General features: G+C 33.1%; 50 protein-coding genes (1 of these 50 only partly in view). 15 read left to right on the top strand and 35 right to left on the bottom strand.

The features are described 5' to 3' along the window. Positions 1–38: 38 nt before the first annotated feature. The 3 genes from B3M86_RS03025 to B3M86_RS03015 form a co-directional block, all read right to left on the bottom strand. Positions 39–755, bottom strand: a complete 717-nt coding sequence (locus tag B3M86_RS03025) for a GLPGLI family protein (protein ID WP_115002331.1) — start codon at positions 753–755, stop codon at positions 39–41. A 50-nt stretch (positions 756–805) separates the two neighbouring features. Next, the gene (locus tag B3M86_RS03020) at positions 806–1,564 is read right to left on the bottom strand and encodes a GLPGLI family protein (protein ID WP_115002330.1); all 759 of its coding nucleotides are present in this window, start codon (positions 1,562–1,564) and stop codon (positions 806–808) included. Between the two features lie 74 nt (positions 1,565–1,638). Then, positions 1,639–1,857, bottom strand: coding sequence for a hypothetical protein (locus B3M86_RS03015; protein WP_115002328.1), 219 nt, complete (start codon positions 1,855–1,857; stop codon positions 1,639–1,641). A 405-nt stretch (positions 1,858–2,262) separates the two neighbouring features. Between B3M86_RS03015 and B3M86_RS03010 the strand changes: the two genes are divergently transcribed. The 4 genes from B3M86_RS03010 to B3M86_RS02995 are packed head-to-tail and all read left to right on the top strand — an operon-like array spanning position 2,263 to position 4,825. Beyond that, positions 2,263–3,618 (top strand): hydroxymethylglutaryl-CoA reductase, encoded by a 1,356-nt coding sequence (locus B3M86_RS03010; RefSeq protein ID WP_221854701.1) that lies wholly within the window; start codon positions 2,263–2,265, stop codon positions 3,616–3,618. A gap of 8 nt (positions 3,619–3,626) precedes the next feature. Further along, positions 3,627–4,058, top strand: coding sequence for a pyrimidine dimer DNA glycosylase/endonuclease V (locus B3M86_RS03005; RefSeq protein WP_219034526.1), 432 nt, complete (start codon positions 3,627–3,629; stop codon positions 4,056–4,058). Further along, positions 4,040–4,537 (top strand): YkgJ family cysteine cluster protein, encoded by a 498-nt coding sequence (locus tag B3M86_RS03000; protein ID WP_171623750.1) that lies wholly within the window; start codon positions 4,040–4,042, stop codon positions 4,535–4,537. The genes B3M86_RS03005 and B3M86_RS03000 overlap by 19 nt, the downstream gene beginning before the upstream one ends. Next, positions 4,538–4,825, top strand: a complete 288-nt coding sequence (locus B3M86_RS02995; protein WP_038333316.1) for a hypothetical protein — start codon at positions 4,538–4,540, stop codon at positions 4,823–4,825. It abuts the gene before it with no gap. A 34-nt stretch (positions 4,826–4,859) separates the two neighbouring features. On the opposite strand, the gene B3M86_RS02990 is transcribed toward B3M86_RS02995, so the two are convergent. From B3M86_RS02990 to mfd, 23 genes are all read right to left on the bottom strand, one after another. Further along, positions 4,860–5,249, bottom strand: a complete 390-nt coding sequence (locus tag B3M86_RS02990) for a hypothetical protein (protein WP_115002308.1) — start codon at positions 5,247–5,249, stop codon at positions 4,860–4,862. Between the two features lie 214 nt (positions 5,250–5,463). Continuing rightward, positions 5,464–6,504 carry a PorT family protein gene (locus tag B3M86_RS02985; protein ID WP_286494968.1) on the bottom strand — a complete coding sequence of 347 codons (1,041 nt, stop codon included), beginning with the start codon at positions 6,502–6,504 and terminating at the stop codon, positions 5,464–5,466. Between the two features lie 29 nt (positions 6,505–6,533). After that, entirely contained in the window at positions 6,534–7,196 is a 663-nt protein-coding gene (locus B3M86_RS02980) for a hypothetical protein (RefSeq protein WP_219034523.1), read from the bottom strand. Continuing rightward, positions 7,180–7,755 carry an RNA polymerase sigma factor gene (locus tag B3M86_RS02975; protein ID WP_219034522.1) on the bottom strand — a complete coding sequence of 192 codons (576 nt, stop codon included), beginning with the start codon at positions 7,753–7,755 and terminating at the stop codon, positions 7,180–7,182. The genes B3M86_RS02980 and B3M86_RS02975 overlap by 17 nt, the downstream gene beginning before the upstream one ends. A 145-nt stretch (positions 7,756–7,900) precedes the next feature. Next, entirely contained in the window at positions 7,901–8,674 is a 774-nt protein-coding gene (locus B3M86_RS02970; RefSeq protein ID WP_257468124.1) for a type III pantothenate kinase, read from the bottom strand. Continuing rightward, positions 8,674–10,527: a M1 family metallopeptidase gene (locus tag B3M86_RS02965; protein ID WP_219034521.1), complete on the bottom strand. Its 1,854-nt coding sequence runs from the start codon at positions 10,525–10,527 to the stop codon at positions 8,674–8,676. The genes B3M86_RS02970 and B3M86_RS02965 overlap by 1 nt, the downstream gene beginning before the upstream one ends. Before the next feature lie 549 nt (positions 10,528–11,076). After that, positions 11,077–11,724 (bottom strand): DUF6266 family protein, encoded by a 648-nt coding sequence (locus B3M86_RS02960; RefSeq protein ID WP_219034520.1) that lies wholly within the window; start codon positions 11,722–11,724, stop codon positions 11,077–11,079. 441 nt (positions 11,725–12,165) lie between these two features. Then, positions 12,166–12,375 (bottom strand): helix-turn-helix domain-containing protein, encoded by a 210-nt coding sequence (locus tag B3M86_RS02955; protein ID WP_219034519.1) that lies wholly within the window; start codon positions 12,373–12,375, stop codon positions 12,166–12,168. Between the two features lie 273 nt (positions 12,376–12,648). Further along, complete coding sequence (locus B3M86_RS02950; protein ID WP_286494973.1) at positions 12,649–14,037, bottom strand: NADH-quinone oxidoreductase subunit N; 1,389 nt, start codon at positions 14,035–14,037, stop codon at positions 12,649–12,651. 20 nt (positions 14,038–14,057) lie between these two features. Then, positions 14,058–15,476, bottom strand: coding sequence for a complex I subunit 4 family protein (locus tag B3M86_RS02945; RefSeq protein ID WP_291075577.1), 1,419 nt, complete (start codon positions 15,474–15,476; stop codon positions 14,058–14,060). A gap of 7 nt (positions 15,477–15,483) precedes the next feature. Further along, entirely contained in the window at positions 15,484–17,376 is a 1,893-nt protein-coding gene (nuoL, locus tag B3M86_RS02940) for an NADH-quinone oxidoreductase subunit L (RefSeq protein WP_125348901.1), read from the bottom strand. Positions 17,377–17,378: 2 nt separating this feature from the next. Then, complete coding sequence (gene nuoK, locus B3M86_RS02935; protein ID WP_125348900.1) at positions 17,379–17,705, bottom strand: NADH-quinone oxidoreductase subunit NuoK; 327 nt, start codon at positions 17,703–17,705, stop codon at positions 17,379–17,381. A 16-nt stretch (positions 17,706–17,721) separates the two neighbouring features. Next, the gene (locus B3M86_RS02930; RefSeq protein WP_125348899.1) at positions 17,722–18,240 is read right to left on the bottom strand and encodes an NADH-quinone oxidoreductase subunit J; all 519 of its coding nucleotides are present in this window, start codon (positions 18,238–18,240) and stop codon (positions 17,722–17,724) included. Next, positions 18,240–18,740, bottom strand: a complete 501-nt coding sequence (gene nuoI / locus B3M86_RS02925; RefSeq protein ID WP_038333352.1) for an NADH-quinone oxidoreductase subunit NuoI — start codon at positions 18,738–18,740, stop codon at positions 18,240–18,242. Before nuoI ends, B3M86_RS02930 begins: the two co-directional genes overlap by 1 nt. Positions 18,741–18,762: 22 nt before the next feature. Beyond that, complete coding sequence (gene nuoH / locus B3M86_RS02920) at positions 18,763–19,812, bottom strand: NADH-quinone oxidoreductase subunit NuoH (RefSeq protein WP_019974862.1); 1,050 nt, start codon at positions 19,810–19,812, stop codon at positions 18,763–18,765. A 25-nt stretch (positions 19,813–19,837) separates the two neighbouring features. Further along, the gene (locus tag B3M86_RS02915) at positions 19,838–20,920 is read right to left on the bottom strand and encodes a 2Fe-2S iron-sulfur cluster-binding protein (protein WP_038333449.1); all 1,083 of its coding nucleotides are present in this window, start codon (positions 20,918–20,920) and stop codon (positions 19,838–19,840) included. Between the two features lie 7 nt (positions 20,921–20,927). Further along, complete coding sequence (nuoF, locus tag B3M86_RS02910; protein ID WP_221854711.1) at positions 20,928–22,286, bottom strand: NADH-quinone oxidoreductase subunit NuoF; 1,359 nt, start codon at positions 22,284–22,286, stop codon at positions 20,928–20,930. After that, positions 22,286–22,777 carry a complex I 24 kDa subunit family protein gene (nuoE, locus tag B3M86_RS02905; RefSeq protein WP_115002287.1) on the bottom strand — a complete coding sequence of 164 codons (492 nt, stop codon included), beginning with the start codon at positions 22,775–22,777 and terminating at the stop codon, positions 22,286–22,288. Before nuoE ends, nuoF begins: the two co-directional genes overlap by 1 nt. A 15-nt stretch (positions 22,778–22,792) precedes the next feature. After that, the gene (locus B3M86_RS02900; RefSeq protein ID WP_038333370.1) at positions 22,793–24,034 is read right to left on the bottom strand and encodes an NADH-quinone oxidoreductase subunit D; all 1,242 of its coding nucleotides are present in this window, start codon (positions 24,032–24,034) and stop codon (positions 22,793–22,795) included. Positions 24,035–24,036: 2 nt separating this feature from the next. After that, entirely contained in the window at positions 24,037–24,576 is a 540-nt protein-coding gene (locus B3M86_RS02895) for an NADH-quinone oxidoreductase subunit C (RefSeq protein WP_038333373.1), read from the bottom strand. 9 nt (positions 24,577–24,585) lie between these two features. Continuing rightward, positions 24,586–25,158: an NADH-quinone oxidoreductase subunit B gene (locus B3M86_RS02890; RefSeq protein WP_038333376.1), complete on the bottom strand. Its 573-nt coding sequence runs from the start codon at positions 25,156–25,158 to the stop codon at positions 24,586–24,588. Between the two features lie 29 nt (positions 25,159–25,187). Beyond that, positions 25,188–25,553, bottom strand: a complete 366-nt coding sequence (locus tag B3M86_RS02885; protein WP_115002285.1) for an NADH-quinone oxidoreductase subunit A — start codon at positions 25,551–25,553, stop codon at positions 25,188–25,190. A gap of 227 nt (positions 25,554–25,780) precedes the next feature. Further along, positions 25,781–29,149 (bottom strand): transcription-repair coupling factor, encoded by a 3,369-nt coding sequence (gene mfd / locus B3M86_RS02880; RefSeq protein WP_291048853.1) that lies wholly within the window; start codon positions 29,147–29,149, stop codon positions 25,781–25,783. 482 nt (positions 29,150–29,631) lie between these two features. Between mfd and ilvD the strand changes: the two genes are divergently transcribed. Genes ilvD through ilvA form a run of 5 tightly spaced genes read left to right on the top strand, consistent with a single transcriptional unit; the run spans position 29,632 to position 36,457 of the window. Continuing rightward, positions 29,632–31,323, top strand: a complete 1,692-nt coding sequence (gene ilvD, locus B3M86_RS02875) for a dihydroxy-acid dehydratase (RefSeq protein ID WP_291075579.1) — start codon at positions 29,632–29,634, stop codon at positions 31,321–31,323. Further along, the gene (gene ilvB, locus B3M86_RS02870) at positions 31,256–33,016 is read left to right on the top strand and encodes a biosynthetic-type acetolactate synthase large subunit (RefSeq protein ID WP_219034513.1); all 1,761 of its coding nucleotides are present in this window, start codon (positions 31,256–31,258) and stop codon (positions 33,014–33,016) included. Before ilvD ends, ilvB begins: the two co-directional genes overlap by 68 nt. 6 nt (positions 33,017–33,022) lie before the next feature. Continuing rightward, positions 33,023–33,616 carry an acetolactate synthase small subunit gene (gene ilvN / locus B3M86_RS02865; RefSeq protein WP_180905464.1) on the top strand — a complete coding sequence of 198 codons (594 nt, stop codon included), beginning with the start codon at positions 33,023–33,025 and terminating at the stop codon, positions 33,614–33,616. 41 nt (positions 33,617–33,657) lie between these two features. Further along, positions 33,658–35,139, top strand: coding sequence for a ketol-acid reductoisomerase (ilvC, locus tag B3M86_RS02860; protein WP_286494976.1), 1,482 nt, complete (start codon positions 33,658–33,660; stop codon positions 35,137–35,139). A 34-nt stretch (positions 35,140–35,173) separates the two neighbouring features. After that, positions 35,174–36,457, top strand: a complete 1,284-nt coding sequence (gene ilvA / locus B3M86_RS02855; protein ID WP_221854717.1) for a threonine ammonia-lyase IlvA — start codon at positions 35,174–35,176, stop codon at positions 36,455–36,457. Between the two features lie 73 nt (positions 36,458–36,530). Here ilvA and thrC read toward each other — a convergent pair whose 3' ends face one another. The 5 genes from thrC to B3M86_RS02830 all read right to left on the bottom strand — a co-directional run bounded on the left by thrC (position 36,531) and on the right by B3M86_RS02830 (position 42,871). Continuing rightward, positions 36,531–37,838 (bottom strand): threonine synthase, encoded by a 1,308-nt coding sequence (gene thrC / locus B3M86_RS02850; RefSeq protein WP_291075581.1) that lies wholly within the window; start codon positions 37,836–37,838, stop codon positions 36,531–36,533. 2 nt (positions 37,839–37,840) lie between these two features. Then, positions 37,841–38,824, bottom strand: a complete 984-nt coding sequence (locus B3M86_RS02845) for a homoserine kinase (RefSeq protein ID WP_291048841.1) — start codon at positions 38,822–38,824, stop codon at positions 37,841–37,843. 3 nt (positions 38,825–38,827) lie between these two features. Beyond that, positions 38,828–41,281, bottom strand: a complete 2,454-nt coding sequence (thrA, locus tag B3M86_RS02840) for a bifunctional aspartate kinase/homoserine dehydrogenase I (RefSeq protein ID WP_286494979.1) — start codon at positions 41,279–41,281, stop codon at positions 38,828–38,830. Positions 41,282–41,497: 216 nt separating this feature from the next. Beyond that, positions 41,498–41,926 (bottom strand): hypothetical protein, encoded by a 429-nt coding sequence (locus B3M86_RS02835; RefSeq protein WP_147280028.1) that lies wholly within the window; start codon positions 41,924–41,926, stop codon positions 41,498–41,500. Between the two features lie 153 nt (positions 41,927–42,079). Further along, positions 42,080–42,871, bottom strand: coding sequence for a DUF2797 domain-containing protein (locus B3M86_RS02830; RefSeq protein WP_221854722.1), 792 nt, complete (start codon positions 42,869–42,871; stop codon positions 42,080–42,082). 52 nt (positions 42,872–42,923) lie between these two features. On the opposite strand from B3M86_RS02830, the gene B3M86_RS02825 reads away from it, so the two are divergent. The 5 genes from B3M86_RS02825 to B3M86_RS02805 all read left to right on the top strand — a co-directional run bounded on the left by B3M86_RS02825 (position 42,924) and on the right by B3M86_RS02805 (position 49,274). Beyond that, positions 42,924–44,435, top strand: coding sequence for a GH3 auxin-responsive promoter family protein (locus B3M86_RS02825; RefSeq protein ID WP_286494981.1), 1,512 nt, complete (start codon positions 42,924–42,926; stop codon positions 44,433–44,435). A gap of 102 nt (positions 44,436–44,537) precedes the next feature. Next, a complete protein-coding gene (locus B3M86_RS02820) occupies positions 44,538–47,087 on the top strand; it encodes a phosphoenolpyruvate carboxylase (RefSeq protein WP_221854724.1) in 2,550 nt (849 codons plus the stop codon). Between the two features lie 30 nt (positions 47,088–47,117). Next, a complete protein-coding gene (gene ruvC, locus B3M86_RS02815; RefSeq protein WP_125348885.1) occupies positions 47,118–47,666 on the top strand; it encodes a crossover junction endodeoxyribonuclease RuvC in 549 nt (182 codons plus the stop codon). Between the two features lie 54 nt (positions 47,667–47,720). Beyond that, the gene (locus B3M86_RS02810; protein ID WP_291075582.1) at positions 47,721–48,779 is read left to right on the top strand and encodes a glutaminyl-peptide cyclotransferase; all 1,059 of its coding nucleotides are present in this window, start codon (positions 47,721–47,723) and stop codon (positions 48,777–48,779) included. Between the two features lie 3 nt (positions 48,780–48,782). After that, a complete protein-coding gene (locus tag B3M86_RS02805) occupies positions 48,783–49,274 on the top strand; it encodes a hypothetical protein (RefSeq protein WP_291075584.1) in 492 nt (163 codons plus the stop codon). A gap of 90 nt (positions 49,275–49,364) precedes the next feature. On the opposite strand, the gene B3M86_RS02800 is transcribed toward B3M86_RS02805, so the two are convergent. The 4 genes from B3M86_RS02800 to B3M86_RS02785 form a co-directional block, all read right to left on the bottom strand. After that, entirely contained in the window at positions 49,365–49,862 is a 498-nt protein-coding gene (locus B3M86_RS02800; RefSeq protein ID WP_291075586.1) for a hemerythrin domain-containing protein, read from the bottom strand. Positions 49,863–49,922: 60 nt separating this feature from the next. Next, positions 49,923–50,357: an RrF2 family transcriptional regulator gene (locus B3M86_RS02795; RefSeq protein ID WP_291075588.1), complete on the bottom strand. Its 435-nt coding sequence runs from the start codon at positions 50,355–50,357 to the stop codon at positions 49,923–49,925. A gap of 139 nt (positions 50,358–50,496) precedes the next feature. Further along, positions 50,497–51,081 (bottom strand): 50S ribosomal protein L25/general stress protein Ctc, encoded by a 585-nt coding sequence (locus B3M86_RS02790; RefSeq protein WP_038336278.1) that lies wholly within the window; start codon positions 51,079–51,081, stop codon positions 50,497–50,499. Between the two features lie 45 nt (positions 51,082–51,126). After that, positions 51,127–52,062, bottom strand: coding sequence for a ribose-phosphate pyrophosphokinase (locus B3M86_RS02785; RefSeq protein ID WP_038336277.1), 936 nt, complete (start codon positions 52,060–52,062; stop codon positions 51,127–51,129). Positions 52,063–52,284: 222 nt separating this feature from the next. Here B3M86_RS02785 and B3M86_RS02780 point away from each other — a divergent pair, with 222 nt between their 5' ends. Beyond that, positions 52,285–52,298, top strand: partial view of an OmpA family protein gene (locus tag B3M86_RS02780; RefSeq protein ID WP_286494989.1) — the 5' end (the start) only. The gene runs 1,249 nt beyond the window's last position; 14 of the gene's 1,263 nt are visible here — the first part of the coding sequence; its start codon is at positions 52,285–52,287; the stop codon falls past the right edge of the window.

Raw genomic sequence — 52,298 nt, 5'->3', positions numbered from 1 at the left:
ACAAAATTTTGGACAGTGTCTTTTTATATGTTTTTTAATTATTGTTTAAATAATTCATTAAATTTTCTCTCCTCCTCTTTCATCATTTCATCAAATTCTACTTGAGTTATCGATTTACCTTTTGTTGGTTTATTTATTTTTAATTTATCACTCACTTCAACTTTTGTTGCTAAATAAATTTGTTTGTTTACGGAATTTTCTTCTTTATTCGTCAAAATTAATTTTAGAATAATTCCTGGTAATCCTTCATAATTAGAAGGTCCATTTTTTATTTTAATTGTTGACGCATACCAAGCTTCAACAAATGAATTTTCAGAAACTTGTAAAGTTGCTTTTTTAACATCGAACCCTAAAATTTTATCTTTATCTTTTGCTAATATCCAATTTTTGGTTGTTATAGAATCGGTTATTAACATTTTTTTTCCGTTATAGTTCACTTCAGAAAGAGTTGATTTGTCAACTAAATTTTTATAATAAATTCCTCCTGGTCCACTTATAAAGGAAATTGAGACTCCTGATCTACCCTGAGAGTTATCAATTCTATCTATTCTTTGGAAAAGCGATTCTTTATCAGAACTTAAAAACTCAAAATACAATCTATTTTCGTTACTGTTTTTTAATCGTTCTTTGACAACAGCATCTTTTGCATTTTCAATATCAAATTCATTTCGAAATTCGTATTCTATTTGTATTTTTTCTTGACAAAATGTATTTACAAAACACAATAACATTACAAATGAAAGTATATTTTTCATATAGATTCTTATTTTTTTCTAATTTCTGTGGCTTTGGATAGTTAATTGAATCATAAATTATTTTCCCATTCAAATAATAATTCTATATCTATTCTTTCTCCTTTTGGGAATATAAAATTACTGTCTATTTTTCTTAATTTTTCTTTAACTCTTTCTGGCGTTTCAAATTTTAATTGTGGATATTCTTTGATGCTTTTTACAGCATACGTTTTATTTTCTAAAGGATTTTTTATTGTACTTACTTCTATCTTTTTCACGTCCTTTAATTGCCAAGAATATCTCCCGCTGTCTTCATTAACACTTACTATTGCGCCAGGAAGTCCATGCAATTTCCATGGTCCAACATTTACAGGAATATCTAATGTGTACCAAGCTGTATAGTTTCGCCCTCTGAAAGTAGCAGTCGCTTTTTTAAGATTATAATCATTTTCTACTTTTGTTTCATTTGATAATTCCCATTTGATAGTTGGTATTTTTTCTGTAAAATTCATCATTTCAATATCAATCTGTTCTTGAATGACCATTTCTAATTTTTTGAAATTACTATAAATTAATTCATTATCAATCACCTTTTCATCTATAACTAATGAAGTGCTGTTTTTTTCACTCTTTGCTTTTTCTTTTAGTTTTATTACCGTATATAAACTTACCTTATTAGGAACGTCATATACTAATGTTGTGTTATATGTATTTGTTCTATTCAATATTGAAACATGATTATTGAACTGATAATCAAGCTTATAGATTTGCGCATAAATAGAATTAGCAATACAAAATAAAACTATTAATAATAGTGGCTTTAATTTCATTTATTATTTATTTTATAATAGCCTGATTAATTATAATCAGGCTATATTAATGTAGTTGATATTAGTTAATTCAATTATGAATGATCTGCAATATATTGCTCTAAATACTTATCAGCTTGATAATTACAATTTAACTCTGAAGTAGCATAAACTATTGTATAAGCAAGTAATTTACCATTACCATCACGAATTGTTATTTCACAATTATTAACATCTTCAGAAGTATTATAATTTATAACTGATGATAATTCTTTAACTTCATTTGTAATTTTTGTTTCTGTTTCGTTTGCCATAGCAAAAGTTCCGATAAGTGCAAAAGCACTTGCTAATAAGATTTTTCCATTTTTTTTAGTTTAAATATTGTTGTTAATATTTCTAAATTAATATTTTTTTTAAAAAACAAAAAATTTTAAATACTTAATTTAAGAAATATTTAAAAATGAAGTTTTTTACATTAGAGTTGAAATATCTTATAACACCTTTTATGTTAAGTAAAAGGTGTTTTTTATATTTTAGAATATCAATTTTCAAGTGGATATTTTCTTCAAAAAGTTATAGTACAATAACTAATTCTACATTTATTGTGTTTAACCAAATCCACTACTCTACTAAATCGTTAAAAATTAATCAAAAAACAGAAGAAGTATCTTATAACATTCAAAACGTTTGTACTTTTGTCTTATAAAAAAATATCCAATATGAAGCATCAAGCAGTAGAAGGTTTTTCGAAATTATCGAAAGAAGGAAAAATTGAATGGGTTGTCAATGAATATTTGAATGGCGATGAAAAAGCAATTCAAATCATGAAACAATATTGGAATGATGATGCAGATTTACAAAAACTGCACGACGAATTTTCAGAAAATACAGTTTCTAATTTCTATATGCCGTTTGGTTTAGCACCAAACTTTTTAATCAACGACGAATTATATGCCATTCCAATGGCTGTTGAAGAGTCGTCTGTTGTTGCTGCGGCTTCTAAAGCTGCGAAGTTTTGGCAAACACGTGGTGGTTTCAAAACAACTATTTTATCCACAACAAAATTGGGTCACGTTCATTTTATGTACGAAGGCGACAAAGAAAAGTTACAAAATGCATTTGAAACAACGATTAAAAATCAATTAATCGAAACGACAAATGATATCACCAAAAACATGCGTGCGCGTGGTGGTGGTATTTTAGCTTTGGAATTAATTGATAAAACTGCTGATTTAGAAAACTATTATCAAATAAAAGCGTCTTTCGAAACAATGGATTCGATGGGTGCAAACTTTATCAATTCTTGTTTAGAACAATTTGCCAAAACATTACGCAACGAGATAGAAGCTGATTCTACTTTTACAGATGATGAAAAAGATTCAGTTCAAATCGTGATGTGTATTTTATCGAATTATACGCCAGATTGTATTGTTCGTGCAGAGGTTTCTTGTCCTGTTGAGCAATTGGCAGAAGGAAATGTAACCTCAGAAGAGTTTGTAGAAAAGTTTTTGCGCGCTGTTCGCATTGCAGAAATAGAACCATATCGTGCAACAACACATAACAAAGGAATTATGAACGGAATTGATGCGGTTGTGATTGCAACAGGTAACGATTTCCGTGCTGTAGAAGCTTGTGCGCATACATATGCGGCGAAAGATGGGCAGTATTCTTCGTTAACACACTGTGAAGTGAAAGATGGAGTTTTTCGTTTTTGGATTGATTTACCAACTGCTCTTGGTACAATTGGTGGATTGACAGCTTTGCATCCGTTAGTAAAATTAGCAATGGGAATTCTTGGGAAACCGAATGCTAAAGAATTGATGGGATTTGTTGCTGTTGCAGGTTTAGCGCAAAACTTTGGTGCATTACGTTCTTTGGTTACAACTGGAATTCAGAAAGGTCACATGAAAATGCACTTAATGAATATCTTGAATCAGTTAGAAGCAACTGAAGAAGAAAAGAAATATTTTGTCAATTATTTTAAAGATAAAACGGTTTCTCATCACAATGTTATCGAAGAGTTTTGCAGATTACGTGGTGTAAAAAATGTAGAAGAGATCAAAAAAGAGAAGTAATCTAACAAATGCGAATTTGGTCTGTTCATCCGAAATATCTCGATGCAAAAGGAATTGTAGCACTTTGGCGCGAAACGCTTTTGGCAAAAAATGTTTTGGAAGGCAATACAAAAGGTTATAAAAATCATCCGCAATTAACTCGTTTCAAAGCAATTGAAAAACCGCTTGAAGCGATTAATCAATATTTAGCAAAAGTTTGGGACGAAGCCACAAGACGAGGATATAATTTTGACCGAAATAAAATTGATTCTGATTTTACAAAGATTAAAATTGAGGTTACAACAGGTCAAATGCAATATGAATTCAACCATTTATTAAAGAAGTTAGAACAAAGAGATCCTGAGCGATTCAAACAATTTGAAAACCTTAAAATGGTTGATTGCGCGGAGATTTTTGAAGTAAAAGAAGGAGAGATAGAAAAATGGGAGATCATTTCTTAGAAGAATATTTTGCGAAAGCAAAAGAAAAACAACGCGAACACAAAAAGTTTTTGGAGAAGTTGAAGAAGAAACCGCCTAAAAACTTGGATCAGAAAATGGAAGAAATCCACGAAGATGTTTTCAATCGTATTGATTGTCTTTCTTGCGCGAATTGTTGCAAAACAACTGGTCCCCTTTTTACACAAAAAGATATTGAGCGTTTAGCGCATGTTTTTCGCATTAAACCAAGTCAATTTATTGATAAATATTTGCGAATTGATGAAGACAACGACTATGTTTTGCAGCAAGTTCCTTGTCCTTTTTTGGATAGTGAAAATTATTGTTTGGTTTATGAAGATCGCCCGAAAGCTTGTCGTGAATATCCGCATACAGATCGTAAGAAATTTTACCAGATTAATCATCTTACCATAAAAAACACGCTAATTTGTCCTGCAACTTACGAAGTTGTGGAACAAATGCAGAAAGAAATAAAAGTATAAATGGAAACACCTCTAAAAATAATCGCATTTATTATGTTGATATTTCCGACAATTTATCAAGGAATTGCTGGATTTAGAACAAAAGATGCAGCTGTTGTAAAAAAAGTGGCTTGGCGCGCCGTTTTGATGCAAATCATGGGAACACTTTTGGCTTATTTTATCTTCATAAAAATTGGTCAAGACAAGCAAGTTGCCATTTATGTTGGCTTTATGTTTTTTACGTCGGTTGCAATTTTAGTGCTGATTCAAAACATTTTGATTTACTTAAAAAATAATAGTAATAATTAAAACGTCGTCTATGAGCGACGTTTTTTTAATATCATTAAGCTAATAAATTAACGTATTGTTCTGCTTTTTCGGTTAGTTTAGTTTTTACTTGATCATAATTTGAATCAAAAAAACTTCGTAATCTGAACTTTGATTTTTTGGTTTGAATAGTTAGAATTTGATTGCGATTCAAGCGAAAAATGTCTTCTTCTTCGTACAAATAATAAATTGCTCGATATGGAATTTCATCTTTTTTGAAAATTGTTCTGATTTCGAACGTTTCTTCTTTTAACGTAAATAAGGTCAAATTAAACGTTAAATCGTATAAAATAGACATCGATGCAAGTAAAGAAATCATGAAAACGCCAATGCGTAAAAAAGGTTCGTCTATCCAAAAATTTCCTCCAAACCAAAAAGCTTTGACAAACGTGAAGTTAACCATCATTAATAATAGAAAAATGATGACGAGAAGAAGTGTTTGCCAACTAAGTTTAGATTTTACCATCTCTCATTGGATTTGTACTAATTTACAATTTTTTTGAACAGGTTTAGAAAATTTTTCTACAAATAAAAAACCTCAGATAAATCTGAGGTTCATTATATTAAAAAAAATGTTATGTTATAAAATTTCAATACTAAAACTATGATTGAGATAATTGTTATAATCCAAGATTTATGCCAAACTGAATCATTTTACGATTATCGAATGTATTATCTTTAAAATAATTATTAAAATCCTTTCTCACAAAGACATCAATCAATCCTAAACCAATTGTTACTTCGGCTCCGTAGATAAAATTATTCACATTATAATTTCCACGATTTTTGCTGCGAACACCATCTCCTTTGTAAATATTATTCGATGATAACAACGTTCCTCCATACATATATGCTGCGATATAGTGTTTTCCTTGCGGACGATATGCAAAATCTTCGGTAATATTTTTGACTTTCGAAAAATTGTATTTAAATCCAACTGGAACCATAAAATAAGCCGAGCGCAACTTCGATTTGTCTAACGATTTGTCATGTTTTATTAAACCAACATCTCCATTTTCATCACGATTAAAACGCATATCATCGTCAATTCTGTAAGTTCTCCAAGAGAATAATGCTCCTGCTAAAAAGTTAACTGGACTCGTTAAGGATAATTGTCTTTCATACATTAAACCTACTGTTAAATTGCTCGAAAACTTCTCGTGTTTGTTCAATTCTTCGTCTTTTTTTCCTGTAAACGCCATGTATCCAAAAGAAGCATAACCGTTAATTTGATTCGCAATTCGGTAACGTTTCGTCACATCTTGTTTCGTTTTTGGCGTAATTGGATCTTCGCCATTCATAATCGAAAATGCAACTTGTTGTTTGATGATATCATCTAAGTTAAAATTCACTTCCTGAATACGATCATTTATCGTTCCCGAATACACATTTGCAATCGCTTCTTTCTTCGCTGTAGCCTCAGAAGCATTCAGTTTTCCTTCTGCTAATTCTTTGTCAACTGCCGCAATTTTCTTTTCCATTGCAGATTTTTCTTCCTGCACAATTTGACGAATCACTAACGTAAATTCGCTAATGCGATCTTTTACAATTGGACTGATTTTTTCGTCATTTTTATCATTCAAATCAAATGTAAATTTTTGAGCATATAGTGATGTAGCTGATAAGCATAATAATCCTGCTACGATAAGTTTTTTTATCATAATCTTGCTAATTTAGGGATATTAATGTTTTATTTGAAGCCGATAGAAACCACGCGCGATTGGTTTGACTCCTTTAGATTTTCTTTATTTTCGATCGAATACAACAACATATTTGGATCTACAAAATTCTTCTTCTTTTTGTTCACTTTTACAGAATCTAATGTTGTGTTAGCTGCAATATTTTTCTTTGGTTGAGCTTCTGATTTTAACTCTTCTTTCTTCTCTGCAATAGCTTCTTTCTTCGTTGGAAAAGCCATTTCAACTTGTTGAGATTCTTCGTTTATCGCCACTTGAACTTTACCATGTTGAATTGGTTTCTTCTCTTCTTGAGGCTGAATTTCAACTTCTTTTTTAGAAGAATCAATCTTTTCATTATTCGCTAAAATCGATTCTGAAGAATGAACTGTATTAGAATCTGATTGAATTTGTTGCGGATTATTTTGTTCCTGATGATTTACCAATTCTTTTGGTTCATCATTTTTAGATTGATTCGTAAATAAATAAACAGACGTAGTAACTGTAAATAACGCCACAACCGCAGCAGATAACCACCATTTGTAGTTTGATTTTTGTGGTGATGGAGCGACATCCATACGAGCCTGAATTCTGTCCCACGCATCGTGCGAAGGTTTTAGCTCACGATTTTCTAAATCGTTTTTTATATAGTTTGATATTTTATCGTTGTTTTTCATTTGTCATTTTCTTTTTACTTAGAACAATTTCTTTCAGTTTTGCCTTTGCTCGAAACAATTGCGTTTTGCTGGTCGATACCGAAATATTGAGCATTTCTGCAATTTCTTGATGCGAATAATCTTCGAGAATATGAAGATTAAACACCAGTCTATAAGGTTCTGAAAGTTGATCTAACACGTCTTGCACATTAAAATTTAACCATGTTTCTTCTACTTCTTCATCTGCTTCATCATAATTAGAAACTCTTACATCATCAACATAAATCAATGTTTTATTTGCACGTAAAAAAGTTAAACATTCGTTGACCATAATTCGACGCATCCAACCTTCGAAACTTCCTTTATTTTGAAATTTCTCGATATGATTAAAGACTTTACAAAAACCGTTAATCATACAATCTTCTGCATAATGCATGTCTTCGATGTAACTTCTACAAACGCTCAGCATCTTTTTGGAGTTTTGTTCGTAGAGTTCTTTTTGCGCCAAAGCATCGTTCTTTTTTAGTCGATCGACTAAAATTTCTTCTTTACTTTTTCGATTTAGTACAAATAATTTCACGTGTGTTAATTGCTTTCTTACTTAATAGACTCAAGGTTTGTAAAAAGGTTACAGAAAATTAGACATTTTTTTGAAATGATTTGATATAAAATGAAAAAAGCTCGCAATGAGCGAGCTTTTTAATTGTTTTTATCTAAAAATAGATTTATTTCTGAAATGAATCTTTATTCAATTCGTATAATATTTTAAGACCTTTTATTGTGTGTAGACGATCATCGATATCAATTTTATCTGTCAATGATTTGTAAACACCGCCAACTCCTCCTGTTGAAATTACATAAGATTGTTCTCCTTCTTCGGCATTGATACGATCGATCATTCCTTCGACCATACTTAAAAACCCATAAACCATTCCTGATTGCATGCAAGATTCTGTATCTGATCCTAAAACAGTTTTTGGTGCTTTTAGTTCGACTGTTGGTAATTGAGCTGTTTCTCCTACTAAAGAATTTAAGGCAGTAATAATTCCGGGAGCAATTACTACTCCACCGACATTTGCTGATTCGTCTATGCCTAAGAAAGTTAGTGCAGTTCCAAAATCAATGACAATTTTTTTGCCTTGATAATTTTGATAATGTGCAGCTACGGCATTCGCATATAAATCTGTTCCCATTTGGTTTGACTTATGCTTGATTGCTGATGGCGTATTACGATCTACAACCATTGGTTTGAACTTGTGAATCTTTTGTAATGCAATCTTAACGCTTGCTGTAAGTGGTGGTACAACCGAACCTATCACAATATCTGTAATATCATTTTTCGAAATTCCGAAAGGCTCGTACATGTTCGAGAATTTTGCAAAAAACTCGTATTCGGTACGGTAAGGTTTTGAATTGATTGTCCATGTAATAATCTCCGTTTCACTTTTGAAAACTGCGAAACGAAGATTAGTATTTCCAATATTTACTGCTAATAACATTATTTTGTAAATACGTTATTTTTATCGTTTACATCTGCCAAACGTTTTGTTGGATCGATGGTAACTTGTTTAACTTCTTTCGAAACTTTAACATCATAGGTAGGTTTTGTCCAGAACCAATCTTCTAAAATAATTCTTTTTGCACCTTGGTATTCTACTAAGTTTTCTGCTGGTTTTTCTCCACGCATTTCACGTAAAGGAATGTAGAATAATTCTTTTGAGCCATCTGTATATTCTACCAACAAATCGATAGGCATTGCAAAATCTGATTTGTTTGCAATTGTGATTGTGTTTCCGTTTACAGCTTCTACAGCGTAATCAATTTTGCGTGTTGTGTTCAAGAATAAATTGAAGTACCATTTAAGATTAATTCCAGAAACTTCTTCTGCTACACGTTTGAAATCATTCCCTGATGGATGTTTGAATTTCCATTGTTTATAGAATTCTAGGAATGTTTTGTTTAAATTATCATTTCCAATAATATATCCTAATTGAATTGCTAAAACTTGACCTTTGTAATATGCTTCTAAAGAGTATGCATAGTTTGTATTATAATAGTCTGCTAATAAACTTGCAGGTTCTTCTTTACCAGAAAGTGCTAAATTAATATATCCTTTGTAGGCATCTGGATTTGGATTAGAAGGCATTACTTTTAATTTATCTACAACATTAAGGTGCGCCATTTGCTCTACATATGATGTAAAACCTTCGTCGAACCATTCGTTGTATGTTTCATTGATACCAAATAATTGTTGGTACCAAGAGTGAGCTGCTTCGTGGAAAATAGTTCCGATTAAGCTATTTAAATTACTTCCTCCAGCAATTAAAGTTGCAGTACCATATTCCATACCACCGTCACCACCTTGAATGATTGAATATGTTTTCCAAGGATATTCGCCAAAGTGTTCAGAATTATAATCGAAGAAACCTAATGCGTAAGGCATTGCTTGTTTCCATGCAGAAGATTTATCATTGTCTTGGTAAACTAAATATACCTCAACACCATGCTTTGATTTTGCATGTTCTACAATAAATTCTTTGTCTGCAGCCCAAACAAAATCGTGAATATTTTCAGCTTTGAAATTCCAAGCTACTTTTCCATTCTTTGTTTTGATTGTTGGATTTTTTACATAACCTTTTACACTATTAGGGTCTTGTAATTCTCCTGAAGCTCCGATTACATAATCTTTATCGATGTTAATTGTGACATCAAAATTACCAAAAGGCGCAAAAAATTCGCGACCAATGTATTCATCTAAATGCCATCCTTCTGGATCGAATTCTGCCATTTTAGGATACCATTGTGCCATAGAAAATTCTACACCATCTTTCGAATTACGTCCAGAACGACGAATTTGTTCGGGAACTTGTGCATTCCAAACCATATCGAAAGTAGAAGTTTGTCCTTCTGCAATTGGTTTTGCTAATGTAACTTCTAAGATTGTTCCGTCTACTTTATATGAAACGGCTTTACCATCTTGTTTAAGAGATGTTACTTTTTGATAACCAATTTGATCTGGTTTTAATTCAGAAATACGGCTAACATATTTAGGATTTTCTTTTGTTCCGATATTTGTTGCCATTCTTTTATCAGGATCTGAAATGTTTTGTAAACGATTATCCATCATACTTCCTGGTTGAAAAGCATTAAAATATAAATGAAAATAAACTTTATTCAGGCTTTGACCTGAATTGTTGGTGTATTTCAATTGCATTTTTCCATCGTATTGATATGATTTTTCTTTCATATCAACATCTATTTTATAATCTACCTTTTGTTGCCAATATCCTTTACGTTGTGCAAAAGCTAATTGAACCAAACATAAGCAGATTAGTAAAGTGAATTTTCTCATTTCTAACTAATCATTAAACTTTAACTTCAAAAATACAAAAAAGATTGAGATTAAGGTGAAGGTTGGGGGTTGGTTGTTTTTATTTAGTTAACAACCTTCTGTTACTTTTTTTATTCATTGAATATCTATTTTAATTAATTGGTATTCATATGCCCTTCGGGGAACAGTCAAAAAAAGTAACCAAAAAAGACTTGGCTGTAAATCGATTGGACTAAAAATGGTTTTCGCTTCGCTAAAGATTTTAAAAACTCTACGAGCTAAAATCTTTTTAACGCTGCTCTTCAATCATTTTCTTAACGTCATCGATTTAATGCCAATTTTTTGATTTGGAATTTGATTAGAAAATAATGTGAAGCTGAAATGAATTTAGCTTGATAAGTTAGGGTTTACACTCTTCTATGCCCTCTCGAGAGGGATTTTTTTTTGTGTCTTTGGTGAAGTTTTTTCTTTTGATAAAAAAAGAAAAACCGTTTGTATCTTGGACATCAACTTATGTGATTTGTTATGATATAAACGGTTTTTTCTCTCTTTTCTGAATCATAGTCAATGTTAGTTTACTATGATTTTTCCTACGTAAACAGAATTAGATGCAAATAGGTTTTCTGGATTGACAAAGGCAATCCATATATGTAATTCTTTACCTTGATATCTTGGTAATAAACTTAGTTGATATGTTAAGTCTACACGGATTGCATTGGTTTGAAAAAACTGGGTTCCTACATTAAGGTCGTTGTCTTCTGCAAGTAATGCCACCATGTAATCTGTTTCGCCATTAGAGCCCATGGAGTTGTTTTCCCAATCGATCTGAATTGTTAACGGAGTTGGAGAACTGATGGCTAAGGGTTGTAGATCTATTCCTTTTCCTTTTGAAAATTGAATTTGATGATAATTAGGTAGTATTTGTAAATTATCCATATCACAGACTAATGCATTCATGACATTGCTCATTGCAGAATTGTATGTGGAACGTAATCCTACTTTTGTTCCGAAAAATGCTTTTGCATATTCTTTGTAACTCGCAAGAAATAAGACTGATTTGTTGAAACGTTCTTTGATTAATGCTTGTTTTGGAGTTGGTGCTTTTGATAATTTTTTAGGACGAATGCGTGATATTTCGTAACCGTTGACATTTGCGACTACTATTCGACCTGTACGACCGGATGTACCTGAAATGATACTGTCAATAACTTTACCCATACTTTTTGGTTTTAAATGTTTTACTTGATTTTTAATTTCTATGGTGAAGTTCGTAATGGATATCCGTATTAATTCAATTATTGCATACAAATGGAAACATTTGGAATGATTTGCAATGCTTTGGAATGAAATGTACTTATTTGTATTCGTCTGTATATTTCTGTGGTTGTGCTGTGGTTGTTCTGTTGATAAGTACCGCAGCGCTTCGGTGTTTGTTCGGTGTTTGTGTGGTTGTAGTGGTTTTGTTTTACATTTGATTTACACTCTCCTGACCTCTTTCAAACGGGGAAGTTTTTCTTTTTGGTTAAATCTTCTGTCTCTTTTTTTGTCTAAAAAAGGATTCAAAAAAAGAATTGGTTGTTAATTGTTATCTTTAATGATGATCTTATTGAGTATTATTAAATTTATTATAAATAAAAAGAGGCTTAAAAGCCTCTTGATTTATTTGAGTAATTGATTGATTATTGCTTGGTAAACTTCGTGTCTTAAGTAGACGTTTCGACCAAAATAATTGTAGGCTTTTAAAAGGTTTTTCTTTCTGTAATTGTATAATGTACTTTTGCAAATTTTTAGGTATTGCAATACATCCTCCTCTTCCATTAGGTACAAATCTAAAGAACTAATGTTTCCTTCTGCAAATGCTTGTTGCATTTTATTGATTTCTTCTGCTAATTGTTGAAACTAATTGACTGAGTTAAACGCTTGACTTTTCATCTGAAGAATCGTAAGATTTACTCTAAAGATAAATTGATTATCGAAATGATTTTATGGGTTTTAACTTTATTTATCAATAATGTGTTGTTGATAAGTTAGGGTTTACACTCTTTGCAAAATAATCCCATATAAAAAAAAGCTCGTGTCAAGTACTTGACACGAGCTTTTAAATAATAAATAATAAAAAACTATATAATAATCATTCTCCAATTACCACATTGGCGTTTGTAAAAATGACGATAATATTCCTGGAAAAATTCCCATCACAATTAAGATTACCATTCCGATAATTAAAAGGAAATTTGTTAACCCGTCTTGTGTTTTTAATTTGTTTTTCCCTTTTTTGAAATACATGTAGTTGATGATTTTGAAGTAATAATACATACTCAAAACTGCCATAACCAATGCAATTACAATCAAAAATAGGTTTTTATCGTTTGTTCCTCCAATACTCAACGCCATAAATTTCGCAAAGAAACCTCCTGTTAATGGAATACCTGCTAATGAAATTAATGAAATTGTCATCGCTGCTGCTAAAACTGGATTTGCTTTTCCTAAACCAATGAAACTCTCAAATTTTGGATTTTTGAATTGATCAATCGCATAGAAAATAATGAAGTTCGCAACTGAATAAGCAATCGTATAGAACATCAAAGCCTCTTTAGAAGCTGAATTGATATTGAACAAAACAAATAACATGAAACCTGCTTGCGCGATTGATGAATAAGCCATCAAACGTTTGACAGATTTTTGAGAAACTGCTCCGAAGTTTCCGATAAATAACGTCAAAATGATAATTGACGCGAATAATAAACGGTAATATTCGGCATATTCTACATTTGTTGGGAATGATTTTAGGACTAAAATAAATCCTAAAAATGATCCTCCTTTGATGATTGTCGACATAAACGATGTAAACACAGTTGGTGTTCCGTCGTAAACGTCTGGTGTCCATGCGTGGAACGGTGCTGCAGAAACTTTGAAACAAAATGCGAAGATGATTAAACACCATCCTGCGTAATAAATTGTTTCGAAATCTTTGTTATAGTTTACCAATTGATCAACCATAAAAGTTCCTGTTGCGCCGTACAAAAATGTTACACCTAACATCAAAATTCCTGTTGAGAAAGCTCCCATCAAGAAATATTTTACAGAAGCTTCTGTACTTCTAAGACTTTCTTTGTTTGTTCCTGCAATAATGTACATTGGAATTGACATTAATTCGATTCCTAAGAACATAATTACTAAGTTGTGGAATTGTGCTAAAACTGCGATTCCTGTAAAAGAGAAGAAAATTAAGGCATAATATTCTGCCACGTGTTTTCCTACTTTTCCAAACAAATCTTTGTTCAATAATAAGTAAAAAATTGCCAATCCTGCCAATGCGATAAAGAACGAAACGCCGTAAAGCGATTGTCCAATCATATTATCGAATTTTCCTGCGAACATTGAGCAACCTTTCAATTCGAAAATTCCTCCTACAATCATTCCGAAAAACAGAACAACAGAAAGTATATTTAAGGCACGATTATTTTTGATGTAGAATCCACTAAACATCAAAATAATACCTGAAAGTGCTGATAAAATAATCGTATTCATATCTATTTATTCAAAAATGATTAATGTGCTAATAAATTAAAAATTGGTGTTGGATAAACTCCTAAAATAATCACGATGATTGCGATTACAGAAATAACTGCAATTGGTCCAAAACCTCCTTTTTGAGCATCTTTTTGTTTGATGTTTTTCACTTCTCCAAACAATAATGCGCTTGATAATCTCAACGTATAAACGGCAGATAAAATAACACCTAAACAAGCTACAACACATAAAACTGGATTGTGTGTAAACAATGCTGAAAGCATCATAAACTCTCCGATGAATGAACTTGTCAATGGTAATGCAACGTTTGCTAAACCGAATATCATGAATAAGATAGATAATGTTGGATCAACTTTCGCTAAACCACCAATCGATTTGATATCTGTCAAATCATATTTTCTTTCCATAATATCTACACATAACCATAATCCTAAAACAACTAAACCATGTGAAAACATTTGAAAATAAGCTCCTGTTACACCATTTGCTAATTCTGAAAATATTGAAACGAAGATTAAAGCCAAGTGAGCAATCGAGCTATATGCAATAATCTTCTTTACATTTTTTGCACTCAATGCGATTAACGAAGCGTAAACTAATCCGAAAATTGCGATATACGTAATGTATTTGAACAATTCTGAAATTGTTGGGAACATTCCCAAATACCAAGTAACCACTGCAAATAATCCCATTTTCGCCATCAAAGCTGAAAGTACAACTGTTAATGGAGTTGGAGATGTTTTGTAGATGGTTGGTTGCCATGTGTGAAATGGAAAGATTGGAATTTTAATCACAAAAGCGATTAAGAATAACAATGCCAACGCTGTATTTGTTGAATAATGCGGTCCTGTAACTTGTACAACATCTGTTAATAAAAATGATGCTGGTTGTAAGAAAAATCCGATGTAAATAATTCCTCCTAACATAAACATCGATCCTAAAATCGTGTATAAGAAGAATGTCATATTTGCGCGAATTTTGTCTTTTCCAATTCCGAATAATCCGATTAAGAAATAAACTGGAATTAAAACAACTTCCCAGAAGAAATAGAATAAAATTAAATCTTCTGCTAAGAAAACTCCGTTTAATCCTGCTAAAGTGATTAGCAATAACCCATAGAATGTATTGCTATATTTTTGTTTTGTTGTTGATAAATAAACAAAAAGAGCTAAGTAAGTAAGGTTAGTTAATAAAATCATTAATCCTCCCAAACCTTGAGCATTTAACGCGAAATAAGTTTTAACGCTGTTGAAATTGAACCATTGTGTTTGAAACGTTAACTCGTTGTTTCCTCCTTTGCAAGTGATAAACAAGTACAACGCCAACAACGCTCCACCAACGAATGCTCCTAACCATCTTTGTGGTTTTTGACCTTGCATTAATAGCATAAAAACTCCTACTATTAATGGTAAAATGATAAATAAAGATAAAAGCATTACTAACCTATTTTGAAATTAAATACCCCATAAAAAAGATTGCGATACCTGCCACGATTCCAACAACCATTAGCATAATATAGAATCCTACATTTCCGTTTTGTAGCTGACGTACATTTTTTGATGCGCGACCAGAAACAGTTCCAACTCCTAAAACAAAAGCTGCAATTCCTGCTTTTTCTACATATTTTTTCAAGACATCACCCAACTCGAACAATGGTTTTACAATTGCATTGTCATATAACTCGTCGATGTACCATTTGTCTTCAAAGAATTTTGCAATTCCTGTTGCTTCACCATCTACATGGTTTGTGTATTTCTTGATTGCATAATAAATTGCACCAAGTACACAAAGTAATAAAGCTCCCATCATCATCCATTCTGTTGCATGAGAAACATGATGAGCTTCTCCGATTGATACAACTCCACTTAAGAAAGTTTGAAGTTTATGTCCGTCTTGCATAAACAACGCTGGAATTCCGATATAACCTGCAAAAACAGAAAGAACTGCTAAGATGATTAATGGAATTGTCATTGCAGCTGGACTTTCATGCGGATGAGCTTCTTTATCTCTTAAATCTCCTAAGAAAGTCATTGCATATAAACGGAACATATAGAATGCTGTCATCACAGAAACGATAAATCCGATTCCGTAAACAACTGGATTAGAAACAAACATTCCTAATAACATTTCGTCTTTCGAGAAGAAACCTGATAAACCTGGAATACCAGCGATTGCCAAACATCCAATCAAGAAAGTGATATGTGTAATTTTCATGTATTTGCTCAAACCTCCCATTTTGCGCATATCTTGCTCGTGGTGCATTCCGTGAATTACAGAACCTGCCCCTAAGAATAATAATGCTTTGAAAAATGCATGCGTCATTACGTGGAAAACTGCTGCGATATACGCTCCAGATCCAATTGCTGCGAACATTAATCCTAATTGAGAAACTGTAGAATAAGCCAATACTTTTTTGATATCGTTTTGACGCATTGCAATCGTTGCAGTAACAAAAGCTGTTGCAATTCCTACGTACTGAATAACTTGTAATGTGATTGGTGCTGCCGAAAATAATTCGTTACAACGTGTAATCATAAAGATACCTGCTGTTACCATTGTTGCAGCGTGAATAAGTGCTGAAACTGGCGTTGGTCCTGCCATCGCGTCTGGTAACCATGTGAATAATGGTAATTGAGCCGATTTACCTGTTGCTGCTAAAAATAACAATAATGTAATTCCTGTCAATACAAAACCTGTAAATGCAGATGGATCAATTGCTAATTGGCTGAATACTTTTACATATTCTAACGTTCCAAATTCTTTGAAAATCCAAAACATCGCCAATAAGAATCCAACATCTCCGATACGGTTCATGATGAAAGCTTTCTTTGCTGCTTTGATATATTCTGGATTTGTAAACCAAAAACCAATTAATAAGAATGAACAAAGTCCAACCCCTTCCCATCCAATAAACATCATCACAAAGTTGTTTCCCATTACAAGAATCAACATGAAGAAGATGAATAAATTTAGGTAAGAAAAGAATTTTGCAAATCCTTTGTCTTCGCTCATGTAAGCCGAGCTGTACACGTGAATTAAAAATCCAACTCCTGTAATAATTAACAAAAACAAACTCGTTAATGCATCAATTTGAAATGCAAACGGAACTTGTAAAGTTGGAATATTGATAATATCAAATGCCTTAAAAATTAATGGTTGTGCATCTGCTCCTGATGGAACTGACATAAAAACCATGATTGATAAAATGAAACTTGCCAAAACTGCTCCACTTCCGATGAAAGTAACTAAGCTTTTTGAAAGTACATTTCGTCCTAAACCGTTAATCAAAAATCCTATGAATGGAATCAAAGGAATTAACCATATATACTGCTCCATTCTTAACCTTTTAAACGATTTAACACATTAATATCTACCGAGTATACTTTTCGGAACAATAAAATTATTACTGATAATCCTACAGCAACCTCAGCTGCGGCTACAACCATAATAAAGAATACTAAAAGTTGTGCATCTGTTCCTTTTTCTAATACTGAATTTGCGTGATAGTGCATTTTTGAGAACGCTACTAACAACAAATTCACAGAATTTAACATCAATTCTATACACATAAAAATGACAATTGCGTTACGACGTAGCATAACACCTGCCATTCCTATTCCGAATAGGATTAATGATAAAGTAATATAATAACTGATTGGTAACATCTTTTACTTTTTATATTTAATCCAATAATTCTTCGTCCTTTTTCGATAACATCACCGCTCCAATCATTGCAGAAATAAACAAAATACTGCTCAACTCGAATGGTAAAACATATTCTGAATATAACAATGATCCTAAGTTGTGAATCAATCCTAAATCACCTGTTCCCATTTCTACAGCTGTGTTTGCAGAAGCTTGATTTTGTGAGAAAATACCAATTGTCAAGGCAACAAATAACAAAGAGATTAAACTCGCTGCTACTATTTTTGCTGGTCGACCAAATGATTTCTTTTCACTATTCAAGTTCATCAACATCACCACGAATAAGAACAATACCATAATTGCTCCGGCATAGACAATGACATTTACAATTGCCAAAAACTGTGCGTTTAGCAATACATAATGTCCGCTGATGCAGAAGAATGTTACGATTAAATATAAAATGGAATGTACAGGATTTTTACTGAACACCATTAGTAGCGCACTTAACACCGTTAAGCTCGACAAAACATAGAATAAAATGATAGGTAATTCCATTAATTTGTAGCTTTTTTCGGGATTAATAAATCTTCTTTCGAATAGATAAAGTTTTGACGTTTGAAACTTGCTGGTGGAACTGTTTGCGATAAATAAACAGCATCTTTTGGACAAGCTTCTTCACAGAATCCACAGAAAATACAACGTAACATGTTAATTTCATATTTCGCTGCATACTTTTCTTCACGGTAAAGGTTTTCTTCACCAGGAAGTCTTTCTGCCGCTTCCATTGTAATCGCTTCTGCTGGACAAGCCAAAGCACAAAGTCCACAAGCCGTACAATTTTCGCGATCTTCTTCGTCTCTATTCAAAACGTGTAATCCTCTAAATACAGGACTAAACGGTCTTTGTTTTTCTGGATAACTAATTGTTGCTTTCTTCGAAAAGAAGTGCTTCAATGTAATCATCAACCCTTTTGCGATAGAAATCAAATAGATACTTTCCCAAAAAGTAAGGGGTTTACGTTCTACTTGTTTTACTCTATTTGTAATTGGTTTCATACTTTTAATGATTTTGATGATTCTACTTGTTTAATAATAAAATCACTAAGCCTGTAATTAACATATTGATTAATGCTAAAGGCAATAATTTTTTCCAACCTAAATCCATTAATTGGTCATATCTGAAACGAGGAATTGTCCAACGCACCCACATATAGAAGAAGATGAAGAAACAAGCTTTACCGAATAATGAAAGGAAATTAAGAATTGCCGTTCCATTCACTCCGATAGAGTTTACTAATGTTGCATCGTCTACAAATGGGATATCGTATCCACCAAAATAGATGGTAGAAATTACCACAGAACTGATAAACATGTTGATGTATTCTGCAAATAAGAAGAATCCCATCTTCATCGAAGAATATTCTGAGTGATAACCTCCAATTAATTCATTTTCTGCTTCTGGTAAATCGAACGGAGTACGGTTAGTTTCTGCAAACGAACACACCAAGAAAATGATAAATCCTAATGGTTGTAATAAGATAAACCATGCATGTTCTTGTTGATAATGTACAATATCACTCAATTTTAGAGAACCTGTCATCATCAAAATTGTGATTAACACAATTCCCATTGGTAATTCGTACGAAATAATCTGCGAAGCTGCACGCAAACCTCCCATTAAAGAGTATTTGTTGTTCGATGCCCAAGCACCAATCATAATTCCATAAACACCTAAACTTAACACACCTAAAATGTATAAAAACCCGATGTTAACATCTGCAATTTGAGGAACAACTACACGATCTCCAATCTCGAAAGCTGTCGACCATGGAATAACTGCACCTGTCATACAAGCTACAATCATTGCCAAAGATGGACCTAAGATGAATAAAAATTTATTCGAATCTTTTGGTGTAATTTCCTCTTTTGAGAATAATTTTAAACCATCGGCAAGTGGTTGTAATAAACCAAAAATACCTGCACGGTTTGGTCCGATACGATCTTGTAAGAATGCTGCAACTTTACGCTCAGCCCAAGTAGAGTACATGGCAACAACTAATGCAAAACCAATCATTACGCCTACTAAAGCTAACTTTTCTAATGCATCAGCAATAAATTCTTCTGTCATTTTTGTTAATTTTATTTACGAATGATTAATCTTTAAAATCTTTACTTGTTGCTGGTCCATCAATTTTAGATAAATCACGATTTGGTTCATTTACTTCTGAAACCGAGTGAATATCTAATAAAATCTTTGGATCGCGTTTGATTACTTTCGGAAGTGTTTCTTTTGGCTCCACTTTATTCTCAAAGTAATGACCTTGACGAACAACAGAATCTTTAGAAATTTCTGATGGTTTTTCTAACGTCCAATCGTTGATATCTTTTTTATCGAAACGACATGTGTTACAAATCCAATCTTTTACTTCGTTAAATTCATCTTTGCGAGCTGTTACACGGAAAACTTCATTCCCACGGAACCACACTTGTGCTTTACCAGAACAAGTCGGACAATCGCGATGCGCATCAACTGGTTTCAAGAACCAAACACGATTTTTGAAGCGGAACGTTTTATCTGTTAATGCTCCTACTGGACAAACATCAATAATATTTCCGATGAATTCGTTATCTAAACTTTTGTTGATATGCGTTGAAATTTCAGCGTGATCTCCACGATTCATTACGCCATGCTCACGACAACCTGTGATTTGATCCGCAGTTTTTACACAACGATAACACAAAATGCATCGGTTCATGTTCAACTGAATATTTGGACCTAAATCTTCTTTAGGGAATGTACGACGATCAAATTCGTAACGCGTCGCTTCTGCTCCGTGTTCGTAACTTAAATCTTGTAATTTACATTCTCCTGCCTGATCACATACTGGACAATCTAAAGGATGGTTGATTAATAATAATTCAACAATACCTTTACGTGCCTCAACTGTACGCTCAGACGTTTTATTGCCTACAACCATTCCATCCATAACTGTTGTACGACAAGACGGAACCAATTTTGGCATTGGGCGAGGATCTGCTTCACTACCTTTTGATACTTCTACCAAACATGTTCTACAGTTTCCTCCTGTATTTTCTAATTTACCGTAGTAACACATCGCTGGAGGTGCTACTTCTTTACCAATCATACGAGCGGCTTGAAGGATCGTTGTTCCCGCAGGTACTTCAATCGTTTCGTTATCGATAGTAACTTTAAATAATGGTGTTTCTTCTGCCATCTTCGTATTAATTTGCGGTTTCTTTAATTTCGATTGGATCAGCATAATGTGCTAAACCAAAATTACGCGTCAAACATTCTTCCGGATTATTAATATGCCATTCAAACTCATCACGGAAGTGACGAATTGCCGCTGCTACTGGCCAAGCCGCTGCATCTCCTAATGGACAAATTGTATTTCCTTCGATTTTACGTTGAACATCCCATAACAATTCGATGTCAGACATTTTTCCTTTTCCTTCATCGATTCGTTTCAAGATTTTTTCCATCCAACCTGTTCCTTCGCGACAAGGTGAACATTGTCCACATGATTCGTGACGATAAAAACGAGCTAATGTATACGTATGGTAAACAACATCTTGATCTTCATCTAAAACAATAAATCCTCCAGAACCCATCATTGTTCCTGTTTGGAAACCTCCTTCTGATAAACTTTCGTAATTCATGTAACGAGGTTTACCTTCGGCAGTTTTTAACAATAAGTTTGCTGGAACAATTGGCACAGAACTTCCTCCAGGAATACATGCTTTAAGACGTTTTCCGTTTGGAATACCTCCACAATATTCGTCTGAATAAATAAATTCTTCAACCGTAATTGTCATATCAATTTCATAAACGCCTGGTTTATTAATATTACCACAAGCTGAAATTAATTTTGTTCCTGTAGAACGTCCAACTCCAATTTTAGAATACGCTTCTCCTCCAATTTCAATAATTGGAACAATTGCAGCAATTGTTTCTACATTATTTACAACCGTTGGTCTTCCCCATAAACCTTTAACAGCTGGGAAAGGTGGTTTAAGACGTGGATTTCCACGTTTACCCTCTAACGATTCTAACAATGCCGTTTCCTCACCACAGATATAAGCTCCACCTCCACGTTGAACATAAATTTCGCAATCGAAACCTGTTCCTTGAATGTTTTTACCTAACCAACCAGCAGCTTTTGCTTCGTCGATTGCTTCTTCTAAAATTTCTGCAACCCACGCATATTCTCCACGGATATAAATAAATGATGTATTAGAACCTAAACAGAATGATGAAATCAGAACTCCTTCAATTAATAAATGAGGAATATATTCCATCAAGAAACGGTCTTTGAACGTTCCTGGTTCAGATTCGTCTGCATTTACCACTAAGTGTCTTGGAACACCTTCTGGCTTTGCCAAAAAGCTCCATTTCATTCCAGTTGGGAAACCTGCACCACCACGACCTCTTAAACCAGAAGTTTTTACTTCTTCTAAGATTTCATCAGTTGTCATTTTAAATGCTTTTTCAGCATTTGCATAACCACCGTTTTCGCGGTAAGCTTGATACTGACGAATTCCTGGAACATCAATATTTTTTAACAGTAATTTTTGTCCCATTATGCTAATTTTTTCAATTCCTCGATTAATTCGTCTACTTTCTCGATCGTTAAATTCTCACGATACGTTTTTCCTAACTGTAGCATTGGCGCGTAACCACATGCTCCTAAACATTCGGCTGGTTTTAATGTAAATAAACCATCTGCCGAAGTTCCACCAGCTTCAATATTTAATTTTGTTTTGATGTGTTCAATAATTTTGTCTGAACCTCTTAACATACAAGGTCCTGTTTGACAAACTTCTAACACAAATTTCCCTACAGGATTTAAGTTAAACATCGAATAAAATGAAGCTACTTCGTAAACTTCTACTGGTAAAATTTCTAATACTTCTGCAACATAATCTAAATGAGGAGTGTCTAACCAACCACCAAACTCAGCTTGTGCGACATGAAGTAAAGGAATCAATGCACTTTGTTTTTTATCCGATGGATAACGTGCAATGATTTTATCTACTTTTTGTTGTGTTTCTTCTGAAAATTGAATTGCCATTTTTAATAATTTTTATTAAGCATCTAATTCTCCAGCAATCAAATTCAAACTACTCATTGTGATAATGGCATCTGAAATCATTGATCCTTCAATCAATTCTGGATAAGCTTGATAATAAATGAAACAAGGTCTACGGAAATGTAAACGGTATGGCGAACGTCCACCATCAGAAACGAAATAATAACCCAACTCACCATTTGCAGCTTCGATTGAATTATAAATTTCTCCTTTTGGCATATCTACCTCTCCCATAATAATTTTGAAGTGATAGATTAACGCTTCCATTTTTGTGTAAACATCTTTCTTTAGTGGTAAATAAAAGTCTGGAGCATCAGCATGATATTGCGTTGCTTCTTCTCCTTCTAATGCATCAATTTTTGCAATTGCTTGTTTAATGATACTTAAACTTTGCCACATTTCTTGACCACGAACTAAGAATCTATCGTAACAATCTCCCGTTGTACCAACTGGAATATCGAATTCGAATTCTTCGTAACGAGAATATGGTTTCGCTACACGAACATCATAATCTACACCAGCCGCACGTAAATTTGGTCCTGTGAAACCATAATTTAATGCACGTTCAGCCGAAATTCCTCCTACTCCTTGCGTACGATCCATAAAAATACGGTTACGTAAAAATAAGTTTTCAAACTCTGTTAAGACATCTGGAAACTCTCTCACGAAACGATGGATTTTTGTCCAAGCAACTTCAGAAAAATCACGTTCGAAACCACCGATACGACCAATATTTGTTGTTAAACGAGAACCACAAATTTCTTCGTAAATCTCATAAATCAACTCGCGGTATTTCATCATATAAAGGAATCCTGTAAATGCTCCTGTATCAACACCCATAATCGAGTTACATACAATATGATCTGCCATACGAGCCAATTCCATAATGATAACACGCAAATAAGAAACACGTTTTGGAACTTCAATTCCAACGAATTTCTCAACTGTCATGTGCCAACCTAAGTTATTTAACGGCGCCGAACAATAGTTCAATCGGTCTGTTAAAGGTGTAATTTGGTACAAAGGTTTGCGTTCAGCAATTTTCTCAAAAGCACGGTGAATATACCCAACTGTAGGAACCGCAGATTTGATGATTTCACCATCAATCTCTAAAATATTTTGAAATACCCCATGTGTTGCAGGATGCGTAGGTCCTAAGTTTAAGGTAATTGTGCTTTTTTCTAACGAACCATCTGGAAGATCAAGATGCTTTAATTTTTTAGTTTTCTCTTTTCCCATGGTTAATTTGCTTTTACATTAAAACCTCCGTAATTAAAATCTCCACCACGACCAAACATATCGTCGTCTTTGTCTTTACGTGTTTGATCCTCTAATGGGAACTCTTTGCGTAACGGATGATAATCCATTTCTGGAACATTCATGACACGAATTAAATTTGGATGTCCTACAAAATCAACTCCATAGAAATCATACGCCTCGCGCTCTAACCAGTTAGCTGTTTCGAATAATTTAGTTGCGGTAAAAATCGAAGGTTTTTCGATTGGTAAAGCAAATTTTAATCGAACCTCAACTCCTTCATATAGATTATAAACTAAATAGGTTACAACCAATTCTTCTCCAACATTATTAGGATAATGAATAGCAGTTAAATCCTTCAAAAATTTGAAAGATAATTGCTCATCATCATATAAATATTGTAAAATCTTTAGATTGAAATCTTTGTTAGCGTATAAAGTCAATACACCGAAATGCTCTTCGTATCCGTATATATTTTCTTGAAACTTCTGAACCAAACGGTCTTTTATAAATGAATTGTCCATTATTTCAACTTATTTAATTCCATAACTTGCTAAAAGTTGTTGATATTCTTCGCTACTTCTGCGACGAACACTTTCGCTCTCTACCAACTCCTGAATACGCATTACACCATCGATAATTGCTTCTGGACGAGGCGGACAACCTGGCACATATACGTCTACTGGAATTACTTCATCAATTCCTTGTAAGACCGAATATGTATCAAAAATTCCTCCCGAACTTGCACAAGCGCCAACAGCAATCACCCAACGAGGTTCTGCCATTTGGATGTAAACTTGCTTCAGAACTGGTGCCATTTTTTTAGAAATTGTACCCATTACCATCAACAAATCGCACTGACGAGGCGTAAAAGCCAAACGCTCAGATCCAAAACGTGCCAAATCGTATGTCGAACCCATAGTCGCCATAAACTCGATTCCGCAACAACTTGTCGCAAATGGTAAAGGCCAAATAGAGTTTTTACGCGCTAATCCAACTACTTTTGATAGTTGCATCGCCATAAAACCTTCACCTTCAAAACCTCCTGGAGACTCTACAATCTTCACATTGGTATTGTGTGTTACTGGTCTTTTATTATGAATCATTATACTATTATTTTAGAATTTTAATCGCTCTATTTTTCCCAATTAAGAGCTCCTTTTTTGCGTACATACAAGTACATCACAAAGAATAATCCAACGAATGTTACAACTGCTGCAAAACCTTCCCAACCTAACTCTTTAAAATTCGCTGCATATGGGTAAAAGAAGATTACCTCTACGTCGAATAACACGAATAAAATGGCTACTAAGAAGTATTTAATTGCAAATGGCTGTCTTGCATTTCCAACTTTCTCAATCCCAGACTCGAAATTCTCTAATTTTTCGTCTGTCTTTCTCGATGGCCCAAGAAAATGCGTCGCAACGATAGTACCCGCTACAAACGCAAAAGCAATCACAAAAAGAATGAGAATAGGAATATAACTTGATGCTGTTTCCATAACTACTTTACTATTTTTCCAACTAATATTTTATCGATAAAAATAATAATAAAATATCATATTATTTATGTGAATTAGTTTTCAGTAAGTTGTAGTTCTTTATATGATAAATTATATATTATTTATTTATATCGGAAGTTTGATAATTGAATAAAAAAAGGAGAACTAACAACTTGGTCAATTCTCCCTATGTATTTTATTAGATTACTAATTAAAACTTAAAAAAGTTAATGAATTAATAAATTTTGTAGACCTTGTAGTGCTTCATTCACAGTTTTAATATGTTCAAATCGTACTAACAATGTTGGGTACTCTTCTCCTTTTTTGGGTGATTTTTCCTTAAAACTGATGTTTTTAGGGTTATTTTGAACGTAATTTAAAATTAATCTAAATTCATCTGACTGATAAAATTCGCTTTGTGGTTTATTAATAAAATAAGCCAATAAAACACCATTTTTCATCACCAAACGTTCGAAACCTAATTTTTTACTGATCCATTTCAGTTGAATTGATTCCAATAAATTTTCGGCTTCAATTGGTAATTTTCCAAAGCGGTCAATCAAATTATTTTTAAACGTTTGTAAATCTGTTTCAGTTTCGACATCAGCTAATTCTTTGTACAGCAATAAACGCTCTTCCGAACTTTCAATGTATTCGTCTGGGAACATAATTTGTAAATCCGAATCAATTTGCACATCCGACACATACGATTTTACTTCTTCCGATTTTTGATCTTCGAACAAATCTTTGAAATCCGTTTCTTTCAATTCTTCTATCGCTTCATTCAAGATTTTTTGATACGTTTCGAATCCAATATCCATCATAAATCCTGTTTGTTCAGCACCTAAAAGATTTCCAGCTCCACGAATTTCTAAATCTTTCATCGCAATATTGAATCCTGATCCTAAATCAGAAAACTGCTCAATTGCTTGCAAACGTTTACGCGCTTCGTCCGTTAAAACCGAAAGTGGTGGCGCAACCAAATAACAAAACGCTTTGCGGTTACTACGACCAACACGTCCACGCATTTGATGCAAATCTGCCAAACCGAAATTCTGCGCATCATTAATTAAAATCGTATTCGCATTCGGAACATCTAAACCAGATTCGATAATAGTTGTTGACACAAAAACATCATATCGACCATCAATAAAATCGAGTAAAACGGCTTCTAATTCTTTCCCATCCATTTGTCCATGACCAATCGCCACACTCGCATCAGGAACTAATCGTTGTACCATTCCAGCAATATCTTTTAACGATTGCACACGATTGTGAATGATATAAACTTGTCCACCACGTTGCATTTCATACATAATCGCATCACGGAAAATCTCTTCATTAAAACCAACCAATTGCGTATCGACAGGTTGTCTATTTGGTGGAGGAGTTTTGATAACCGATAAATCACGCGCAGCCATCAACGAGAATTGAAGTGTACGCGGAATTGGCGTCGCAGTCAAGGTTAATGTATCAATATTTTCGCGAAGTGTTTTCAATTTATCTTTTACACCAACACCAAATTTGTGTTCCTCATCCACAATTAATAATCCCAAATCTTTGTATTCAATTTTTGGATTAACCAATTGATGCGTTCCTATCACAATATCAACTTGACCAGATTTTAAACCATCTAAAACAGCTTTTTTCTTTGCTCCTGTTACAAATCGATTGAGATAAGCAACTTTCACAGGCAAATCTCGTAAACGCTCTGAAAATGTCTTGAAATGTTGAAAAGCTAAAATCGTTGTTGGCACTAAAACAGCAACTTGTTTTCCATCAACAGCTGCTTTCATCGCCGCACGAATCGCAACCTCTGTTTTCCCGAAACCAACATCTCCACAAACCAAACGATCCATTGGGCGTTCAGATTCCATATCCGTTTTTACATCTTGCGTCGCTTTGTACTGATCGGGCGTATCTTCATAAATAAAAGATGCTTCCAACTCATTTTGCAAATACGTATCAGGCGAATACGCAAAACCTTTTCTGGCACGGCGTTTCGCATATAATTTAATCAAATCGAAAGCAATTTCTTTTACTTTAGCTTTGGTTTTATTCTTTAAATTTTTCCAAGCTGGAGATCCAAGTTTTGAAATTTTTGGCTCAGCGCCATCTTTTCCTCTAAACTTTGCAATTTTATGCAACGAATGAATATTAACATACAGAATATCATTATTTTGATAAATCAATTTGATTGATTCTTGCGTTACGCCATTATTATTCAATCGTACCAAACCTGCAAATTTTCCGATCCCATAATCTATATGCGTCACAAAATCTCCAACTTGCAACGAATTGATTTCCTTTAGCGTAATCGCTTCTTTTTTGGAAAATGAATTTCGAAGATTGAATTTATGATATCGACCAAAAATCTGGTGATCTGTATAACACGTTAATTTGATTTCTTCGTCAATAAAACCTTGATAAATAGATCCCAAAACGGGAATATATGAAACTTCTTTTCCGATATCATCAAAAATTTCTTCGAAACGTTTGATTTGATTTTCATTGGAACAAATCAGTGCATTTTTGAAACCTTCGGCTTTATGCTCATTCAAATCATCAATTAATAACTCGAATTGCTTATTAAAACTTGGTTGAGGTTTGAATGGTGATTCTATTTCTTCAACTGTTTCAAAATAAGATTTCATGGAACATTCAATAACTCCATAAGATGAAATTTGTTGAAGAAATGCATTCTCATTCAAAAATAAATGATTCGGTTCTGCTTGTTTAATTTCTCCTTTCAATTCTGAAAAAGCAACTTCCGCTTGTTCAAAATTCTTGGTGATTTGTTTCGCTAAAACAGAAATATTTTTCGCGATAACTAAACTATCTTTCGAAATATATTCTAAGAAACTTTCTCGTTTTTCGTTAATCGATTTACTCTCAAGATTTGGAATAATCGTAATTTCTTTTGTCGTTGCAATGGACAATTGATTCTCGATATCAAACGTTCTGATGGTTTCCACCTCATCACCAAACAACGAAATTCGATAAGGATGCTCATTCGAAAACGAAAAAACATCTATAATTCCACCACGAATCGAGAATTCTCCCGGTTCAGAAACAAAATCAACACGATGAAAATTATAAGAAGATAAAACCTCCGTTAAGAAATCAATTCCTAAATCATTTCCAACCTTCACTTTAAGTGTATTCGTAGAAAGCGCTTTTTTTGTCACTACTTTTTCAGACAAGGCTTCCGCATATGTCACCACAATTTTTGGGCGTTTCGAATGCGATAATACATTTAAAACCTCTGTTCTAATAACAACATTTGCATTATTTACTTCCTCAATTTCGTAAGGACGCTTATAAGAAGACGGAAAAAATAGAATTTGTTCTTTATCAAACAAAGTTTCCAAATCATTTAACACATAAGCCGCTTCTTCTTTATCATCAAAAATTAGAATCGTAGGACGCGCAACACGATCATATAAATGACCAGTTATAATGCTCAATCCTGAACCTAAAAAACCTTTGATATTGACTTTATGCTGTGGATTATTTTTAAAATTGACAATAAGCTTCTGTACGAAATCTGAAGAATCGTATAAGCTAAAAACGTTGTGAATAGTTTTCTGTTCCAAAGTTTTGCAAATATAAAATTTTATAAACTTATTTTTAAACAATCTTTAAAAAAAGCAATGTTAAAATGCGAATTTTCAATTAATGAAAATTTTTCGGAAAATTTATAAAAAAAGTTGAGCTAAGTTAAAAAAATTAATCCTAGCTTTGGCTTATCAAAAAAAGAAAATGAAATTAGTTCACAACATTATCAACTTGATTATTTTAGTCATTCTTATCCCAGGGAGTGGTAATTAGTTGTGTACGTACAAAATAACAATTAAAGCCACTTCTTAACGAGGTGGCTTTTTTTATGGAGAAAAATTAATTAAACAATATTATGCAAAACAATTTCGTCATTATTATCATTATTATTTTAGTCTTGGTCTTACGATTAGGAAAGGTGGTTTTATGACAAATTTTTTGAACGATTTTTTATGAGCCACCTTTATTCAGGGTGGCTTTTTTTTATGTTTTTAATACAAACAATGTCAAATAAATAGTGATGAAAAACAACTACAAAGCACTAAACAAACATAGTCGAACCGTTACGCAAGATGACACTTTACCCGCGTCACAAGCGATGTTACATGGGATTGGCTTAACAAACGAAGACCTTAAAAAACCATTAATCGGAATTGCAAGCATGGGGTACGATGGAAATACTTGCAATATGCACCTAAATCAATTTGCACAGTTGGTACAAGATGGAATGAAAGCCGAAAACCTAATCGGATTGAAGTTCAACACTATCGGAATTAGCGATGGAATTACCAACGGAACTTCAGGAATGCGCTACTCTTTAGTAAGTAGAGAAATCATTGCAGATTCTATCGAAACTGTTTGTGCAGGACACTTTTACGATGGCGTAATTACTATTCCTGGTTGTGATAAAAACATGCCAGGATCGATTATGGCAATGGGACGTTTAAACCGTCCTTCGATCATGATTTATGGTGGAACAATTGCTCCGGGACATTACAAAGAAGAGGAATTAAACATTGTTTCTGCTTTCGAAGCATTAGGAAAAAAATTAAACGGAAATCTTGATGACAAAGATTTTTGTGGAATCATTCAGAATGCTTGTCCTGGTCCAGGTGCTTGTGGCGGAATGTATACAGCAAACACAATGGCAGCGGCGATTGAAGCAATGGGAATGAGTTTACCTTATTCTTCGTCTTACCCTGCTCTTAGTCAAGAAAAGAAAAACGAATGTACAACTGCGGCACATTATCTAAGAATTTTATTAGAAAAAGATATTAAACCAAGTGATATCATCACGAAGAATTCTTTAGAAAATGCAATCAAAACAATTGTTGTTTTAGGCGGAAGCACAAATGCTGTTTTGCACTTATTAGCAATTGCAGCGACTATGAATATCAAATTATCATTAGACGATATACAAGCAATTAACGATAAAACATCAGTAATAGCAGACTTAAAACCTAGTGGAAAATACTTGATGGAACATTTGAGTAAAGTTGGTGGAGTTCCTGCTGTTTTAAAGTATATGTTACAAGAAGATTTAATCGATGGAAGTTGTTTAACGGTTACTGGAAAAACATTAGCCGAAAATTTAGCATCGGTTCCTGATTTAGATTTCTCTAAACAAAATATTATTCGTCCATTATCTAATCCCATAAAAGAAACTGGACACTTACAAATGCTTTACGGAAACCTTGCTCCTGGCGGATCGGTATCTAAAATATCTGGAAAAGAAGGTTTTTATTTTAAAGGAAAAGCACAAGTTTTTAATAGCGAAGTTGAAGTTTTAAAAGCAATCGAAGATTTACAAATCAAAGCTGGAAGCGTTATCGTCATCCGAAACGAAGGTCCGAAAGGTGGTCCTGGAATGCCAGAAATGTTGAAACCAACATCTGCCATTATTGGAGCTGGATTAGGAGATAAAGTCGCTTTGATTACAGACGGACGATTTAGTGGCGGAACGCACGGATTTGTCGTCGGTCACATAACACCAGAAGCTTTTGAAGGAGGTCCAATCGCATTAGTCGAGAATAATGATCTCATCGAAATTGACATCAACAAAAATGAATTAAACCTTTTGATTGATGAAAAAACATTAGAAAATCGAAAAAATAACTGGAAACAACCCGCATTAAAAGTAAAAAATGGAGTCTTATACAAATACGCAAAGCAAGTCGGAAACGCTTCAGAAGGATGTCTTACTGACCAATAAACCAACTCAAATTTCAGGTTCACAAGCGATTATTAACGCTTTATTGTCCGAAGGAGTTACAACAGTCTTTGGCTATCCTGGTGGCGCAATTATGCCTATATATGATGCTTTGTATGATTACAAAGATAAATTAGAACACATTTTAGTTCGTCATGAACAAGGAGGCATTCACGCTGCGCAAGGTTATGCAAGAACTTCAGGAAAAGTAGGTGTAGCTTTTGCCACGAGTGGTCCAGGCGCAACGAATTTAGTCACTGGAATTGCAGATGCCATGATTGATAGCAATCCTATTGTATGTATCACAGGGCAAGTTTTCGCTTCTCTTTTAGGAACGGATGCTTTTCAAGAAACTGACGTTATCAATATTACTAATCCTATCACGAAATGGAATTATCAAATTACTGATGCAGAAGAAATAAATGATGTTCTAGCAAAAGCATTTCATATTGCTCGCTCTGGAAGACCAGGACCTGTCTTAATTGACATTACAAAAAATGCTCAAATACAACTTATCGAAAAGAAAAAGTATGAGAAATGCACGCATGTTCGCAGTTATAGACCAGAACCAGAGATAAGAACTGAATATATAAAAGCTGCTGCTAAACTTATTAATCAAGCAAAAAAACCATTTGCGATTATTGGTCAAGGAATATTACTTGGAAAAGCTGAACAAGAATTAAACGATTTCTTAGAAAAATCTGGAATTCCTGTAGCAACAACTTTGATGGGATTAAGTTCTTTAGATACTGATCATCCACAATATGTAGGTTTATTAGGTATGCATGGTAATTATGCACCTAATGTTAAAACAAATGATTGCGATGTATTAATTGCCATAGGAATGAGGTTTGATGATCGCGTAACTGGACGCTTAGACAAATATGCAAAACAAGCCAAAGTGATTCATCTTGATATTGACCCAGCAGAGATTGGTAAAAATGTAAAAGTTGCTGTCCCTGTTTGGGGAGATTGTAAAAAAACACTTCTGTTATTAACAAATTTGATTCATCCTAATGATCATTCTCAATGGTTAAAAGAATTTAGAGATCTCGAAAAAGAAGAACGTACAGAAGTTATTAATAAAGAATTCCATCCAACAACTGATGTGATATCTATGGCTGAGGTTATCAATACCTTAAATGAATTAACTAAAGGAGAAGCCGTTATTGTGACAGACGTAGGACAACATCAGATGTCGGCTTGTCGTTACGCGAAATTCAAAGATTCTAAGCTTTTGGTTACATCAGGAGGATTAGGAACAATGGGATTTGGTTTACCTGCAGCAATTGGAGCATGGTATGGAGCACCAGAAAAAGACATTGTCATGGTTTGTGGAGATGGTGGTTTCCAAATGACGTTACAAGAAATGGGAACGATTATGCAATTTGGAGCTAAAGTAAAAATATTAATCCTAAACAATAGCTTCCTTGGAATGGTGCGTCAATGGCAAGAATTATTCAACGACAAACGCTATTCTTTCGTAGATATTACAAGTCCAGATTTTGTAGCACTTGCAAAAGCCTACCAAATAGAAGGTCAAAAAATAGAAGCAAGAAACGACTTGAAAAATGCTTTAAAAGAGATGTTAGAGCATGATGGTTCTTATCTTTTAGAAGTTATGGTAGGAAAAGAAAACAATGTATTTCCTATGGTAGAACAAGGTACAAGTGTTTCTGAAATTAGATTAAAATAAATTATTATGGACTCAAAACAAGAATATACAATTACGCTATATACAGAAAATTCCATAGGAATTTTGGGAAGAGTTGCAGGAATTTTTACTCGACGAAAAATTAATATTGAAAGTTTAAGCACTTCTCCATCAGAAATAGAAAATGTACACCGATTTACAATTGTAATTGAAGAATCTGAAGAAGTCGTTCGAAAACTTTGCATGCAAATTGAAAAACAAATCGATGTTCTTAAAGCTTATTTCAATAATAATGATGAATTAATCTGGCAAGAACAAGCTTTATACAAAGTACCCACTAACATTATTGCTGAAAAGGCATACGTTGAACGTTTATTACGTCAATATGGCGCGAATACAGTTGTGATTCGCAATGATTATACAGTTTTTGAAACAGCTGGTCATCGTGAGGAAATTGATAATCTAACACAAGAGCTGACTAAATATGGCTTAATAGAATTTGTTCGTGGAGCTAGAATAGCCATTATAAAAGCAAGTGCTGGTTTCCATGAAAAATTATTACAATTCGAAAAAGACGAGCCATCAAAAGAAGTAATCGAAAATGAATTCCTAAACGAAGGAACCTCAGTTTTCACAATGTAAAGACGAATAATTCAACAAATAATTTTATTAAAAAATCAAAAATGACTAATTACTTTAATTCACTATCATTAAGAGGTCAATTATATCAACTAGGACAAGCAGAATTTCTAAATAACTCAGAATTCGCAAAAGGTACAGACGCATTAAAAGACAAAAAAATTGTGATTGTAGGCTGCGGTGCGCAAGGGTTAAACCAAGGATTAAATCTACGAGACAGCGGTTTAGATGTTTCATACGCGTTACGCAAAGAAGCGATTGAACAACAAAGAGATTCTTGGAAAAATGCAACAAGTCATAATTTTACAGTAGGAACTTTCGAGGAATTAATCCCAAATGCTGATGTTGTTGCGAATTTAACGCCGGATAAACAACATACGCAAGTTATCAATACTGTTCAACCACTTATTAAACAAGGTGCTACACTTTTATATTCTCATGGATTCAATATCGTAGAAGAAGGTGTGCAAATTCGTAAAGATATTACAGTAATAATGGTTGCACCAAAATGTCCAGGTTCGGAAGTTCGTGCAGAATATTTAAGAGGATTCGGAGTTCCTACATTAATTGCCGTTCACCCAGAAAATGATCCCGAAGGAAAAGGTTTTGATCAAGCAAAAGCATATTGTGCAGGAACTGGTGGTCACAGAGCGGGAGTTTTAAGATCATCATTTGTTGCGGAAGTAAAATCAGATTTGATGGGAGAGCAAACCATTTTATGTGGTCTTTTACAAACAGGTTCTATTCTTTCTTTCGAAAAAATGATTGAAAACGGAATTGATGCTGGTTATGCTTCAAAATTAGTTCAATATGGTGTGGAAGTAATTACAGAAGCCTTAAAACATGGTGGAGTTAGCGGTATGATGGATAGATTAAGTAATCCTGCTAAAATTAAAGCTTTTGAACTATCAGAGGAATTAAAAGATATTATGCGTCCATTATTCCAAAAACATCAAGACGACATTATTTCTGGTGAGTTTAGTAAAACAATGATGGAAGATTGGGCGAATGATGATAAAAACTTATTAAAATGGAGAGCTGAAACTGAAGAAACTGCTTTTGAAAAAACACCCGCTGGAGATGCAAATATTACTGAACAAGAATATTTTGATCATTACACTTTAATGGTTGCTTTTGTTCGTGCTGGAGTTGAATTAGCTTTCGAAACTATGGTGGAAGCAGGTATTAAACCTGAATCTGCTTACTACGAATCATTACACGAAACACCATTGATTGCAAATACAATTGCTCGTAAAAAATTATTCGAAATGAATCGTGTAATTTCTGATACAGCAGAATATGGTTGTTATCTTTTCGATCAGGCTTGTAAACCTTTGTTAAAAGATTTTATGACAAAAGTAAACGTAGACGTTGTCGGAAAAAATTACAACGAAGGAAAAGACAATGCTGTTGACAATGCGACATTGGTACACATAAATGATGTTTTACGTAATCATCCTGTCGAAACTGTGGGAAAAAAACTTCGTAAAGCAATGACTGCTATGAAAACCATAAAAACGGCATAATCAAATATTAAAATAACTAAGAAAATAGTGAATTATGACAAAGGGACTTAGAAGTGAGAAAACTGAGACCTTAGGCGTTTCGCTTGACGAAGTAAACTTAGCACAAATGAATTTGAAAGGAGTTGCCAAAAACACTCCTTTCGATTTCAATGAAAATTTAAGTCGTCAATTTGATGCGAATGTCTATCTAAAACGAGAAGATTTACAAGTCGTCCGTTCATACAAATTACGTGGTGCTTATAATAAAATCGTTCAGTTATCAGAACAAGAAAAAAATAATGGTGTAATCTGCGCAAGTGCAGGAAATCACGCACAAGGTGTGGCGTATTCGTGTCAACAATTAAATATCAAAGGTAAAATTGTGATGCCAACGACGACACCTCAACAAAAAATAAAACAAGTAAAATGGTTTGGGAAAGATCAAATCGAAATCATTTTACATGGTGATACATTTGATGATGCATCGGCTTTTGCACATCAATTATCCCAAGAAGGAAATATTACATTTATTCATCCTTTTGATGACGAAAAAGTAATCGCAGGACAAGGAACTGTTGCTTTAGAAATTTTGAATCAATGCAATCAACCAATCGATTATATTTTCGTGCCAATTGGCGGTGGAGGTTTAGCATCTGGCGTTATTTCTGTGATGAAAACACTTAGTCCAAACACCAAAATTATTGGCGTAGAACCGAGTGGCGCAGCAAGTATGGCAGAAGCTATCAAACAAAAACAATCTGTTGCATTAGCGAAGATTGACCCTTTTGTAGATGGCGCAGCTGTAAAAAAAGCAGGTGAAAAAACCTACAAAATCTGTGCAGAAGGTTTAGAAACAACTTGTGCTGTTCCAGAAGGAAAAGTTTGTTCGAGCATTTTGCGTTTGTACAATGAAGACGCAATTGTTGTAGAACCAGCAGGCGCTTTGAGTGTTTCGGCTTTAGATTTTTTCAAGGAAGAAATCAAAGGAAAAAATGTGGTTTGCGTGCTTAGTGGAAGCAACAACGACATTACGCGAATGGAAGAAATAAAAGAAAGAAGTTTGCAATATGAAGGTTTGAAACATTATTTCATTATCAATTTTCCTCAACGTGCTGGCGCTTTAAAAGAATTAGTGAACGAAGTTTTGGGTGAAAATGATGACATCACCTATTTCCAATACACGCAAAAAAATAACAAAGAAACAGGTCCAGCAGTAGTTGGCATTGAATTAGACAAAAAAGAAGATTTAGATGGTTTAATTTTTAGATTAGAAAATCATCATTTCGACTATCAATATCTTAACACAGACAACACACTCTTTTCGTTAATGATTGGATAATTTTTCCATCATTAATATACTATTCAAAAAAAGCAAAGCTTCTATTTAGTTAGAAACTTTGCTTTTTAATTTATTAATTATTCAACAACCAATTTTTTAACTCATCAAAATTATTGTTCATTTTAACTTTATTCGATTGTTTCGATTTCAATTCTTCGACTTCTTTTGGATAGACAATTTTATCTCGTATTTCTTTCGGAAAAACTTCAGGAAATTTACACGGATGCGCTGTCGATAAAAATACCACTAACTCTTTTTCATCTTGCTTTTTCGCTTGGTATTCCTTCGCTGCCAACCACGCAATCGACGTATGCGGACAAGCAATGTAATCATATTCTTGATTAATTTTAACAATTGCATTTGTCGTTTCAATATCTGAAAAAGCTTTTGAAACCATTTTTGATTTTAATTGCTCCATATCTTGCTCGAAAAATTCCATCACACGAACCCAATTGCTCGGATTTCCAACATCCATCGCATTCGAAAACGTTTGTACAGAAGGTTTGGGTAGATAATTTTCGGTTTTTAAAAATAATGGAACAGTATCATTCGCATTTGTAGCCGCAACAAATTGTTCTACTTCCAATCCTAATTTTGAAGCCAAAATACCTGCTGTAATATTCCCGAAATTTCCACTCGGAACAACAAAAGAAACTTTCTCAAAACCTTTTCTTTTTGCTTGGGCAAATGCCTCGAAATAATAGAAAGATTGCGGAATTAAGCGAGCAATATTAATTGAATTTGCTGAGGTTAAGTTTAGATTTTTCATTAAATCTTTGTCTAAAAAAGCTCGCTTGACCAATGCTTGACAATCATCAAAAGTTCCGTCGATTTCTATGGCACGAATATTTTTTCCATTCGCCGTTAATTGCAATTCTTGTATCAGCGACACTTTTCCTTTTGGATACAAAATCGTTACTCTCGTTCCTTCTACTCCCAGAAAGCCAAGTGCTACAGCGCCTCCTGTATCGCCAGAAGTTGCGATCAAAACATCTAACAATTGATTATCTTTTTTTGAATAATGTGCCATCACGCGACTCATAAATCTTGCTCCAAAATCTTTAAAAGCAAAAGAAGGTCCGTGAAATAATTCCAAAATAGCTAAATCATCTTCTAAAAACACCAAAGGCGCAGGAAAATTAATTACATCATCAATTAAATTATTAATCGTTTCTTCAGAAAAATCATCTTTTAATAAGTGATTTGTCACCTTTTTCGCAATCTCTTGAAATGAATAATTTTCAATAGAATTCAACCAATTTTCATCTAATTTTTCCAACGACAAAGGCATATACAATCCTTTATCTTCTGGCAAAGATTGGAAAACCGCTTGTTTAAAATCGACTCTGTTATTATGATTATTTGTACTATATAATTTCATTTTTAGTGTTTTATGTAAGGTCCTTGTTGATTAATTTTAGAGACAAATGATAAATGTTCAATTTCTTTTATCGTCAAAAAATCATTTAGTTTTTGTTCGATATTTTCTGCACCCAATTTACTTTTAGATAACGCCATAACTGTTGGTCCAGAACCAGAAATACCGAATGTTAATGCATTATTTTCGAGCGAAATACTTTTCATTTCATTAAAATATGGAATCAATAAAGAACGATTTGGTTCGACAATATCATCTTGCATCGAACGACCAATTTCTTCGTAATCATTCTCATAAAGCGCTGCAACCAAACTTGCAATATTTCCCCATTGCTTTATTGCTTTACTCAATTGCACTTTGTCTTTAATTAATTTGCGCGCATCCTTTGTTGGCACTTCTACTTTTGAGTAAATCAGTGTGACATATAAATTTTCAGGAACAGGTAAAGAACGCACCAAAATCGGCTCATAAGAAGGAATCAACGTAATTCCTCCAAACAACGATGGCGCAACATTATCCGCATGAGCAGCGCCACAAGCCAATCGTTCGCCTTCCATACAATAAGGCAAAAGCTCATTTTTAGAAAGTGGTTTTCCTAATAATTCATTCAATGCAAAAAGTCCAGAAACTGTGCTCGCCGCGCTTGAACCTAAACCACTTCCAATTGGCATTTTTTTGTGTAATTCTATCGATAATCCAAAAGAATCTTGTAGACCTAAATCACAAAATAATTTCCATGCCGAATGAGAAACTGTATTTTTCATCGCATCCAAAGGCAATTTACCCTCGTCACCTGTAATTGTCAGAATTTCGATTCCTAACTTTTCTGTCTTTTTCATGATTACCTCATCACCTGGATAATCCACCGCAAAGCCCAAAATATCATATCCACAGATCATATTGGCAACTGTTGCAGGAGCAAAAACATGTACTTTATCTAAAAACTTCGCTTGATCAAGCTTATATTTATTTTCGATTATTTGATTCATCTTTTATCGTATTGAACTTATATTAACTAAATCTGCAAAAACGCCAGCTGCTGTAACTTCTGCACCAGCTCCAGGTCCTTTCACAACCAAAGGACGTTCCTTGTAACGCGCTGTTGTAAAAGAAATAATATTATCGCTTCCAGACAAGGCATAAAACGGATGTTGATTATCCACCAATTCTAACGAAATTGATATTTTCCCATCTTCTAAAATCCCGATGTAACGAATCACTTTCTGCTCCTCATCTGCTTGATGTTTTATCTTTTCGAAATAATCATTTTCGTTGACTAATTCTTGATAAAAATCTTCTACAGTTGCAGCTTCTAAACAAGATTTAGGCAAAATAGAATCGATTTTTACATCTCCCGCTTCAATTTCGTAACCATTGTCACGAGCAAGAATCAACATTTTTCGCATAAAATCTATTCCACTCAAATCATCGCGAGGATCTGGTTCTGTATAACCTAATTCTTGCGCTTTTTTTACAATTTCGGCAAATGTATTTTCACCTTTAAAATGATTAAATATATACGAAATTGTTCCTGATAAAATTGCTTCAATTTTTAAGATTTGATCTCCACTCATTCTTAAATCTTTCAACACGCTAATAATTGGTAAACCTGCTCCAACATTCGTTTCATAAAGGAAATCAATGCCATATTTTCGAGCAGTTTCTTTCAATTTTTTATACTCTTGATAAGAAGATGAATTCGCAATTTTATTACATGTTACAACCGAAATACTGCTTTCAAAAATTTGTTTGTAATAATTTGGCAAATCAGAACTCGCAGTATTATCTACAAAAACACAATTTGGTAAATTATACTGTTTCATTTTTTGGATAAATTCATTCAAATCAGCTGGAGAAGAAGAATTTTCTAATTCATTTTTCCAATTCGATAAATTAATTCCGTTTTCATCAAACATCATTTTTTTTGAATTTGATAATCCAACCAATTTTATTTCGATATCATTATTTTTTGCTAAAAAATCTTTCTGTTTTTCTAATTGATTTAAAAATGTCGACCCAATATTTCCTACTCCAACATTGAAAACATGAATTGTTTTTTTCAAATGATTAAAAAACGCATCATGTACCGCATTTAAAGCTTTTGACAAATCATTTTCGTTAATCACAACCGAAATATTATACTCCGAAGAACCTTGCGCAATCGCTCTGACATTGATTCCATTTCGTCCTAATGCATAAAATAACTTGCCCGAAACACCAACCATTTTCTTCATGTTTTCTCCAACAATTGCAATAATTCCGAGATTTTCTTCAATTTCAATTGGTTCCAACCATTTTACTGCAATTTCCAAACAAAACTCTTCTTCAATTAATTGCTTTGCTTTTTCGACTTCATTATGATGAATGGCAAGCGTGATACTATGCTCTGACGAAGATTGCGTAATCAACACAATGTTGATATGATGTTGCGCTAAAAGTGAAAAAAGTTTTCCACTAAAGCCCAATTTGCCAACCAAGCCGCTTCCTTTTATATTGACTAATGCAATATCTTTGATCGACGAAATTCCTTTAATTGGATAATCTGTTGGTTGCGAATCGAACTGAATTTTTGTTCCCTCAAAATCCGGTTGAAATGTGTTTTTAATTAAAATCGGAATTCGAAGTTTAAAAGCTGGAGCCATTGTTGGCGGATAAATCACTTTCGCACCGAAATACGACAATTCCATCGCTTCTGTATACGATAAATTTTCTAACGAAAAAGCTTTGTTCACAAAACGAGGATCCGCCGTCATCATTCCATTTACATCTGTCCAAATTTCAATTTGTTCTGCATGTAAAGCCGCACCAATCAAAGCCGCAGTGTAATCAGAACCTCCTCTTCCCAAAGTTGTCACTCGTCCTTCTTCATTAGCAGCAATAAACCCTGTTACAACTAATAATTTATCCGAATAATCTTTTGCTAATTGTTGAATATTCTGAAACGATTTTTCCTCGATAACATTCGCTTGACCAAAATTATGATCAGTCAAAATATAATCTGATGCATTAATCGCCAATGAATTTCCAACATGCTCTTGCATTACTTTTGCTATTAATAAAGCACTACATCTTTCGCCGAAACTCAAAATCAAATCTTTTGTTTGAGGGCTTAATTCTTTCAGAATTTCCACCCCTTCTAATAATGCTTCCAACTCATTCATCAACAATTTTAATTTTGTTAAAATCGGATTTTGATTCGGCACATCGATTAAAGCTTTTACAATTTCGAAATGTTTGTCTTGAAAAAGTTTTAAATCATTTTCATCAAAATTTCCTGATGAAGCTTCTTCAGACATTTTGGTTAATAAATTGGTCAAACCAGAAATAGCAGACACAACCAAAATAATCGAGTTATTTTGTTGCTTTTCCTGTTTAACAATTTCTACGACCGCGCGAATACCTTCTACCGATCCGACTGATGTTCCTCCGAATTTTAAAACTTTCATAATTTAAATTTTGATCATAAAAAAAGCATCTTCCTTTTGAGAAGATGCTTTTGCATTATTTTTTTAGAATTAAATACATAACAAAACTCCTCTAAGTGTGAACACTAGAAGTCGTCGTAATTGAAATGATTGTATCTAATCCGTTTTGTTTCATTATTGATAACGAATATACAAACTTTTTCAATAAATCATTACGTATTTATTCTTTTTTTATATTTATTTCACCGAATCCTTTTTTACAGCCAATGAATCATTTGGTTCAGCAACAGGTTTTACATCACTTGCATAGCCAACAACAATTCCGTCTAGTTTATCAATTTTTCGTACTTTAAAAGTTTCTGTACCTTCTGCTCCTTTAAAAGATACTTTATAAACTGCTTCGTAAACTGTTTTGTCACCATCTTCAAGAGGCGTCATTTTCTCAAAGTTGTAGACATCAACTGGCCCATATTGTTTAACCACCGCATTCAAATCATCCACATTTACGCCTTCTACTTTCGAAAAAAGTGAATCTGGCTTATCTGCTCTGTATTTGTAAACATCTAAAACTGCTTCTTTCACCTTATAATCTGGCAAATCTGATTTTTTATTACATGCTGTTAAAGCCAAAATACCACCAACCATAAGTAATGCACTTGCTTTCATAATTCCTATTTTTTGTGTTAATTGATTATAACTAATGTAAAAATAAATAAGATAAAAAACAAGTATTTTTATTGAAATCAAATAGATAGAAACAAAAAAAGTCGATTCTGTTACAAAATCGACTTTTGAATATATTTTATTGTAAAATAAATTTTACACTTTAAAATTCACATAAAAACCTTCGTGACCTCGAACATTGAAAACGGTATTGTCTTCAAAAATCAAGTATTGACCTTTTATTCCTTTCAAAACACCTTCTATTTCTGGCGTTTTTTTCAAGTTTAATGATTTTACTTTTTCTGGATAAGATAAAACTGGATAGTCTAACTTCCAAACTTCTGGCTCATCAACCAAAAATTGTTGAAAATCTGGATTCACTTCATTTCTGATTTCGTGATACTTTTCAAACAAATTAATTTCTGGCACATCATTTTTCAACATTCTTTGCCAATTTGTTTTATCTGCAATAACATTTTTCAACGAAACCTCTATCATTCCAGCTTCGTAACGATTATCCGTTCGTGCAATAATAATAGCTTCTGATGCTCCTTGATCGATCCAACGAGTCGGCACTTGAGTTAAACGTGTTACACCAACTTTTATTCCCGAAGAATTTGCCAAATACACAATATGCGGTTGCAATTCGAATTTCGTTTCAAACTCTAAATCACGTTGCGCAATTCCCAAATGTGCTGTAGAAAGTTCTGGATTGATAATACTTGGATTAGCTTCTGGAACTGTAAAAAAACAATTTTTACAATATCCCATCTGATAAATCTCTTTGTCCTCGTGACAGTTTAAACATTCGTAATGATCAAAGTTAATCTTGATTTTTTTTCCTAACAATTGATTCATAACAATAAAATCATTCTTGAAATTCCAATAATAATTGATTGGCGTTCCATTTTCAGTTGTCATTTTACGAATTTGTCCTTCAAACTGCATCTTGCTAAAAAAGTTTAATTAATTTTGTGTAAATCTACAAAACTTTTAGCGGATGGGAATAGTCAATAAGATTATGGAAATTATGATGCGTAGCCGAATGAATATCATCGAGGAAAGTATCAAAAATCCAGTTGGTACGCAACAACGTGTGTTATTTGAGAATATCAAAAAAGCCAAATCGACTATTTACGGAAAAGAATTTCATTTTGACGAAATCAAAACGACACATAAATTTCAAGAGCAAGTCCCTGCAGTGCATTACGAGGATTTTCAACCTTATATTGAATTAGCAAGAAAAGGTGAAAAAGATGTTACTTGGCATGGAAAAATAAAATGGTTTGCGAAATCTTCTGGAACAACAAATGCCAAAAGTAAATTTATTCCGATTAGTAATGAATCCTTAGAAGATTGCCATTACGCAGCAGGAAAAACAATGTTTGCATTGTATTTAAACGCTTATCCCGAAACGGATATTTTTATGCACAAAAACTTAAGAATTGGTGGAAGTAGTGAACTTTATCAAAAATATGATACGCGTTTTGGTGATTTATCAGCTATTCTGATTGATAATTTACCTTTTTATGCAGAAATGAAAAACATTCCAAATCGTGAGATTTCTCTAATGTCTGATTGGAATGTAAAGATGAATGCTATTATTAATGCAACAAAAAATGAAGATGTTAGTTCTTTAACTGGTGTTCCTTCGTGGATGTTAGTCGTTTTGAATAAATTATTAGCCGAAACTGGAAAGAATTATTTGGACGAATTGTGGCCAAATCTCGAAGTGTTTTTTCATGGTGGAATCAGCTTCAAACCTTATGCAGAAAATTATAATTTAATTACTCAGAAAAAATTAAATTATTTCGAATTATATAATGCTTCCGAAGGTTTTTTTGGAATTCAGGATCAATTAAATAGTAAAGAGTTGTTGTTATTATTAGACAACGGAATTTTTTACGAATTTATTCCAATGGAAGAATTTGGTTCAGAAGCTCAACGATTTTTAACGATTAAAGAAGTTGAAGTTGGTAAAAATTACGCCATGGTAATTACAACAAATGGTGGTTTATGGCGTTATATTATTGGTGATACGGTTCGATTTACCTCAACTAATCCACACAGAATTGTTGTTTCTGGACGAACAAAACATTATATCAATGCATTTGGCGAAGAATTGATGATAGAAAATGCAGAAGAAGCTTTGAAACGTGCTTGTATGCAAACAAATTCAATTGTTTCTGAATATAGTGCTGGTCCAATTTTTATGCAAGGAAAAGAAAAAGGCGCTCACGAATGGATGATAGAGTTTGATAAAGAGCCTGAAAATTTTGAGCAATTTATTGATTGTTTAGATAAAGGTTTGCAAGAAGTTAATTCCGATTACGAAGCAAAACGTTACAATAATATGACACTTAATCGACCGATTGTACACAAAGCACGCACAAAATTATTCATCGAATGGATGGCTTCAAGAGGTAAATTAGGTGGACAAAATAAAGTTCCTCGTTTATCAAATACAAGAGACTTTATTGAACCATTAATTGAATTAAATAATCGATCATAATAAAAAAGAGAATCAATATGATTCTCTTTTTTTGGTTTAAAATAAATAGGATAATTACCTCGAAACAAGTAAATTTACTATTAAGAGAAAAAATACCTATTAATGCGAAGTACGAATTTATCTGAACTTAAATTCCACCAAATTGTGGAAAATAAGTTTCAAATTTACAACAGTCTCTTTATGAGTCTTCCCTACGAAAAAATGCAAAACATCGGATCATTGATTCCGTTTTTGTATGATGAAAGTCAAAAAGGTTTACCCGAAGGTAAATCACCAAATGAAATCATCAACAATTTTTTTGAGAAATACACTGATTTAAAAACCGAACAAGAGCAAATCGATTTGATGTTTCGAATGATACAATACATCGAGCGACAAGTTGTTTTGTTTGATAGTATCGAAGATGCTGCATTTCCGTCATTACATTCCGAAAATGAAAAAGGAAGTTTGGAAAGCATTTATCATATTGCACAAGCGCAAGGTAAAATGGAGCAAGTAAAAACCAGAATCGAAGATTTTGTAACAAGAGTTGTTTTTACAGCCCATCCAACGCAGTTTTATCCAACAAATGTTCAACAAATTATTCAAGATTTACGCGACGCAATTCAACAAGATTCGGTAAGTAAAATTGATTTATTGTTGCAACAATTAGGAAAAACACCTTTTATCAACGAAGAAAAACCAACTCCTTACGATGAAGCTGTTTCTATTATTTATTATTTGAGAAATGTATATTATCAAACAATTGGACGATTATACAACGAAATCAACCAATTGTTTTTTACAGAAAGTGAACCTCTAAAATCTCCTGTTATTCAATTAGGTTTTTGGCCTGGAGGCGATCGCGATGGAAATCCGTTTGTAACAGCAGAAATTACATGGAAAGTTGCAAGTTTATTGCGTACAAGTATCTTAAAAAATTATTACAATCATCTTAAAATTGTTCAACGTAGATTAACATTCAAGCATGTTACAGAACCTTTAAAAGCGTTGAGTAATTTGATTTACGAAAATATGTTCAATGAAAATGGAACAATTACAATTGATGAAATCAAAACGCGCTTACAAACGATTCGTACAATTTTAATTGAACAACACAATGGTGTTTTCTTAGATATTTTAGATGATTTTATCACACGTGTTGATATTTTCGGATTGCATTTTGCTTCTTTGGATATTCGTCAAGATTCGCGTGTTCATCAAAAAGTGATTAACCGAATTGTTGAAAAATATACTGGAATTAATCTGAAAGATTTAAGCGAAGCAGAACAAATCGAATTGTTAATAAATCCGTCTTTTACAGCTAAACCAGAAGATTTTGAAGATGATATTGTGATTGATACAATCAAAAATGTTTATCAATTAAAAAAAATTCAGCAACGAAATGGTGAATTAGGTGTTAACCGATACATTATTTCAAATTCTGAAACCATTTTCGATGTTTTAAATGTTTATGCTTTATTCAAATTTTGTGGTTATCAAGACGATGAAATTAAGTTTGATATCATGCCACTTTTCGAGACGATTAGAGGTTTAGATGGTGCTGAAAATACGATGAATAAATTGTATAATTTACCTATTTATGCGCAACATTTAGAACGTAGAAAACAACGTCAATCGATTATGTTAGGTTTTTCGGACGGAACAAAAGATGGTGGTTACATCAAAGCGAATTGGGAAATTTATCGTACCAAAGAAATCCTTTCGAATGTTTCGGATAAAAATCAAATCGAAGTTATTTTCTTTGACGGTCGTGGTGGACCTCCTGCGCGTGGTGGTGGAAAAACGCACGAATTTTACGCTTCTCAAGGGAAAACAATTGCGAATCACGAAATTCAAATTACAATTCAAGGACAAACAATTACGTCGAATTATGGAACAATGCCGCAGGCAAAATATAATTTTGAACAATTGTACACAGCTGGTATTATTTCGGATGTTTTCTCGACAAGCACAAGTCAGATTTCGCCAGATGAGCGAATTTTGATTGATAAATTAGCCACAATTAGTTATCAGAAATACGAAGATTTGAAAGCGCATCCTTCATTTTTACCTTATTTAGAAAATATGAGTACGCTTAACTATTATGGAAAAACGAATATCGGAAGCCGTCCGAGTAAACGAGGTGGTGATAAAAAATTAGAGTTCGATGATTTGCGTGCTATTCCATTTGTGGGTTCTTGGAGTCAATTAAAACAAAATGTTCCGGGATATTTTGGTGTTGGAACAGCTATAAATGAATTGAAAAAACAAGGTCATTTAGAGGATGTAAAAGATTTATTCAAGAATTCGAGCTTCTTCAAAACATTGATCCAGAATAGTATGATGTCGATGGAAAAAACTTATTTTCCATTAACATCTTATATGAAAAATGATCCTGAATATGGTGAATTTTGGAATATTTTGCACGATGAATTTGAATTATCAAAAGCATTATGTTTAGAAATTTCGGGTTACACAGAATTGATGCAAGACGAACCATTGAACAAATCTTCGGTACAAATGCGCGAAAAAATTGTGTTACCATTATTAACGATTCAACAATTTGCGTTGAACAAAATTCATCATGAAAGTGAGTTCAAATCAATCTATGAGCAAATTGTGATGCGTTCGTTATTCGGAAATATTAATGCGAGTCGAAATTCGGCTTAATTTTCAGAATATCTTAATACCTTCGCAACGATGGAAAAGATTATTTTAGGGATTGATCCTGGAACAATGGTGATGGGTTTTGGTTTGATTGAAGTCAAAAATAACAAAATAAAGTTGATTACTTTAGACGAATTGTTGTTGCATAAACTTCCGAACCAGCAAACGAAATTGAAAAAGATTTTCGAAAAAACTTTAGCCATTATCGATCAATATCATCCTGATGAATTAGCCATTGAAGCGCAGTTTTTTGGCGTTAATGTTCAGTCTATGTTAAAACTTGGACGTGCACAAGGCGTTTGTATTGCCGCTTGCCTGCATCGCGATATGCCTGTGGTAGAATATGCGCCAAAAAAAATTAAGATGGCGATTACTGGAAACGGAAATGCATCAAAAGAACAAGTTGCGGGCATGTTACAACATTTACTTGGTTTGAAAGAAATTCCGAAACGTTTGGATGCCACAGATGGTCTTGCCGTTGCGGTTTGTCATTATCTAAATTCGGGTAAAACAACTGGGACGTCAAATTCTTATTCGAGTTGGGATGCCTTTGTAAAAAATAATCCGAATCGAACAAAATAAAATATATTTGTAGTAGAATTAGCAACCTAATTCGTAAAACATAAAACACATCAAATGAAAAAATATTTAATCGCAGCATCAGTTTGTGCAACAGTTTTCTCTTCAGTGTTATTTTCTTGTAAAGATTCGACTGGAAAAAACAATACTGCAATCACTGAAATTGTTTCGAAAATTGAACAAAACAAATACAAAATTGGCGACAAAATCGATATTCCTTTAACTAATTTAGATGGAATTACGAAAGTTATTGTTTCGGTAGATGGACAAGAAGTTCCTGCTGATTTTACGATTGACGGAAAAACAATTGGATTAGGAAATCATACGGTTAATTTGAAATTCTTCAAAGGAGAAGAAGAAACAAATTCGCGCGATTTTACGTTTGTGGTTTATGCAAATGAGCCGGCTGCGCAATGGAATTATGAAATTGTAGGAACTTATCCACATAATCCAGATTATTTTACGCAAGGTTTTTATTTCAAAAACGGAAATATTTTCGAAGGAACTGGACTTCGCGGAGGAAAAACACGTTTGATTGAATATAAATTGGGGGCAACTGAACCTACAAAATTATATCAAATCAAAGACGATGTTTTTGGAGAAGGAATTACAGAACTGAATGGTTTTATTTATCAATTAACATGGCAAGATCGTGTGATTTATAAATATGATTTAAACTTTAATCAAGTTGAAAAATTTGATATGCCAGCTCAAATTATCGAAGGTTGGGGAATTACAACAATTGGAAAAGAATTGGCCATAACAGAAGGTTCTCAACGTATTCATTTCTTTGATGAAAACTTTAATTATCTAAGAACTGTTCAAGCTTTTGACAGTCAACAACCATATAGTTATTTGAATGAAATTGAATACCACGATGGTTTAATTTATGCAAATGTTTACCTAAAATCTGGACATGCAGATAACAGTAATATTGTGGTAATTGATCCGCAAACTGGCGCTGTAAAAGCTGAGTTCAATTTTGCTAAATTGAAAGGAAAACAAGGAAATCCGCAAGCACAAGAATTGAACGGAATCGCTTTTAAAGACAACGGAAATATGTTAGTTACTGGAAAGCTTTGGGATAAAATCTTTGAAGTGAAGATTAAGAAGTAAAATATGGCTATTTGGCAATATAACGTCTTCTTAGTTCCATTGATTAATTTTGATAAAAATTATCTAGAATTCATCAAACAAGAGGATTCTGATTACTTAAAAAGTACCGAATGTTTTTGGGAAGAAACCTTTATCAATAAAAATGAAATTGAATTAAAGATTGATAAATTTATTACAGATTATAAAAGTACAAGTGATAATTTTCTTTATTGGAAAGGAGATACTTCAAACTTTTATGATAATGATTCTTCTATAGCTTTTGATGAAAATGATAATATTAATTTTTTCAACTTCAGATTCGATTTAAGAAATGAAATTAATGTTATACAATCAGTTGATTTATTAATCGGTATCGCGAAAGAATATCATCTAAAATTTATGAATGTTAAATATGATTTTTTTGAAGCTAAAAAAGAATTATTTATAGAAAACATTCATCAATCTAATGGATTTAAATTTCTTGAAGATCCAGAGAAATTTTTCGAAAACTTATAAAAAAGCAAAAAGCTCGACCTGCAAAATCGAGCTTTTCTTTTCAAAAATCATCTAAAAAATTATAAGTAAAAATTTATGGTTACGAAAGATCTATAACCAAAATTGATCTTTCCAATCTGTGTTAGTTAAAAGTGAATTAAATTGTTCTTTAATTACTTTTAACTTTTTTTGTGTTGCATTTTTCTCAAATTCAGGAAACATTTGTTTCTCCTCAAATCTGATGTGCAAATCCAATTCTTCTTCGATATAAATCAAACTTTTCATCGGATTTTTTGCATCTATTTTGAACAGGCGTCTCAAACGCCTATGTTCTTTCAATGATCTTTTTACCAAGTAATGATCTTCATCTAAAAGCGAAAACAAGTAATTTTCTTCTATCTCAAATTTTTTGAATAACACTTTTTCCCCATACCAATTTACATAATCAACAATTCGTTGAATATCGACTCCTTTATCTATTCCAGCACGAATATTCCAACAAAAAAATAATGTCTTATGATGTCTTTCGCACGCTTCATTTAGATTTACTGTTACAGTATAACTCATATGAGAAGCAGTTGTTTGAGGAAGTTCTATTAATAGGTTCATTGTTGTAATTTTTTAATTCGGATAATCGGATATTTTTATCTTATTTTTAATCAAATTTTTTTAATGTTTAAGAAAAGCAATTCCTTTCTCTAGATCATCAATCAAATTAAACATCGATGTCTTTTCAAGCATTCCTCGCAAATCATTACGAATTGCAAAAACACGGCTATGTAAAGCACAAGGTTTGTTAGCATCGCATTCTACTAAACCTAAAATGCAACTGTGATAAAGACCATCTCCGTCAATAGCTTTGATGATATTTACTAATTTGATATCTTCTAAATGTGCTGTATCCATTTGGAAACCTCCCATTTTTCCTTTGACAGATGAAATCACATTTGCTTTAACTAATTGTTGAAGAATTTTGGCTGTGTAAGCTTCTGGAGAATTAATAGAATTTGCAATTTGTTTTAAATTGACTCTCTTTCCTTCTACAGATTCTTGTGCAATAAACACACAAGCCTTAATTCCATATTCGCACGCTTTAGAAAACATTAATTTCTTTTATTCATTATAAATTATGAAGCAAATATACAACTAATTTTAAATCGGACAAATTTATCTTATTAAATTTTTAAAAATAAAAAAACCACTCAAAAATGAGTGGTTTAATATTATCTGAAAAGAAAATTTCTTAATCTTCGTCTTCGTCTTGATCAGCATCCTTAACTGCGTTACGAGAAGTACGAATAGCTACTACTACTGCGTTATCTGGATGAGCGAATGTGTAGTTATCATTTTTCAATGTTTCTACATACATTTTGTGACCAATTCTCATTGGAGTGATATCGATTTCGATTTCGTCTGGTAAGTTTGCTGGAATAGCACGAACTTTTAATTTACGCATATTGAAACGTAAAACCCCACCAGCTACTAAACCACGAGCACGTCCTACTAAACGAACTGGAACTTCCATAGTTACTGGTTTGTCCTCGTTTAATTGGTAAAAATCTACGTGTAAGATTTTATCCGTTACTGGGTGAAATTGGATGTCTTGTAAAATTGCTTGAATTTTAGCTCCATCAGCTAACTCGATAGTTGCTGTATGAGCATCTGGAGTGTAAACTAATGATTTGAATGCTTTTTCATCAGCTGAAAAGTGGATAGGCTCTCCAGAACCGTAAACCACACAAGGTACTTGTTCAGCATTACGTAGGTTACGTGTAGCCACTTTACCTAAGTCTTCTCTTTTTACACCTTGAATTGTAATTGACTTCATAATAATATGTATATAATAAAAATAATTTAATATTTAGTTAAACCACTAGATAACAAAACGTTGACTAATAGATTTGTTGCTATGTACTAGATGCATAACATCAGCAAAAAGCGGAGCGCAAGATAATACTTTTATTTTAGATACGGAAGTATTTTTTAATGGAATACTATCAGTTATAGCAATTTCCGTTAATAGAGAGTTATCAAGACGCTCATAAGCTGGTCCAGATAAAACTCCATGCGTTGCAATCGCACGAACAGATTTTGCTCCTTTTTCCATAATCAATTCAGCCGCCTTTGCAAGTGTACCCGCTGTATCAATCATGTCATCCACTAAAATAACATTTTTACCTTCAACCTCACCGATTAACATCATGCTATCAACTTGGTTTGCAACTTTACGTTCTTTGTGACAAATTACGATATCTGCATTAAGGTATTTAGCATATGTATTTGCACGTTTAGCACCTCCCATGTCTGGAGAAGCAATACAAATATTATCTAAGCCTAAACCTTTAATGTATTCAACAAAAATTGTTGAAGCAAATAAATGATCAACAGGAACTTCAAAAAATCCTTGAATTTGATCAGCGTGTAAATCCATAGTCATTACACGAGTTGCTCCAGCTGTCATTAACATTTTTGCAACTAATTTTGCTCCAATTGGCACACGTGGAGCATCCTTACGATCTTGACGAGCAAAACCAAAATAAGGAATAACAACTGTAATACTTTTAGCAGATGCGCGTTTTGCTGCATCACACATTAAAAGTAATTCCATTAAATTGTCTGTTGGTTGCATTGTAGAACCAATTAAGAAAACGCGAGCTCCGCGAATTGGCTGTTCAAAAGCGGGTACAAATTCTCCGTCGCTAAATTCTACAATTTTAGATTTACCAAGTTCTTGACCATATTGATCGGCAATTTTTTGTGCTAATTCTAATGATCCTCTGGTCGAAAAAAGAAATGCTGATTGTTCCATTGTTTGTTTTGGGAAATATTTATGCAAAAATAATTTAAATGATTTAAAAATGATATAAGAAAATCAAAAATTAATTTCGGCACAATTATTGAATATTTTTTAAACAAGTTAAAATAATCATAAAGACATAATCATGACTTTCGTTAGTTATAGTGTTTTTTAACAGTTTTTGATTGATTCGTTTTTAAGTATTTATATAAATTTGCAATTAAATATATCCTCATGAAAAAGATTTC

This window comes from Empedobacter sp. UBA6305, from assembly GCF_002440405.1.
GTDB classification, from domain to species: Bacteria; Bacteroidota; Bacteroidia; order Flavobacteriales; family Weeksellaceae; genus Empedobacter; species Empedobacter falsenii_B.
This window is presented reverse-complemented; position numbering and strand designations above follow the sequence as displayed.

Bases quoted from the DNA above. Each gene is read 5' to 3' on its own strand.
- B3M86_RS03025 (WP_115002331.1), bottom strand. From the start codon at position 755: ATGAAAAATATACTTTCATTTGTAATGTTATTGTGTTTTGTAAATACA.
- B3M86_RS03020 (WP_115002330.1), bottom strand. From the start codon at position 1,564: ATGAAATTAAAGCCACTATTATTAATAGTTTTATTTTGTATTGCTAAT.
- B3M86_RS03015 (WP_115002328.1), bottom strand. From the start codon at position 1,857: ATGGCAAACGAAACAGAAACAAAAATTACAAATGAAGTTAAAGAATTA.
- B3M86_RS03010 (WP_221854701.1), top strand. From the start codon at position 2,263: ATGAAGCATCAAGCAGTAGAAGGTTTTTCGAAATTATCGAAAGAAGGA.
- B3M86_RS03005 (WP_219034526.1), top strand. From the start codon at position 3,627: ATGCGAATTTGGTCTGTTCATCCGAAATATCTCGATGCAAAAGGAATT.
- B3M86_RS03000 (WP_171623750.1), top strand. From the start codon at position 4,040: ATGGGAGATCATTTCTTAGAAGAATATTTTGCGAAAGCAAAAGAAAAA.
- B3M86_RS02995 (WP_038333316.1), top strand. From the start codon at position 4,538: ATGGAAACACCTCTAAAAATAATCGCATTTATTATGTTGATATTTCCG.
- B3M86_RS02990 (WP_115002308.1), bottom strand. From the start codon at position 5,249: ATGATGGTTAACTTCACGTTTGTCAAAGCTTTTTGGTTTGGAGGAAAT.
- B3M86_RS02985 (WP_286494968.1), bottom strand. From the start codon at position 6,504: ATGATAAAAAAACTTATCGTAGCAGGATTATTATGCTTATCAGCTACA.
- B3M86_RS02980 (WP_219034523.1), bottom strand. From the start codon at position 7,196: ATGAAAAACAACGATAAAATATCAAACTATATAAAAAACGATTTAGAA.
- B3M86_RS02970 (WP_257468124.1), bottom strand. From the start codon at position 8,674: ATGTTATTAGCAGTAAATATTGGAAATACTAATCTTCGTTTCGCAGTT.
- B3M86_RS02965 (WP_219034521.1), bottom strand. From the start codon at position 10,527: ATGAGAAAATTCACTTTACTAATCTGCTTATGTTTGGTTCAATTAGCT.
- B3M86_RS02960 (WP_219034520.1), bottom strand. From the start codon at position 11,724: ATGGGTAAAGTTATTGACAGTATCATTTCAGGTACATCCGGTCGTACA.
- B3M86_RS02955 (WP_219034519.1), bottom strand. From the start codon at position 12,375: ATGCAACAAGCATTTGCAGAAGGAAACATTAGTTCTTTAGATTTGTAC.
- B3M86_RS02950 (WP_286494973.1), bottom strand. From the start codon at position 14,037: ATGAATACGATTATTTTATCAGCACTTTCAGGTATTATTTTGATGTTT.
- B3M86_RS02945 (WP_291075577.1), bottom strand. From the start codon at position 15,476: ATGCTTTTATCTTTATTTATCATTTTACCATTAATAGTAGGAGTTTTT.
- nuoL (WP_125348901.1), bottom strand. From the start codon at position 17,376: ATGGAGCAGTATATATGGTTAATTCCTTTGATTCCATTCATAGGATTT.
- nuoK (WP_125348900.1), bottom strand. From the start codon at position 17,705: ATGTTACCAATCAGTTATTATATTACTTTATCATTAATCCTATTCGGA.
- B3M86_RS02930 (WP_125348899.1), bottom strand. From the start codon at position 18,240: ATGGAATTACCTATCATTTTATTCTATGTTTTGTCGAGCTTAACGGTG.
- nuoI (WP_038333352.1), bottom strand. From the start codon at position 18,740: ATGAAACCAATTACAAATAGAGTAAAACAAGTAGAACGTAAACCCCTT.
- nuoH (WP_019974862.1), bottom strand. From the start codon at position 19,812: ATGACAGAAGAATTTATTGCTGATGCATTAGAAAAGTTAGCTTTAGTA.
- B3M86_RS02915 (WP_038333449.1), bottom strand. From the start codon at position 20,920: ATGGCAGAAGAAACACCATTATTTAAAGTTACTATCGATAACGAAACG.
- nuoF (WP_221854711.1), bottom strand. From the start codon at position 22,286: ATGGGACAAAAATTACTGTTAAAAAATATTGATGTTCCAGGAATTCGT.
- nuoE (WP_115002287.1), bottom strand. From the start codon at position 22,777: ATGGCAATTCAATTTTCAGAAGAAACACAACAAAAAGTAGATAAAATC.
- B3M86_RS02900 (WP_038333370.1), bottom strand. From the start codon at position 24,034: ATGGGAAAAGAGAAAACTAAAAAATTAAAGCATCTTGATCTTCCAGAT.
- B3M86_RS02895 (WP_038333373.1), bottom strand. From the start codon at position 24,576: ATGGACAATTCATTTATAAAAGACCGTTTGGTTCAGAAGTTTCAAGAA.
- B3M86_RS02890 (WP_038333376.1), bottom strand. From the start codon at position 25,158: ATGATTCATAATAAAAGACCAGTAACACACAATACCAATGTGAAGATT.
- B3M86_RS02885 (WP_115002285.1), bottom strand. From the start codon at position 25,553: ATGGAAACAGCATCAAGTTATATTCCTATTCTCATTCTTTTTGTGATT.
- ilvD (WP_291075579.1), top strand. From the start codon at position 29,632: ATGAAAAACAACTACAAAGCACTAAACAAACATAGTCGAACCGTTACG.
- ilvB (WP_219034513.1), top strand. From the start codon at position 31,256: ATGGAGTCTTATACAAATACGCAAAGCAAGTCGGAAACGCTTCAGAAG.
- ilvN (WP_180905464.1), top strand. From the start codon at position 33,023: ATGGACTCAAAACAAGAATATACAATTACGCTATATACAGAAAATTCC.
- ilvC (WP_286494976.1), top strand. From the start codon at position 33,658: ATGACTAATTACTTTAATTCACTATCATTAAGAGGTCAATTATATCAA.
- ilvA (WP_221854717.1), top strand. From the start codon at position 35,174: ATGACAAAGGGACTTAGAAGTGAGAAAACTGAGACCTTAGGCGTTTCG.
- thrC (WP_291075581.1), bottom strand. From the start codon at position 37,838: ATGAAATTATATAGTACAAATAATCATAATAACAGAGTCGATTTTAAA.
- B3M86_RS02845 (WP_291048841.1), bottom strand. From the start codon at position 38,824: ATGAATCAAATAATCGAAAATAAATATAAGCTTGATCAAGCGAAGTTT.
- thrA (WP_286494979.1), bottom strand. From the start codon at position 41,281: ATGAAAGTTTTAAAATTCGGAGGAACATCAGTCGGATCGGTAGAAGGT.
- B3M86_RS02835 (WP_147280028.1), bottom strand. From the start codon at position 41,926: ATGAAAGCAAGTGCATTACTTATGGTTGGTGGTATTTTGGCTTTAACA.
- B3M86_RS02830 (WP_221854722.1), bottom strand. From the start codon at position 42,871: ATGCAGTTTGAAGGACAAATTCGTAAAATGACAACTGAAAATGGAACG.
- B3M86_RS02825 (WP_286494981.1), top strand. From the start codon at position 42,924: ATGGGAATAGTCAATAAGATTATGGAAATTATGATGCGTAGCCGAATG.
- B3M86_RS02820 (WP_221854724.1), top strand. From the start codon at position 44,538: ATGCGAAGTACGAATTTATCTGAACTTAAATTCCACCAAATTGTGGAA.
- ruvC (WP_125348885.1), top strand. From the start codon at position 47,118: ATGGAAAAGATTATTTTAGGGATTGATCCTGGAACAATGGTGATGGGT.
- B3M86_RS02810 (WP_291075582.1), top strand. From the start codon at position 47,721: ATGAAAAAATATTTAATCGCAGCATCAGTTTGTGCAACAGTTTTCTCT.
- B3M86_RS02805 (WP_291075584.1), top strand. From the start codon at position 48,783: ATGGCTATTTGGCAATATAACGTCTTCTTAGTTCCATTGATTAATTTT.
- B3M86_RS02800 (WP_291075586.1), bottom strand. From the start codon at position 49,862: ATGAACCTATTAATAGAACTTCCTCAAACAACTGCTTCTCATATGAGT.
- B3M86_RS02795 (WP_291075588.1), bottom strand. From the start codon at position 50,357: ATGTTTTCTAAAGCGTGCGAATATGGAATTAAGGCTTGTGTGTTTATT.
- B3M86_RS02790 (WP_038336278.1), bottom strand. From the start codon at position 51,081: ATGAAGTCAATTACAATTCAAGGTGTAAAAAGAGAAGACTTAGGTAAA.
- B3M86_RS02785 (WP_038336277.1), bottom strand. From the start codon at position 52,062: ATGGAACAATCAGCATTTCTTTTTTCGACCAGAGGATCATTAGAATTA.